The organism is Streptomyces sp. NRRL F-5122 (assembly GCF_001507435.1).
GTDB lineage: Bacteria > Actinomycetota > Actinomycetes > Streptomycetales > Streptomycetaceae > Streptomyces > Streptomyces lannensis.
The window spans coordinates 1-49077 of record NZ_LMWH01000255.1 but is presented as its reverse complement, the minus strand read 5'-3'; the positions used below and the strand labels follow the sequence as shown (position 1 = coordinate 49077).

The 49077-nt window shown below is 69.1% G+C and carries 43 protein-coding genes and 3 pseudogenes; 20 read left to right on the top strand and 26 right to left on the bottom strand.

Annotation, left to right across the window (positions count from 1 at the left end; all coding sequences use genetic code 11):
* The first annotated feature begins 89 nt into the window (after positions 1-89).
* The 3 genes from ADL25_RS33675 (at position 90) to ADL25_RS33665 (ending at position 2720) form a co-directional block, all read left to right on the top strand.
* Entirely contained in the window at positions 90-788 is a 699-nt protein-coding gene (locus tag ADL25_RS33675) for an aquaporin (protein WP_199839251.1), read from the top strand.
* Positions 789-887: 99 nt separating this feature from the next.
* Positions 888-2345 (top strand): catalase, encoded by a 1458-nt coding sequence (locus ADL25_RS33670; RefSeq protein WP_059131693.1) that lies wholly within the window; start codon positions 888-890, stop codon positions 2343-2345.
* Positions 2346-2462: 117 nt separating this feature from the next.
* Positions 2463-2720, top strand: coding sequence for a hypothetical protein (locus tag ADL25_RS33665; RefSeq protein WP_059131692.1), 258 nt, complete (start codon positions 2463-2465; stop codon positions 2718-2720).
* Between the two features lie 8 nt (positions 2721-2728).
* Here the strand turns inward: ADL25_RS33665 and ADL25_RS33660 are convergent, their stop codons facing one another.
* Together ADL25_RS33660 and ADL25_RS33655 are read right to left on the bottom strand one after the other, a co-directional pair.
* On the bottom strand, positions 2729-5407 hold the full coding sequence (locus ADL25_RS33660) for a LuxR C-terminal-related transcriptional regulator (protein ID WP_159045055.1): 2679 nt from the start codon (positions 5405-5407) through the stop codon (positions 2729-2731).
* 480 nt (positions 5408-5887) lie between these two features.
* Positions 5888-6451 carry an alpha/beta hydrolase gene (locus ADL25_RS33655; protein WP_059131690.1) on the bottom strand — a complete coding sequence of 188 codons (564 nt, stop codon included), beginning with the start codon at positions 6449-6451 and terminating at the stop codon, positions 5888-5890.
* Here ADL25_RS33655 and ADL25_RS33650 point away from each other — a divergent pair.
* Positions 6442-7020, top strand: a complete 579-nt coding sequence (locus ADL25_RS33650) for a TMEM175 family protein (RefSeq protein WP_079050734.1) — start codon at positions 6442-6444, stop codon at positions 7018-7020. The two genes, ADL25_RS33655 and ADL25_RS33650, sit on opposite strands and share 10 nt — an antisense overlap.
* 793 nt (positions 7021-7813) lie before the next feature.
* Here the strand turns inward: ADL25_RS33650 and ADL25_RS51960 are convergent.
* The 6 genes from ADL25_RS51960 to ADL25_RS33620 all read right to left on the bottom strand — a co-directional run bounded on the left by ADL25_RS51960 (position 7814) and on the right by ADL25_RS33620 (position 15879).
* Positions 7814-7939 carry a hypothetical protein gene (locus ADL25_RS51960; protein WP_324614081.1) on the bottom strand — a complete coding sequence of 42 codons (126 nt, stop codon included), beginning with the start codon at positions 7937-7939 and terminating at the stop codon, positions 7814-7816.
* Between the two features lie 589 nt (positions 7940-8528).
* Entirely contained in the window at positions 8529-10388 is a 1860-nt protein-coding gene (locus ADL25_RS33640; RefSeq protein WP_079050737.1) for an alpha-L-fucosidase, read from the bottom strand.
* A 230-nt stretch (positions 10389-10618) separates the two neighbouring features.
* Positions 10619-12748, bottom strand: coding sequence for an alpha-galactosidase (locus ADL25_RS33635; protein ID WP_059131687.1), 2130 nt, complete (start codon positions 12746-12748; stop codon positions 10619-10621).
* A gap of 39 nt (positions 12749-12787) precedes the next feature.
* Positions 12788-13594, bottom strand: coding sequence for a carbohydrate ABC transporter permease (locus tag ADL25_RS33630; protein WP_059131700.1), 807 nt, complete (start codon positions 13592-13594; stop codon positions 12788-12790).
* 35 nt (positions 13595-13629) lie between these two features.
* Positions 13630-14580, bottom strand: coding sequence for a carbohydrate ABC transporter permease (locus tag ADL25_RS33625; RefSeq protein WP_079050732.1), 951 nt, complete (start codon positions 14578-14580; stop codon positions 13630-13632).
* Positions 14581-14583: 3 nt separating this feature from the next.
* Positions 14584-15879, bottom strand: coding sequence for an extracellular solute-binding protein (locus ADL25_RS33620; RefSeq protein WP_059131686.1), 1296 nt, complete (start codon positions 15877-15879; stop codon positions 14584-14586).
* A 267-nt stretch (positions 15880-16146) separates the two neighbouring features.
* Between ADL25_RS33620 and ADL25_RS33615 the strand changes: the two genes are divergently transcribed.
* The 9 genes and pseudogenes from ADL25_RS33615 to ADL25_RS51955 all read left to right on the top strand — a co-directional run bounded on the left by ADL25_RS33615 (position 16147) and on the right by ADL25_RS51955 (position 24844).
* A complete protein-coding gene (locus ADL25_RS33615; protein ID WP_234381139.1) occupies positions 16147-17112 on the top strand; it encodes a LacI family DNA-binding transcriptional regulator in 966 nt (321 codons plus the stop codon).
* 182 nt (positions 17113-17294) lie between these two features.
* Positions 17295-17537, top strand: coding sequence for an integrase (locus tag ADL25_RS46820; protein ID WP_234381138.1), 243 nt, complete (start codon positions 17295-17297; stop codon positions 17535-17537).
* A gap of 387 nt (positions 17538-17924) precedes the next feature.
* A complete protein-coding gene (locus tag ADL25_RS33605) occupies positions 17925-19802 on the top strand; it encodes a CocE/NonD family hydrolase (RefSeq protein WP_059131683.1) in 1878 nt (625 codons plus the stop codon).
* 550 nt (positions 19803-20352) lie between these two features.
* A pseudogene (locus ADL25_RS50925) lies at positions 20353-20795 on the top strand (integrase); the annotation flags it as partial.
* Between the two features lie 226 nt (positions 20796-21021).
* Positions 21022-22272, top strand: a complete 1251-nt coding sequence (locus ADL25_RS33595) for an MFS transporter (protein ID WP_059131682.1) — start codon at positions 21022-21024, stop codon at positions 22270-22272.
* Positions 22273-22461: 189 nt separating this feature from the next.
* A pseudogene (locus tag ADL25_RS50920) lies at positions 22462-22632 on the top strand (integrase); the annotation flags it as partial.
* A gap of 424 nt (positions 22633-23056) precedes the next feature.
* Positions 23057-23389, top strand: a complete 333-nt coding sequence (locus tag ADL25_RS49975) for a hypothetical protein (RefSeq protein WP_199839250.1) — start codon at positions 23057-23059, stop codon at positions 23387-23389.
* Positions 23390-23424: 35 nt separating this feature from the next.
* Positions 23425-24026 (top strand): annotated as a pseudogene (locus ADL25_RS33585) (2'-5' RNA ligase family protein).
* Positions 23993-24844: a thiopeptide-type bacteriocin biosynthesis protein gene (locus tag ADL25_RS51955; RefSeq protein ID WP_324614080.1), complete on the top strand. Its 852-nt coding sequence runs from the start codon at positions 23993-23995 to the stop codon at positions 24842-24844. The pseudogene ADL25_RS33585 and the gene ADL25_RS51955 overlap by 34 nt, the downstream one beginning before the upstream one ends.
* A 1006-nt stretch (positions 24845-25850) precedes the next feature.
* On the opposite strand, the gene ADL25_RS33575 is transcribed toward ADL25_RS51955, so the two are convergent.
* The 8 genes from ADL25_RS33575 to ADL25_RS33540 form a co-directional block, all read right to left on the bottom strand.
* Positions 25851-26723, bottom strand: coding sequence for an amidohydrolase family protein (locus ADL25_RS33575; protein WP_059131698.1), 873 nt, complete (start codon positions 26721-26723; stop codon positions 25851-25853).
* A gap of 56 nt (positions 26724-26779) precedes the next feature.
* Complete coding sequence (locus ADL25_RS33570; protein ID WP_059131680.1) at positions 26780-27562, bottom strand: SDR family NAD(P)-dependent oxidoreductase; 783 nt, start codon at positions 27560-27562, stop codon at positions 26780-26782.
* A gap of 77 nt (positions 27563-27639) precedes the next feature.
* Positions 27640-28605: an aldo/keto reductase gene (locus tag ADL25_RS33565; protein WP_059131679.1), complete on the bottom strand. Its 966-nt coding sequence runs from the start codon at positions 28603-28605 to the stop codon at positions 27640-27642.
* The gene (locus ADL25_RS33560) at positions 28581-29402 is read right to left on the bottom strand and encodes a dimethylmenaquinone methyltransferase (RefSeq protein WP_059131678.1); all 822 of its coding nucleotides are present in this window, start codon (positions 29400-29402) and stop codon (positions 28581-28583) included. The genes ADL25_RS33565 and ADL25_RS33560 overlap by 25 nt, the downstream gene beginning before the upstream one ends.
* The gene (locus ADL25_RS33555) at positions 29402-31372 is read right to left on the bottom strand and encodes a hypothetical protein (RefSeq protein ID WP_059131677.1); all 1971 of its coding nucleotides are present in this window, start codon (positions 31370-31372) and stop codon (positions 29402-29404) included. The genes ADL25_RS33560 and ADL25_RS33555 overlap by 1 nt, the downstream gene beginning before the upstream one ends.
* 1 nt (position 31373) lies before the next feature.
* Complete coding sequence (locus tag ADL25_RS33550) at positions 31374-32207, bottom strand: carbohydrate ABC transporter permease (protein WP_059131697.1); 834 nt, start codon at positions 32205-32207, stop codon at positions 31374-31376.
* Positions 32208-32332: 125 nt separating this feature from the next.
* Positions 32333-33265, bottom strand: a complete 933-nt coding sequence (locus tag ADL25_RS33545) for a carbohydrate ABC transporter permease (protein WP_059131676.1) — start codon at positions 33263-33265, stop codon at positions 32333-32335.
* On the bottom strand, positions 33262-34536 hold the full coding sequence (locus tag ADL25_RS33540; protein WP_059131675.1) for an ABC transporter substrate-binding protein: 1275 nt from the start codon (positions 34534-34536) through the stop codon (positions 33262-33264). Before ADL25_RS33540 ends, ADL25_RS33545 begins: the two co-directional genes overlap by 4 nt.
* Before the next feature lie 134 nt (positions 34537-34670).
* On the opposite strand from ADL25_RS33540, the gene ADL25_RS33535 reads away from it, so the two are divergent.
* Both ADL25_RS33535 and ADL25_RS33530 read left to right on the top strand, forming a co-directional pair.
* Entirely contained in the window at positions 34671-35327 is a 657-nt protein-coding gene (locus ADL25_RS33535) for a GntR family transcriptional regulator (protein WP_059131674.1), read from the top strand.
* A 375-nt stretch (positions 35328-35702) separates the two neighbouring features.
* Positions 35703-38066 carry a carbohydrate-binding protein gene (locus ADL25_RS33530; protein ID WP_059131673.1) on the top strand — a complete coding sequence of 788 codons (2364 nt, stop codon included), beginning with the start codon at positions 35703-35705 and terminating at the stop codon, positions 38064-38066.
* A gap of 674 nt (positions 38067-38740) precedes the next feature.
* Here ADL25_RS33530 and ADL25_RS33525 read toward each other — a convergent pair.
* The 7 genes from ADL25_RS33525 to ADL25_RS33500 form a co-directional block, all read right to left on the bottom strand.
* Positions 38741-38989 carry a hypothetical protein gene (locus tag ADL25_RS33525; protein WP_059131672.1) on the bottom strand — a complete coding sequence of 83 codons (249 nt, stop codon included), beginning with the start codon at positions 38987-38989 and terminating at the stop codon, positions 38741-38743.
* 43 nt (positions 38990-39032) lie between these two features.
* The gene (locus ADL25_RS50905; RefSeq protein ID WP_234381134.1) at positions 39033-39506 is read right to left on the bottom strand and encodes a hypothetical protein; all 474 of its coding nucleotides are present in this window, start codon (positions 39504-39506) and stop codon (positions 39033-39035) included.
* The gene (locus tag ADL25_RS50900) at positions 39490-39780 is read right to left on the bottom strand and encodes a hypothetical protein (protein ID WP_234381133.1); all 291 of its coding nucleotides are present in this window, start codon (positions 39778-39780) and stop codon (positions 39490-39492) included. Before ADL25_RS50900 ends, ADL25_RS50905 begins: the two co-directional genes overlap by 17 nt.
* Before the next feature lie 116 nt (positions 39781-39896).
* Positions 39897-40664 carry an SDR family NAD(P)-dependent oxidoreductase gene (locus tag ADL25_RS33515; protein ID WP_059131671.1) on the bottom strand — a complete coding sequence of 256 codons (768 nt, stop codon included), beginning with the start codon at positions 40662-40664 and terminating at the stop codon, positions 39897-39899.
* 94 nt (positions 40665-40758) lie between these two features.
* Positions 40759-41022 (bottom strand): sigma factor-like helix-turn-helix DNA-binding protein, encoded by a 264-nt coding sequence (locus tag ADL25_RS50895; protein WP_234381132.1) that lies wholly within the window; start codon positions 41020-41022, stop codon positions 40759-40761.
* A gap of 44 nt (positions 41023-41066) precedes the next feature.
* A complete protein-coding gene (locus tag ADL25_RS50890) occupies positions 41067-41420 on the bottom strand; it encodes a sigma factor (protein WP_059131669.1) in 354 nt (117 codons plus the stop codon).
* 267 nt (positions 41421-41687) lie between these two features.
* Positions 41688-42092: a winged helix-turn-helix transcriptional regulator gene (locus ADL25_RS33500; RefSeq protein WP_059131668.1), complete on the bottom strand. Its 405-nt coding sequence runs from the start codon at positions 42090-42092 to the stop codon at positions 41688-41690.
* A gap of 105 nt (positions 42093-42197) precedes the next feature.
* Between ADL25_RS33500 and ADL25_RS33495 the strand changes: the two genes are divergently transcribed.
* On the top strand, positions 42198-42806 hold the full coding sequence (locus ADL25_RS33495) for a malonic semialdehyde reductase (RefSeq protein WP_059131667.1): 609 nt from the start codon (positions 42198-42200) through the stop codon (positions 42804-42806).
* A 48-nt stretch (positions 42807-42854) separates the two neighbouring features.
* Here the strand turns inward: ADL25_RS33495 and ADL25_RS33490 are convergent, their stop codons facing one another.
* Together ADL25_RS33490 and ADL25_RS33485 are read right to left on the bottom strand one after the other, a co-directional pair.
* Complete coding sequence (locus ADL25_RS33490) at positions 42855-43058, bottom strand: hypothetical protein (RefSeq protein ID WP_059131666.1); 204 nt, start codon at positions 43056-43058, stop codon at positions 42855-42857.
* 709 nt (positions 43059-43767) lie between these two features.
* Positions 43768-44706 carry a 2-hydroxyacid dehydrogenase gene (locus ADL25_RS33485; protein ID WP_059131696.1) on the bottom strand — a complete coding sequence of 313 codons (939 nt, stop codon included), beginning with the start codon at positions 44704-44706 and terminating at the stop codon, positions 43768-43770.
* A 181-nt stretch (positions 44707-44887) separates the two neighbouring features.
* On the opposite strand from ADL25_RS33485, the gene ADL25_RS33480 reads away from it, so the two are divergent.
* The 4 genes from ADL25_RS33480 (at position 44888) to ADL25_RS33465 (ending at position 47595) form a co-directional block, all read left to right on the top strand.
* Positions 44888-45652 (top strand): class I SAM-dependent methyltransferase, encoded by a 765-nt coding sequence (locus ADL25_RS33480; RefSeq protein ID WP_059131665.1) that lies wholly within the window; start codon positions 44888-44890, stop codon positions 45650-45652.
* A 350-nt stretch (positions 45653-46002) separates the two neighbouring features.
* A complete protein-coding gene (locus ADL25_RS33475) occupies positions 46003-46437 on the top strand; it encodes a cupin domain-containing protein (RefSeq protein WP_059131664.1) in 435 nt (144 codons plus the stop codon).
* A gap of 203 nt (positions 46438-46640) precedes the next feature.
* A complete protein-coding gene (locus tag ADL25_RS48470) occupies positions 46641-46958 on the top strand; it encodes a hypothetical protein (protein ID WP_063805788.1) in 318 nt (105 codons plus the stop codon).
* A gap of 94 nt (positions 46959-47052) precedes the next feature.
* Positions 47053-47595, top strand: coding sequence for a hypothetical protein (locus tag ADL25_RS33465; protein ID WP_059131663.1), 543 nt, complete (start codon positions 47053-47055; stop codon positions 47593-47595).
* Here the strand turns inward: ADL25_RS33465 and ADL25_RS33460 are convergent.
* A complete protein-coding gene (locus ADL25_RS33460; RefSeq protein WP_059131662.1) occupies positions 47585-48940 on the bottom strand; it encodes an NAD(P)/FAD-dependent oxidoreductase in 1356 nt (451 codons plus the stop codon). The genes ADL25_RS33465 and ADL25_RS33460 overlap by 11 nt on opposite strands.
* Positions 48941-49077: the final 137 nt, after the last annotated feature.

The window sequence follows — 49077 nt, the reverse complement described above, 5'->3', positions numbered from 1 at the left end:
GTGAGGCTGAATGCGGTCGGTCAAGCCGCACCGGAATGGGCGCAGGCAACGATGCCCAGCTGAACAGCAGGCAAAGGAGCACACGAAAAATGGCAGGAGTAACCACACGGGAGGGAGCGCCGATTTTCGCGCGTCCTGTCCCGCAGCGCGGAATGGCGGCACGAAAATACGTCACCGAGTTCATCGGCACGTTCTTCCTGACGTTCGCGGTCGGTGTGGCCGTGTTGAGCGGCAGCACGTTCGTGCCGCTGGCGGCGGGCGCGACCCTGATGGTCATGATCTATGCCGGTGGGCACATCTCCGGCGGCCACTACAACCCGGCGGTGACGCTGGCGGCGATGGTCCGCCGCCGGATCGGAATCCGGGACGCCGTCGCGTACTGGGTCGCGCAGGTGGTAGCCGGCTTCGTCGCCGGGGCCATCGCCCGCGCCGTGGTCAACCCCGCGTCGGTCAGGACCCTGACCCTGTCCGGGCACACCGAGGCGGCCGCCGCGGTGGCCGAGCTGCTGGTCACCTTCGCCCTGTGTTACGTGGTGCTGAACGTGGCCACCAGCAAGGACCAGCCCGGCAACGGGTTCTTCGGGCTCGCGATCGGGTTCACCGTTGCGGCCGGCGCGTTCGCCGTCGGCGGCATCTCCGGCGGCGTCTTCAACCCGGCGGTCGCGTTCGGCGGCGCCGTCGCCGGCCTGTTCGGCTGGTCGACGGTCTGGGTCTACCTCGTCGTCCAGCTGGCCGCCGGCATCGCGGCGGGAGTGGCTTTCCTGGCCCTCAACCCCGGCGACAAGTGATCAAGCGTGGGCGGGCCATCGCCCGCCCACGGACGCACCGAGAAGGGCCCCGGGTCGATCACCACCCCGGGTTCCACCCGCAAAGAGGAGAAAATGTCCATGACCAGCACGCAACCGAAGCCCACCACGACCGATGCCGGCATCCCGGTGGCCAGCGACGACCATTCGCTGACCGTCGGCCCCGACGGCCCCATCGTGCTGCACGATCACTACCTGATCGAGCAGATGGCCAACTTCAACCGGGAGCGGATCCCGGAGCGCCAGCCGCACGCCAAGGGAGCCGGCGCGTTCGGGTACTTCGAGGTCACGAACGACGTCAGCGCCTACACCAGGGCAGCGGTGTTCCAGCCCGGCACCCGCACCGACACGCTCATCCGGTTCTCCACCGTGGCCGGGGAGCAGGGCAGCCCGGACACCTGGCGGGACCCGCGCGGGTTCGCTCTGAAGCTGTACACCTCCGAGGGCAATCTCGACATCGTGGGGAACAACACCCCGGTGTTCTTCATCCGCGACCCGCTGAAGTTCCAGCATTTTATCCGGTCCCAGAAGCGCCGCGCCGACAGCGGGCTGCGGGACAACGACATGCAGTGGGATTTCTGGACCCTGTCCCCGGAGTCGGCGCACATGGTGACCTGGCTGATGGGCGACCGGGGCATCCCGCGCACCTGGCGGCACATGAACGGGTACTCCAGCCACACCTACTCCTGGCTCAACGCCGACGGTCAGCTGTTCTGGGTCAAGTACCACTTCATCGCCGACCAGGGCATCGAGTTCCTCACCCAGGCCGAGGCCGACGAGCTGGCCGGCAAGGACGCCGACTACCACCGGCGTGACCTGTACGGGGCGATCAAGCGCGGGGAGTACCCGAGCTGGACGCTGAAGGTGCAGATCATGCCGTTCGAGGAGGCCAAAAACTACCGGTTCAACCCGTTCGACCTAACCAAGGTGTGGCCGCACGGCGACTACCCGCTGCACGAGGTGGGCAGGCTGACGCTGAACCGCAACGTGACCGATTTCCACACCGAGATGGAGCAGGCCGCGTTCGAGCCGAACAACCAGGTGCCCGGCACCGGCCTGTCGCCGGACAAGATGCTGCTGGCCCGAGGGTTCTCCTACGCCGACGCGCACCGCGCCCGGCTCGGCGTCAACTACAAGCAGATCCCGGTGAACTCCCCCAAGGCGGGGGTGCACTCCTACTCCAAGGACGGCGCGATGCGGATCCGCAACGTCTCCGACCCGGTGTACGCCCCGAACTCCTACGGCGGCCCGCAGGCCGACCCGGCCGCCGCCGCAGAGGTTCACTGGTCCGCCGACGGCGACATGGTCCGCGCCGCCTACACGCTGCGCCGTGGCGACGACGACTGGGGGCAGGCCCGCACCATGGTCCACGAGGTCCTCGACGACGCCGCTCGCGACCGGCTGGTGTCCAACATCACCGGCCACCTGCTGGGCGGCGTGTCCGAGCCGGTGCTCGAGCGCGCCTTCCGGTATTGGAAGAACGTCGACCAGACGCTTGGCGAAAGGATCGAGAAGGGCGTCCGCGAGGGTCAGTCCTGACCGGCGGTGCGAACCACCCATGAGCCTGGCGCCGGCAGGCGCCGGGCCCATCCCTTTGACGCCCGGAGTGACCGCCCGGCATGGAGCAGCCCAGATTCTGGTCGGAACGGTGACGCGATGAACCATCCGACGAAGTCCGCATGGTACGAGATCCGCGTGCGCGGGCAGCTGAGCCAGAGGCTCCTTGGCGCGTTTCCCGGCCTGCACGCCGAGATCCAGGGAGCCGACACCCTGCTCATCGGGACGCTGCCCGATCAGGCCGCGCTGCATGGCGTGCTGGCCCGGATCGAAGCGCTCTGCCTGGAGCTGATCGAGCTGCGTCGCTGCGGCGGCGAGCCCGCGAGCAACCGCATCCGTAGCGAGCGCGACGTCTGAGACCTGGCTCAGGGCCTGCGTGAAGAGGGTGCGAGCAAGCCGAGGGCCCGGGCCCGCTCCACAGCTTGGCTACGGCTGTGCGTGCCGAGCTTCCCGTACACATGCCGCATGTGCGTCCGGACCGTGTTCACCGACAGGGACAGTTCGTCGGCGATTTCCGGCGCCGACAGATTCGTCGGCAGGTAGCGCAGGACTCGGATCTCACTGTGGGTCAGCGGCTCGCGCAGACGCGCCGGCTCGCCGGCTTCAGGCTCTCCTTGTTTTCCGGCCAGGAGGTCGAGGATCTCGGAGATCATGGCTGCATGAGCAGTTGCGCGCCTGGCTTGGCGCTCGAGCACTTCCGGCGCGGGGTGGAGGAGGAAGGGCAGCACCGTGGCACCGGGCTCGGCGAGATCGAGCGCGCGCTCAAGGGCGCGCCCGGCGGCGGCCGGGTCGCCGAGCGCGTCGCGCGCGATCGCCTCGAGCAAGAGGGGTTGAACCAGCCAGCCGCGGGGTTCCATGGGCGAGGCAGAGCCGTCGAGGACTGGCGCGAGCGCGGCGGTCGCCGCTTGCGGGTCCTCCCGGGCGAGGTGCAGCGCCGCCAGGGCGGCCCGAGTCTCCCCGGTCTCGCGCTCCGGCGGTTCCATTTCGGCCAGCGCCCGTTCGACGCGCTGCGCTTCGCCGAGCCGCACCAACGTGTGCAGCTGGAACGCTCGCGCCTTCGTGGCGAGCGGATGATGGGCGACGACCAGATCTCTCATGCGCCCGGCGGAGCGGAAACCGGCCAGCGCGTCCTCGTCATGGCCACGCGCGAGCTCAAGCAGCCCGCGGCCATAGTGCAGCATCAGTCCGGTCACCGGATCGGCCTCCTGGCGCACCGCGCGCTCGGCTCGCTCCAGCCACGACTCCGCCTCGTCGAGCCGTCCCCGCCAGATCAGATGCGCGCCCAGCGCCAGGTACGCGGCCGCAACGATGGGCTCTTCGGTCCAGCCGTGCTGCCGGGCCAGCTCGATCGCCTGCCCGCCGCGCTCCGCGGCCGGAGCAGGTGCCCAGCTAAGCAACGCGACCGCCCAATGCGCCAGCCCGAGGATCTCCAGATACGGCCGCCCGATCCGGTGCGCCAGCGCGACGCCCCGCTCGAGGTGCCGGTCCGCGTCTTCATACCAAACGGACCAGGTCTCGGCGATGCCCAGGCTGATCAGTGCCAGCGCGCGCAGCTCATCACCACGTTCGGGCTCCGCCGCGTCCCGGGCGTGACCTGAGGCGAGCAGCCGCTGCGCCTCCTCGACCACGGCCGGCAGGTCGCCGCGCTGGCGGGCCAGCAAAAGCCGCAGCACGGTAACCGTCAGATCGAAATGCTCACGCCGGTCACGGGGCACCGACTCCGAGCGGTGGGTAGCCAGGGCCAGCTGCCGCTCCGCCTCCCCCAGCGAGCCATGCTCCGCTTCATCGAACGCGGCCAGCGCGGTGAGCTCTCCGTCGGCCGCGATCACCCCGACAGGGAATCCGGCCAGCAGCGCGTGGGCCGTGGCGGCCTGCCCATCCAATCCGAGGCCGATCCAGTGGTCCGACAGCAGGCGGGCCGCCGGACCCCAGTGCCCCGCCGCCTGGGCGTGCCGGATCGCCTCCACCGGATGCCCGTGTTCCGCGTACCAGCCGGCCGCGGCGCGATGCACCGCAGTGATCTCTTCCGGAGCGGTGCGTCGCAGCTCCAGCTGCAGCAGGTCGGCGAACATCGTGTGGTAGCGGAACCAGGACCGCCGCGCGTCCAACGAGACCACGAACGCCCCGGCCTGCTCCAGGTCCTGCAAGACCCGTTCCGCGCCGGAACCCCCGGTCAGCAGGTCGGCGAGCTCACCGTTGACCCGCTCCAGCACGCTGGTCCGCAGCAGCAGCCGCCGGACTTCCTCGCTCTGCCGCTCCATCACCTCGGCCAGCAGGTAATCGGCCACCGTCCGCTCGCTGCCGGCGAATCCGGCCGCGAACCCCTCTGGGTCCGGATGCCCGGCCAGCGACAAAGCAGCCAGCCGTAGCCCGGCAACCCATCCCTCAGTCCGTTCATGCAGCCGTGCGAGGGTTGACCTGGACAGCTCCACCCCGGCGCCGTGAAACAACGCCCGCGCCTCTTCCAGGCTGAACCGCAGACCGTCCGCGCGAATCTCGGTGAGTCCCGCCTCCAGCCGCAGCCGGTGCAGTCCCAGGCGCAAGTCCCGGCGTGTGGAAAGCACGAACCGCACCTCCGCCGGCGCGCGCATCACCAGCAGCTCCAGCTGGCGCTGCGCCTCGGCCGAGCGCAGTTCGTGCAGGTCGTCGATGATCAGCCAGACGTGGTCCCCCAGCGGCGCCAGGTCCTGCAGCAGCCGCTCCACGATCGTCCACCCGTCCAGGTCCGGCGCCTTGGTCAACGGCCGCACCAGGTCCGACCCGGCGGCCGTGGCCCGCAGCGCGTCGCACACAGCGATCCAGAACCGTTGCGGATCGCTCTCCTCGCGCTGGACCGAGACAAACGCGGCACGCTCCGCCAGGCCTGCCTCGCGGATCCAGGACCGCAGCACGACTGTCTTCCCGCTGCCGGCCGGCGCCGCTATCGTGGTGACGCGCGCCGCTTTCCCAAGCTGCGCGAAGAGCGCGGGGCGGGAGACGATCCCTCCCTGGACGGCAGGAACCATCTGAGCGTCGGCGCTCTGGGATCGGCCGGCAGTTCTCATAGCACTCATTGTCAGGTCGGCAGGGTCACCTTGCGCACTTCCGACCATCGCACAGGTCGGCAGTCAATGCTCTCCTGCACGTATCGAACTTGACTACCGGCTTGATGCAGCGCGGGCCGCCACAGACCGTGGGCACCACATCGCTGAAGGTGACATCGTCGCCCTCGCCCTCGACACCTGGCCCCGCGCAAGGGGCTGCCCACCCGAAACGACCCCCTCCCACGGCAGAGGCCGTGGGAGGCGCGGCCCCACGTCTGCCGCTGAGACGTAGTGCCCGCGGCAGGGGCGCGCGGGCAGCCGATCCCTGCCGCAGGGTGTTCGTGCGGAGCCGCGTGCAGGACCGGAGCACGAACAACAGTGATGGGTAGCCGACGTCGCGGTGGTGCTCTGGCCATCACCGCCGCCCGTTTCCTCCGGCTGGGATGCCGAGCGGATGTCGCGTTCGGCGGTGCCCGGACGTGCTCCGCGCGGCTCGCACGGTCAGCGGACGGACTGGGTGGCAGCGGCGATGACTCGGGTGACCACGTCGGGGCGGGTGATCAACGACAGGTGGCCCGCCTTCACCTCGGTGATGTGGGCGTCGGCACGCCGGGCCATGAAGCGCTGCTCGGCCGGGACGATGACATGGTCGGTGGTAGCGACGACGGCCCATGACGGAAGGGACTTCCACACGGGTGCGCCGGAGGGTTCCGAACCCGCACTGACCGCGAAGGGGCGCTGGCCCGCCGCGACGAGACGCGCCTGGACGGCGGGCACACCATTGGCAAAGCAGTCCTGGAGGCCCTTGTACGCGCCGTTCGGAGCCCACTTGAGGTAGGCGTCGACGTCGCCGGACGGTCCCCCCGGGTAGGGCACCAGGTTCAGGAAGGTCGACGGTTCGGCCGTGACGCAGGAGCCGGGCTCGGCTCCGTTGATCTGGAACACGGTCTCGCCCTCGGCGGGGATGTACGCGTCGTCGTAGACGAGCGCCTTCACATTGGGGCTCTGCGTCGCCGCGTTGGTGATGACCATGCCGCCGTAGGAGTGGCCGACCCCTGCTCGCACTTGAGATCACCGTCCCGGAAGGTCTGCCCGAGTCGGAAGTCGCGCACGCCGTCCGGGAATCGGTGCCCGCCATTGGCGCCTATCTGCTCAGCTTCGCCGTCATCGGAGCACTCTGGCTGGCCCAGCACGCCCTGTTCCGTCTGATCTCGACCGTCGACCGCTGGTTGCTGTACCTGTACTTCGCCCTCCTTGCGGTCGTGGCCGCGTTGCCCTACCCGACCCGGCTGATCAGCGAGTACGGCGGGACCACCACGGCAACCGTTGTGTACGCGGCGGCGATCACCCTGACCATCACTCTCTTGTGCGCGATGTACCTACGGCTCCTGGCCGCCCCCGCCCTGGCCGCTTCGCACGCAACGCCCGCGCAACTGAGGGAGGCGGTCCGCCGTGCCGCCCTGCTGATTCTGGTTTTCGAGGCTTCGGTCCCGGTGGCGTTCTTCTCGCCGGACCTCGCCAAGTTCTGGTGGCTGCTGGCGATCCCGGCCCGACTGCTGTTCCGTGCGCCGCCCGCAAGCGCACAGACACCGGCCGCGGAGAGCCTGCCCCGGGAGGAGGAGTCGCCGTCCTGACAGTGGGCACCACGCGCGCGCCGTTGGGCGCCGACCGCCTCGAAGTCCCGTGGAAACCGGCACCAGTTGGGCCGTTCACGAAGCCTGTCCTGCGCGACAATGCGTTTCGCGGCAATGAACCATTGCCGACTTGCGCCGCGAGCCGGTCAGCGATTGCGCATGCGGCGAGCGAATCTCGGCCTGGGCTGCGCAGCCCAGAGATCGTGCGCAATCACCTCCATGACTGTCGCGGGGCAGTGCGCAGGCAAATGCGTTGTTTCGGAGATCCGGCCGCGCAGTCCGGGATGCCAAGGGGCGCGTGGCCGGCTTCTGCCGCCGGCCCGGGCCATCTGCGCAACGGTGGGCGAGCCGCGCCGCCAGGTGTGCAACCGCCCCTTGGGGGAATCTCCGGGGTCCGCTGCCGACCATGCGAGCGCGACCGTGGTGACGGTGGGGGCCCAGAGGCCGCGGTCGGCCCGACCACGGATCTGGCCTCGCATGGACGCCGACCCACTCAACACAGGCGGCCATGGAGCATGCCGTGCCACGTATTCGGATCCTGGGCTGAGGTGTACTGAGGCGCTTTCGTCGCGCTTGCCCACTGTATGGATGCTCCCGGGTGGCCAGCGTCTTGCTGCCGAGTCAGGCTGGGAGTGACCCCGCCACGGCCTGGTGGTCCCCATAACCCAGGCTGCCGGAAGTCAACGCAGGGGACGCCTCCCTATCCGCATTCTGCGGCCACGCGGACGGAGCGGGAGGCGTGCTCGCGTGATCGAGATGCGGCGGAACACCCTTCGGGCCGTGTAAGGGGTTGTCACGCCCGCTCGGCGACGAACGAGCCCATACCGGGCGTTGTCACAATAAAGCCCTCGTCCCGCAGCGCAGCAGTCGCCTTGCGCACGGTGCCACGGGCCACGCCGAACTCGCTTTCGAACTGCACCTCGCTGATCAGCGTGCGAGGCGGGTACTCGCGCTGGCGACGCGGGCGCGCAGCACGTCTACGATCTGCTCCCACTTGGGCCGCGTCGGGTCGTAGTCGATCACCCGACCGACTGCGTCCTTACCAACCACTGCTGCGGTTGCCGCACCTGCCGCAGGACAACGGCTGTCGCCTGCCCCGAAGCGAGCCGACTGCGCAGCGCATGGTCCGCAGCCCGCCGCGCCGGCCATGGGGTTGCCCGGTGATCTACGCTCGCTGCGACAAGCCGATCCGCGAGTGCGAAGAGTACGAGACCCGAGACGTGATGCGACCGTCCGGCCCGTGCGTGACGCTCCTTGTGCACAAGGGCTGGTGCAAGCGAGCGCCGCAGCCGACCGCCCCGTCCGGACTCGGCCGATGAAGACCCCCCAGCGTGGTGGAACCGCCTGCGTCGGGACGGCCGGCCCGGGAAGTCGACGTGTCCACCACGTTCGTCGAGCGCTGACTGTCGCGGCTGGATGCGCCGCTCGGCCGGTTCGAGGAGGAGTGGAAGCCGGCCCCGTGTACCCGGCCGACGTCCATACGCCGGCCGGGTCGAAATCGGATCTGCTCAGTCGACGTGATCATGGCCGACGGGCGAGCGCCAGCCGATGCGGATCTCGTCGATGCCCAGCTTCTGGTAGAACGCCGGGACGGTGGCCGCTGCCCAGGTCGTATTGACGGTGAGCCGGACGTAACGGGTGCGGGGGACGTCGAGATCGATGAAGCGAACACCACGGGCACTTTCCAGGACACCCGTCAGGATGGGTGCGCCCCACTCGTTCCCGTCGTCACTGACATATACCTCGTAGTCCTTGATGCGCGCCGAATCCTCCTTGCGTCCGAAGGTCTCGCGATTGTAGGTCGGCGACCATTCACGCTGGTTGATTGCGAGGAAGCTGACCGGCAGTCGCCGGCCGAGGTCGAGGGTGACCGTGACGGGCAGCGCCTCGCCGCTGTCCCACCAGGTCACGAAGGAGCCGTCGGTGAGGCCTGTGGCCGGGAAACCGTCGGCGGCGGCGCTCGCCGTGGAGGTGATCTGCCGCTGCGGGTAGAGCCCCTCACGAGCGGCGGTGTGCACCCGCAGGACCGTGTCGTACGGGTCCCAGGCCGCGATGCCGCTGATGGTGACACGGCCGTCCTTCTGCTCGAACGGCAGCCGCTCTCCGGAGCGGAGCTCGGTGACGCGCACGATCTTGTAACCGTTGTCGCGGATCGTGAGGATGCCGGTGGTGGGTGGTGTGGTGACGTGGACGTACTGCAGGAACGGATCCTTCTTGCTGATCGTGACGACTCCGTAGGCGCCGTCGTTCCACGCCCCGGGCTGCAGTCCGCCGTACATGTAGCCGCCGCCCAAGGTGTCGTCGATCGACTCGCGTATCGCGGGCAGGTAACTGGCCAGGAAGTTGTTGAACGCCTCCTGGTTCGCCGGGAATCGGCCGTTCACCTGGGCGGTCTCGGCCATCAGCGATTTGATGGAGGATCCGGCGTTGGTGATGAAGCGGCCGACGTTGAGTCCGTGGTCGACGGTCGAGTCGGAGCCGTCGAACCACCACTGTCCCTTGCTTGGAAGCTTGTAGCACGCCTCGGTGAGACGGGGCATGGGGGTCCACACCGCGGCCGGATAGTCGTAGGCCGGGACCATGCCGACCTTCTGCTCGTTGCTGACTGTGTCCATGATGGGCGTGTCTTCGTTGTTGTTCGACAGCAGCCACGAGGGTCGCCGCTGGCGGATCAGCGCGTACAGCCCGTTCTGCTCCCAGTACTCGTTGTCATTGTCGATCCAGAAGCCTGCCAGGTCCGGGTAGTTGTTCATGATCTCGACGAAGTTGTCGAAGCTGTACTCGCCGAAGCCCGGCCGGGTGGTGAGATCGACCTGCTTGCCCTTGTAGGCGGAGTAGGCGGCGGAGTCCAGTTGTTCGTGACCGCCCTCGGCATGCCACTGCGGGTCGTCGGTCATGTACAGGATGACATGCAGCCCCTTGGCCTTGGCCGCGGCAATGAGCTCGCCGAGGAAGTCGCGCTTGGTGCTGGCGCTGCCGGGGATCTTCGAGGGCCATGCCCGCGAGTAGCCGAGCCTGCTGTGGAAGGAGGCGAGCACCAGGTAGCTCGCGTGCAGCTTGCGGGCTTCGTCCACCCAATAGTTGGGGTCCCAGCCGCCGCCGGTGATCGCATCCTCCCAGGAGGCGGCGTCCGTGTAGCCGGGGAAGGTGCGCATGCCCCAGTGCAGGAACAGGCCGGCCGACGCAGAACGCAGCCAGCGCTGCCGACGGTTGTAGAGGCCTTCGGGGAGGTAGCTGGGGAGCGCCCCGGGGCGGTCGGCGCCTCGCGGCGCCGCCGAGGCCGTCCAGGCCCCGGACAGCGCCCCGGTGAGGACGGTGGCGCCCATCAGGGCTCCGGTCGCTTTGAGGACTTCACGTCTGGAGGTCATTGCTTCGTCACCCATCTTGTCGTCCAACGATTTGGGCTGGCGGATATCTGGCGCAACGCTCCTGCACGCGGCCGGGCGATGCGCGTCTGTGGGGTCTGTCCAAGGCCGTCGGCACACCCGCCTACGGATGCGGCCAGGGCGTCTGGGGCCTTCGAATCCGAGGCGGAAGTCCTGGACGGCGGCCCTACCCCGGAACTGGATGAACTGGCAGGCGCTCAGACGCCGGTCGCCTACCGGGCGGGGCGCAGACGGACCAGCGCACTGGCCCAGTCGCCCGGGGCGAGACGGTCGCGGATCGGGAGGCCGACGCTCATCAGGACACGACCGGTGGCCTTGGGCCCGGCGGCGTCCGCTCCTGTGTACTCCTGGTAGACGGCATCCGCGTCGAGCCCGGCGAGGCGTAGGAGGCCGGGTGCGGGCCGCACCTCGGGGTGCGGGTGGAAGAGGAGGACGGCCACCTCGTCTCCATATACGTACTGGATCGCCGACAGGCCCCGTCCGGGCTCGGCGCCGAGGCGGTACTGCTCACCATGCTGAACGGTGGCCCGTATGTCCTTGTACCGCGCCACCAGCTCCCGCGCTTCGGCGATGTCCTCCGGCGACCACTGGTGGAGGTTCCCGCCGATGCCCAGCACCCCGGCCATCGCGACGTGGAACCGGTAGGCCAGCGGTGCCCGCCCGGCATCGGTCACCCAGGCCGCCATCACGCCCGCAGGGTAGACCTGGCTGAATCCGTGCTGGATGGACTGCCGGTGGAAGGCATCGGTGTTGTCGGAGGTCCACACCTCGTCGGTGCGGGCGAGGATGCCGAAGTCGACCCGGCCGCCGCCGCCCGCACACGACTCGATGCGCAGATCCGGGTGGTTGGCCCGCAGCCGGTCCATCACCGCGTACACGTTGCGGGTGTGATCGAACCACAGCCGGTCCTGGTCGCCGTCCCCGTCCTTCTCCCGTGCGGGCCAGCCGGCCTGTGAGAAGGCCCGGTTCATGTCCCACTTGAGGAACGTGATGCCGTGGTCGCCGACCAGCTTGTCCAGCCAGCCGAACGCCCACTCGCGGACGTCCTCGCGGGCGAAGTTGAGGACGAGCTGGGTACGCACCTCGTCACGGCGGCGGTGCGGGTGATGGAGCACCCAGTCGGGGTGCGTTCGATAGAGGTCGCTGTCCGGATTGACCATCTCCGGCTCAACCCACACCCCGAATCCCATGCCGAGCCTGCGCACTTCGTCGGCGAGCCGGTCGAGCCCTTCGGGGAAACGCTCCGGGTTGGGCCACCAGTCCCCCAGGCCCGCGCTGCTGTCCACCCGTCGCCCGAACCAGCCGTCGTCCATCACGAACAGTTCGACGCCCAGGTCCGCCGCCTTGCGGGCGATCTCCAGCTGGCCTTCCTCCTCCACGTCGAAGGCCACCGCCTCCCAGGAGTTGTAGAGGACCGGCCGCACCTCCTGCGCGAGCGGCAGCACGTACTGGCGGGCATAACCGTGCCAGGCGCGGCTCGCAGCGCCGAACCCGCCCTCGCTGTAGGCCCCGAGCACGGACGGCGTGGTCAGCTCCTCCCCCGGCTGGAGCCGCCAGGTCACGCCCTCGTGGCCGAATCCCGCGGACACCGCGACCCGGCCCTCGAACCGGCGCTGCGCGGTGAGCCGCCATGTGCCGCTCCAGGCCAGCGCCACCGTCCATACCTCGCCGCGGTCTTCGGTCGCCGTACCGTCGTCGAGCATGATCCACGGATTGGCGTGGTGGCCGGTGAGCCCGTGCCGGCTGCCGAAGGTCAGTTCGCCGCGCGGTAGCGGCTCCCTGCGCAACTGGTTCTCCGCGGACCAGGCTCCCCAGACCGCGCTGTACCGGTAGTCCGGCAGTTCGGGCAGCAGCCAGTTGCCGGAGTCGGCCCGGTGCACGGTGACGGGCGAATCCCCGCCACCGGTGTGCCGCAGCGTCGTCCACCGTTCGACGACGTCGCAGTCCTCCCGCACCCGGTAGTGCAGCACGACCGTGAATGGGAAGTGGGTGTCCGCGAGGACCAGGTCGAGCCGGGTGCCGTGCGGCTCCTGCTCTATGTGATCCGAGACGAGGGCGAGTTCGAGGGAACGCACCCCGCCGGTGAACGTCACCTGCAACGAGGGCACGCCCCAGCGCAGGCCGCCGTCCACCGGCAGTTGCTCCTCGATGTCGAGTGGGAGGTCGTAGGGGGCGGTGGTGTACGGCCGGCCGGCGAGACCCGCCGCCTCGGCGGGGGCCAGCCGCACCCCCCAGTGGAGCTGGACGAGCTTGCCGTCCTCGGTCGCGTGCAGCGCGTAGGTGGTGTGCTGGGTGGACAGGGACCAGACACGCCGCTCGCGGTCGACGACAACGGACGCCATGGACTTCCTTTCCTTGAGGCTCTGGCTGCCGAGGACGGTTCAGCCCTTGGTGGCGCCGCTCGTCAGGCCCTGGACGAACTGCTTCTGCAGCACGAGATAGAGGATCAAGACCGGCAGCGTGGCCAGGAACATCAGGCCGAAGACCGTGCCGTAGTCGGCCTGGTACTGGCCGATGGCCCGGTAGATTCCAGTGGTGACGGTGGTGCCGCTGCCCGGGCCGAGGATGATCAGTGGGTCGATGAAGTCGTTCCAGATCCACACGCCGAAGAAGATGACCGCGCTGGCGGTGGCCGGGCGCAGCAGCGGGAAGACGATCCGCCAGAAGACGGTGAGCCGGCCCGCGCCGTCGATCGCGGCGGCCTCCTCCAGCTCGACCGGGATGGTACGGACGAACCCCGCGAAAACGAAGACTCCGAAGGGCACGTAGTAGCCGACGTTGAACAGCACCAGACCCTGCACGGTGGCCATCAGGTGGAAGATCCGCAGCACATGCGTGATGGGCAGCAGGATCACCTGCGGCGGGATCATCAGCCCGGACAGCAGCAGCAGGGTCGCGGCGCGGCCCCAGCGGGAGTTGGTACGGGCCAGATAGTGGCCGAGCATCGCGGACAGCACGGTCAGCACGACCACCGAGAGCGTGGTGACCAGCAGGCTGTTGGTGAGGCTGGCCCAGAACAGGTGGTCGGGGCGGTCCATGACCGCCTGCAGGTTGTCCAGAGTGGGAGGCGCCGGCAATGCCGCAGGGCTCGACGCGATGTCGGCGCCGGGCTTGAAGGTGTTGGCCAGCACCACGTAGAGGGGTACGGCGAACACCGCGCCAAGCGCGGTCACCGCGAGCGGACGCATCCAGGTGCCGCCGTATGCTGAGGAGTTCGTGGTCCTCACAGGTCCACCTCCCTGCGCTGGAGCAGGCGTAGAACCACGGCTGAGGCCGTGGCGACGATCAGCAGCATGACGACGGCCATCGCGGACGCGTATCCTTGGTGGTTGGCGATGAAGCCGGTCTGCAGGGTCAGGAAGGCGACGGTGGCGGTGGTGCCCGAGCCGGGGCCGCCATTGGTGATGACCTGGATGTGGTCGTATGCCTTGAAAGCACTGATCAGCAGCACCACCGTGTTGATGGTGAGCGCGGGTGCCAGCAGCGGCCAGGTCACATGGCGGAAGCGGGCGAAGGGCGCGGCACCGTCGATCGAAGCGGCCTCGTACAGTTCCGCCGGCACGGACTGGAGTCCGGCCAGGTAGACCACAACGCAGAAGCCGAGCATCTGCCAGGCCATGATCCCGGCCACCGAGTAAAGGGCGAGCGAGGGGTCCGACAGCCAGCCCACCGGGCTGACGCCGATCCAGCCGAGGGCCTGGTTGACCACTCCGTCGTCGGCCAGCAGTCGGGTCCAGACGATGCTGACGACGACCGAGCTGAGCACCATGGGCACGAAGAAGACCCCGCGCCAGGTGTTGTAGAACCAGCCTTTGCGGTTGAGCAGCATCGCGACGCCGAGCCCGGCGAGGTTCGGAACGATCACCAGGATCACGGTGAGCACCGAGGTGACCCGCAGCGAGGTGAGGAACTCGTCGTCACCGAAGAGCATCCGGTAGTTGTCCAGGCCCACGAACCGGGTCTGGGGGTTGAAGGGGTTGTAGTTCGTCAGGCTGTACCAGAAGCTCAAGCCGACCGGGGCGAGCACGAAGCAGCCGTAGACCAGCAGCCCGGGCGCTCCGAAGACGCCAAAACGGGCCAGGGCCGCGCGGATCCTGCGGGATCGGCTCCGGCCGGCCGCGGGGCGGACCCGCGACACCGGCTGGGAGCGGACGGTCCGGACGTCGATGGCCATGGGTCAGGACGCCTTCTTCCACTCGTCGTCCAGATAGACTGCCGCCGCCTCGGGCGACTTGCGGCCGAGGATGACGTCCTGCGTGGCGGCGAACACCTTGGCGTCCACGCCGGGCAGCAGCGCGTCGTCGCCGGTCTCCCAGGCGAACGCCTTGACGATGGCCTGGTCCTTGACGGCCTGCTTCCACAGGTCGTAGGTCTCCGTGAAGACCGGGCCCATGTCGCTCGGCTGCTTGTATCCCTTGATCGCGGGGAAGAGCGCGTCGGACTTCACCGAGGCGTCGAGGTTGGTCTGGTCCAGCTGGAAGGCCAGGGCGAACTTCCGGGCCGCGTCGAGGTTCTTGGCGTGAGCGTTCACGTCGATGCCGCCGCCGGTGTAGACCGGCATCAGTTCGGAGCCATCGTCGGTGGGCCAGGGGAACACGCCGATGTCGTTCTTGATCGGGCTCTTGTCACCGGAAGCGGCGAACCAGGAGCCCATCGGGTACATCGCGCCCTTGCCCTTGAGGAAGGCCTGCTCGGTCGCGGCGTAATCCAGCGAGACCATCTTGGAGTCGATGTAGCCCTTGCTCGCCAGGTCCCCCACCTTCTTGAGCGCGCCAACGAAGTCGGGTTCGGCGAACTTCACCTTGCCGTCTCGGCGCCGGTCCATCCAGTCCGGTGTCTTGCGGTAGACGTCGGTGCCCACGGTGCCGGTCAACGGCAGTACCGTCGGAAAGGCGTCCTTGCCGCCGCCGACCACGAAGGGAGTCGTTCCCTTGGCCTTGAGCTTGGCGCAGTCGGCGAGGAGTTCGGCGTACGTTTTCGGCGGGGCCGTGATGCCGGCGGCGGTGAATATCGACTTGCGGTAGTAGACGTTGGGGATGCTCTGGCTGTTGGTGGGAAGCTGGTAGATCTTGCCGTTGATGGCGCCCGCGCCAGGGAACAGGAAGTCCTTGAGTTCGCTGGGCTGCCAGGCGTAGAGGTCGCCCGCCTCGGCGAAGCCGGTGGGAGCCACGGCGATCATGACGTCCGGCAACTGGCCGGAGGCGCGAAGCTGCTTGGCGTACGCCGTGCGGTCAGCGGTCGGCGACACCAGCCTCTTCACCTTGATGTAGGGGTACTTCGCCGTGACCCGCTTGATGGCGGCGTCCCAGTACTGCGGGGTGAGATTGGGCGTCTCGAACGTCAGGAAGGTGATCTCCTGCGTTCCCTTGGAACTCCCCGACGACGAAGAGGAATCGCTGCCCACCGAACAAGCACTGAGCGGGGCGGCCATGGCGAGGGCGAGAAGCGCGGCTGTGGTGCGGGTTCTTGGCATTTCGAGGGTCCTCCGACTGCGGAATGGCAGAGCGGGTCAGGTCGGCCCGAAGCACGTGAACGCTCACGTAGACGTTTCTGTTTGAGACTGATCCCGGCTCTAACTACCTGTCAAGAGCGTTGACCGCGTTCGCCATTAAGGAGCACGATGGTACGTGAGCGCTCACGGAGACCCTCAGGGCATGAGCAGGCCGGGATGGACCGGCAGAAGGTTGGAGTGCCAATCGTGTCTACGACGAACGGGCCGCGACGCGTCACGATCGATGATGTGGCGCGCTTGACGGGGGTCTCGCGGCAGACCGTGTCCCGGGCGATCAACGACAAACCGCAGATCGATTCCGCCACCAAGCAGCGCATCCTGACAGCGGCGAAGGAGCTGGGCTACCGGCCCAGCCGCTTCGCCCGCGGCATGGTTCGACAGTCCACCACCACACTGGGCCTGGTGATCGCCGATGTGCTGAACCCGTTCTTCCCCGAAGTGGTCGCCGGTGTGCTGGAGGCGGCGGACGCCCGGGGGTGGCACGTCGTGATCTACACCACCGCCTCCGAGCTGAGCAAGGAGCGGGAGGTCGCCGAAACGGTCGTGGACCATGTAGACGCCTGTGTGGCGTTCATGCTGGACTCACCTGCCATAACCCGGGTCGCCGGCTCCGGCATGCCTTTCGTGCTGCTCGGAAACGAGGACCGGCCGACGCAACTATCCACGGTACGGATCGACTTCGACTCCGGCATCCGGCAGGCCTTCGACCACCTGGTGGCCAAGGGGCACCGTAACATCGCCATGATCGACGACCGCGACCGCGCCAAGTCCGGGGCCCCGGACATACGCAGTGGACTGTTCACCGCGGTCGCCGCCGAATACGGCCTGCGGATAGAACCGCACTGGCGTCAGCCGTCCTCCAACTCCATACAGGGCGGTGCTGCGGCGATGGAACGGCTGCTGGAGACCGCGCCGGAGGTGACGGCGGTGGTCTCGTACAACGACATGATCGCCATCGGCGCGATGCGGCACGCCCGGGCCCGGGGCCTCGTGGTGCCCGGCGACCGCGCCTTCGTCGGGTTTGACGGGCTGGCCCTGGGTGAGTTGGTGGACCCGCCGCTGACCACGCTCCATATCGACAAGCGGCGGCTCGGGCAGGCGGCCGTCGAGCAGGCCGCGGCCCAGATGCCGGGCGGGGGCGGAATGGCGGACACGCTGATCCGCCCCCAGCTCGTGGTGCGGGACTCGACGTGAGCCGTCATCCTTCACCCGCCCCCGCGCCATTCGCCGCTGCGGCCGGCTGACGGCCCCCGTGTGGGGTGCCATAACTAACGCACTCGCGCTATTCCTGAACGTCTTCAAGTGGCCCCGGGGATTGGTCCGTGCCGGGACCACTTGAGGGGGGCTTGCCCTTTTCTGCTCGAAATCGAACTTGGGTGAGAACGCTCCACACCGAACTGCTGGAGCGCACCCTCATCTGGAACGAGACCCATCTACGCCAAGCGCTGCGCGCCTACGAATGGCACTACAACCAGCGCCGCACTCACCGATCGCGGAACCCCGCAATACCCCTCCGCGCCCTGCCCCAAGCGCTCGAACCCGAACGAATCGACCACCTCTGCATACGCCGACACGACCATTTCGGCGCAGTCATCCACGAGTACCGACACGCCGCTTGACCTGCGAGGACGTAATATTCGGCACCCGTAGCTCTCCCGGCTGCGCCCTTCAGGGGCGTGGCGGAGGTCGGTGAAGAGCCCCCCGACCTGGCGAACCAGCCCCATCCGCTGGGATGCAGCAGACGTTTCCACCTTCGCCTCCTACAACTTCCCCTGTCAGAAATGGGCTTGTTCCCATCACATCAGTAACGCGACGGATACACAGCACCGTTGACGCGTTTCAGTGCTGACCTTAGGCTCGCTCGCCATCGGTTCCGGCCAGAGTTCGCACCCATGGTCCCGTTCCTGACATGCGTGCGACCGTCGTCGTCGCTGCGATGGCGGGCAGGGCACTGCCGCTTGACCGGAAACGCCGTTCCGCTCCGTACCGACGACTCGGGAGAGCATGTGAACAGACGTCGCGCGCCCGGCTGGGCCGCCTTGGCACTCGTCACCACTCTGGCGCTGACCGGAGCACTCGCCGGCCCCGCCGACGCGTCACCGGCCGCCGCTTCCGCTCAGACCCCGACCACGGTGGTCGCCACCGCGACCGAGGGCATCACGCACGAGCAGAACGACCGTGTCCCAAAGGGCTCGGTCTGGACCCAGCACTACTTCCCGTCCTCGGACGGCTCCGGTACCGAACTGCACGGCGACCTGCTGATGCCCGAAGGCGTGCCCGCCGGGCAGAAGGTGCCGGTCATCCTCTCCATCGGCCCGTACTTCGGGCACATGGGCCAGACGAACCCCGAGGGCTGGACCCACACCGGTCCCTCGAATCGCTTCCAGGACTTCGTCGAGGGCAGCGACCTCTTCTCCCACGGCTACGCGTTCCTCATGGTCGACCTGCGCGGCTTCGGCGGCTCGACCGGCTGCCTCGACTGGGGCGGTCCCGGTGAGCAGGCCGATGTGAAGGCCGCGATCAACTGGGCCGCGAGCCAGCCGTGGTCGACCGGCGCGGTGGGCATGTACGGCAAGTCCTACGACGCCGTCACCGGCCTCATCGGCAACGACCTGAAGCAATCCGCGCTGAAGGCCGTTGTCGCCGGGGAGCCCCTCTGGGACATGTACCAGTACATCTACTCAAACGGCGTCCCCCGCCCGAATGTGACCGGAACCGCGAATGCCTACAACGGCATTGCCACGATGGCCCCTCTGTCGGATGACGACGGGCACTACCAGGCCAACGCACGATACGAGGACGACCACCCTGGGTGCCTGACCGAGAACTCGGCCGGCTACCGGATATCCGACCAGAACGACCCGTTCTGGACCTCCCGTAACCTGGCCAAGATGGCTCAGGGCACCGACACGCCGCTCTTCGTCACCCAGGGCTTCATCGAGAACAACACCAAGCCCGAGGAGATGCAGGAGTACCTCACCAACCACACCGGCCCGGAGCGCGGTTGGGTCGGCCAGTGGGACCACGTGCGTGGCGGCGACCGGGTGGGCGACGGTCGCCTGGCCATGGGTCGCGAGGGCTGGTACGACGAGACGCTGTCCTTCTACGACCAGTACCTCAAGGGAGTTCAGCCCTCGGTCGACTACCCGACGTTCTCCGTCGAGGACTCCACCGGTCACTGGCGAGCCCAGGACACCTGGCCGGTGGTGGAGCGCGACGTCACCCTCCCGCTGGGGAAGGGCAGTTACCTTGACGACGGCGGTGCCTCCGCCCGCGCCAACCTGGCCGCAGCCAGCACCCCGGCGCCCAAGGCGGCGCAGCCGTCGGGCAACTGGGACATGGAGAACGCCCCGGCGACCGAACAACCGGCGCCCAAGGGTCTGGCCAAGGGGATCGCGAAGAGGCAGCAGGCCGGTGAGGTCGGCTCCAGCTTCTTCGTCTGGTCGCGGCCGCTCGCCCAGGACGTACGACTGACCGCCACGCCGAACATCTCGCTGACCGCGAAGGGCGAGGGCAACATCATGCTCAAGCTCTACGACGTCGGCCCGGACGGCAAGGCCGTCATGTTCGACGAACAGGTCTCCCTGCTGAAGGCGGGCCGGATGAGCGTCGACCTCAAGGCGACCGACTGGACGCTGAGGGCCGGGCATGTCCTGGCCGTGGAGATCGGCTCGATCCAGACCGGGTCGTGGCGTGACACCCCATCGGGTCAGATCGTCAAGGTCTCGGGCGCCGTCCTGAGGCTGTCCCTGGACGACCCGTCCGACGACGTAGCCACCCAGGGGGACCGCTCACCCTACCTGGACACCTACCTGCGCCAGTACACGGTGGACCTGCCGGCCGGTCCGGCTTCCTTCACCGTGACACCCGGCGGCCACATCTGATCCCGTGCCCACAGGTCGGCGCCGGCCGGCACGGCTCCCGGCTTCGCTCCGGAGCACCGTCCGGCACCGGCCCAGGCACCGTCAGGGGTGCCATAACTCTCGTACCTGCTTCGACCTGTGACTTCGAAGCCCGCCTCCGATCATGGCATGCTCGCGCGCCGTGATGCTCCGCATGGTCTGTCTCGCCTTTGCCCGCCTCCTCGGGCTGCTCCTCCTGTTCTCCCGTTCCCAACGAGCCGAGGGCGTCGAGCTGCCGGCACTGCACCACGAAGTCGCCGTGCTGAGCCGCCGGCTCGGCAGCCGGCCACGGCTGTCCTGGCCGGACCAGCCATACTCGCCGCCCTCGCCCGGCACCTCCCCACCTCGCTGCGCCGCACCAGGCCGGTCACCCCCGGCACCCCTGCTCTCCTGTCACCGCCGCCTCGTCTGCTGGAAACGGAGAGAGAAACCGGCGACCACCGGCCGCCCACCCCGAGCAGCTCTGCGCCTGCCGAGAATGTCATCCATGCAGCTCAAGGGCTTGTTCGGTGCTGCGGCAGGATGAGCCCTCGTGTTGCTTCGCCTCGCCTACCCGACCATCACCAACGCATTCGCCGCGCTGCGGCTGCTACCGATGAGCGACCGCGACAAGGACACCGAGATCCTGGCCCTACGCCACCAGCTCACTGGGCTCGAGCGGCAACTCGGTGCGGAAAGGATCAAGCTCACTCCCGCGGACCGGGCCCTCCTCGCTGCCCTCCTGGTCCGCCCCGGCGTGGCCAGTTACGGCGCCTGCGGCTGCTGGTGCATCCCGAGACCATTCTGCGATGGCACCGCGATCTGATCAGGCGGCGTCACGGCAGGCTGAGTCGGCCCAAACGGCCCGGCCGCGCCCCGACCGAGCGTTCTATACGGCGACTCACCCTGCGGATGGCGCGCGAGAACAGCACCCGGGGTTACCGGCGCATCCACGGCGAACTCGCCACGCCCGGAATCCGGATCGCTCCCTCCACCAGTATCAACACGGCGCTTGACCAGCGCGGACGTAATTCTCGGCACGCACAGTCCCCCGTTGCGACATACGTCACTCTGTGCGCCGCCCCGCCCAGGAATGCGGAGCCCTCCGGCTGTGCTGTGTTCAAGGGGGTCGGCAGGCCGACCCTCCTTTTCCTGTGCCCGGGCGACGAGGCTCGGCGCGCAAACCCGATACACCCCCCTCCCGGGAAGGTTCCCCTGCGCTATGCCCCTGGCTCTGCTGGCCCTGGCTCTCGTCGCGTTCGGCATCGGGACGACCGAGTTCGTCACCATGGGCTTGCTGCCCCAGATCGCTGACGGTGTCGGCGTGTCCGTACCGCACGCGGGCAACCTCGTCTCCGCCTACGCGCTCGGCGTCGTCGTCGGCGCGCCCCTGCTGACCGGCATCGGCGCCCGCATACCGCACAAGAGACTGCTGCTGCTCCTGTCCGGACTGTTCGTCATCGGCAACACCGCCTCCGCACTCGCCCCCAGTTTTGGTCTGCTCTTCGCGGCGCGCGTCCTCTCGGGCCTGCCACATGGCGCCCTGTTCGGCGTGGGCGCCGTCGTCGCCTCCCGGCTGGTCGCGCCCGACCGGGCGGCCCGTGCCGTCTCGACCATGTTCCTCGGGCTGACAGTGGCCAATATCATCGGTGTTCCCGCCGGTACCGCCCTCGGACAGCAACTCGGCTGGCGGTACGCGTACATAGCGGTCGCCGTCATCGGCGTCCTGGCGTTCGTCGCCCTGTCCTGCCTGGTCCCGCACCAACCGCGCGGCCCGCAGTCCGGCATCAAGCACGAACTGTGCGCCATGGGCAACAGGCAGGTGGCGCTCGGCTTGGCCACAGCGGTCATCGGGTTCGGCGGATTCTTCGCCGTCTACAGCTACCTCGTGCCGATGCTGACCCACCTCACGGGGATCTCCGACTCCTCCACCACCCTGGTTCTCGCCCTGTTCGGCGTCGGCATGACGCTCGGCACCCTCATAGCGGGCCCGCTCACCGACCGGGCGCTACGCCCGACGCTCTATGTCGGGCTGACCCTGCTCGCCGTAGCGCTGGGGGCCTTCTACTTCGCCGTTCACAGCACGGTGCCCGCGCTCCTGACCCTCACGCTCATCGCCGCGCTGAGCGCGCTGATCACCACACCCGTCCAGATGCTGCTGATGGCCAAGGCGGACAAAGCGCCGACGATGGCGGCGGCCTCGAACCACTCCGCGTTCAACCTGGCCAACGCGGGTGGCGCCTGGCTGGGCGGCCTGGTCATCTCGGCCGGCTGGGGCTGGGCCTCGCCGACGCTGGTCGGCGCGGCACTGGCCCTGGCCGGCCTCGGCCTCGCCATCACTGGCGGCATCATGGACCGGGGACCTCGCCGCTCCGAGGTCGTCATCTCGTCCCCGCGCGACACCGAACACCAAGAGGCCCGAACCAGAAGGGCTGCACCGGCCTCGACGCAAGGGGACTCGGCCACCTCCTGACCAGCTGGTCAGCCACTCCCGCGCACCGGTCTGCGCCCTACGCCCACAGCAGGCCCAACACCCCGTGGGGCCACTGCCACTGGACCTCTGGGGTTCGCAAAGTCATCACTGCAGGAGAGCCTGCGTGCCGAGCCCTCGGCCGTGGCTGAGACGGTGCACGGGTGATCACCTCGCTGCCGTACCGGGGTACTGCGACGGCAACTCACCAGTCCGATCCGCTACGAGCCCGCCGACCGGTGCTGGCCGGCCGCGCTGTCGTCGCTGATACCGCGCCGCCGCTGGAGCAGCCTCTTCCCGGTCACGCCGGGGACGCTACTGGCCTGGCACCGAAGACTGATCGGCAGAAAGTGGGACTACTCCGGCTGACGCCGACACCGCGGGGTGCCGAGGCCAAGCCCGACAGGCAATCAAGGAATGCGAGCGGCGCCTCGCCCCGCTACCAGGCCACAACGAGACAAGGAAGCGGCGCAGAGGAAGCTCGGCTGCCCGCCATCACCCGGAAGACGGAACCCCCACTCGCCAAAACGAGATCCGGGCCCACGACCGAGAGACTTGGAGACATCGCACAACGCATCCACGCTGCCGACTCGCTTGCCAGGAAGCCGACGCCTGGTCCGAGCTGGGGGCACAGGACGAGGCCCTGGCAGCTCTTTCCCGCGCCGAAGACGCACGCGCGGCAATGAGGGGCCGGGACGAGATCGGTGGCATCTTTGCCTGCCAGCCAGCACGGCAAGAGAACTACGCAGCCGCGGTCCAACTGCGTGTCGGGCGCCCCGTCGATGCCTTGCGATCTGCGAACAGCGCCCTCACGCTCCTGCATGTGCAGCCGGTGAGGGCGTACGGAACCGAAGCGCAGATCCACATCAGCCAGGCTTCCGCCCATCTCGCCACCGGCGAAGCAGACGGAGCCTTCGAAGCCCTCGCCCCCGTTCTCGCCCTTCCGCCGGACCACCGTCTGACGCCGGTCACCCGTCGCCTCGGTGAGCTGTGTTCCGGTATCGGCAGGCCGCCCGCCGGCAGCACCGCGGTCGTCGGGCTGCGGCAGGCCATCGAAGAGTTCTGCCTGGACTCCGCTCCGCGGCATGTTGCCCTCTCGCCAGGGCAGGGTTCGGCCTGATTTGATCCCGGATTATGACGACGCAACCCGAGACCATGCGGAATCACTGGTGGTGGCGGCCCGGCTGGAGTGTGGGCCGCCGCTTCTACACCTGGCATCTGACGTTTGAGGGACAGGACGATGTGCACCGGCTTGCCGCCGAGTACAGGTCCGCGCTCGCGCCTCTCGGAAACTCCTCACGCCGATCCCCGACCAGTGGCTGCACCTGACCATGCAGGGCATCGGCTTCGTAGGTGAGACCAAAGAACAGGACGTTGACGCCATCGTCGAGGCAGCGCACGCGCGACTGGCTGCCGTCCCGGCCTTCGACCTACGGATCGGGCCGGAGGTGCTGGACCCCGAAGCGGTGTTGCTGCATGTCCACCCTGACAGCCCGGTCCGTGCCGTCCGGAGCGCCATCCGGAATGCCATCGGCGACGTCCTCGGAGAGATCCCGGAGAAGGCCGAGGGCTTCACACCTCATGTCTCAGTGGCCTACAGCGCCCAGGACGGACCCGCGTCGCCGATCGCACAGATCCTCGACGGCCTCAACCTCACGCCGGCCCAAGCACGCATCAGCAGCGCGGAACTCATCGTGATCCACCGAGACAACCAGATGTACGAGTGGGAGCCCTTCGCCAAGTTGCCTCTGGGCTGAGAAGGCATGGTGACACACGGGGTCTTGCCGCCTTCGGGCCGTACGACCCCGTGCCTAGACGGTATGTAGGTGCCGGTCGTGCGCCCGGGCCTCGCTCGCAAGTTGTCGTGGGTTGCCGGCCGGGCGCAGCCTGGCCGGTAGTGCCTACATTTGCGGGAGGCCCGGGCCCACGACCGGCACCTACATACCGTCTAGTCGCCGATGGACACCTTCAAAGGTGGCGGCCGGGTATCTACGAGCCGGAAACCGCAGCGTTCGGGGGTGCGGCCAGCATGACGGCCGCGCACGCCCTGTTCATCGCCGACAGCCGCGAGGCACAGCGATTGCGGCAACGCACCGATCTGCCCGTGGGGCCTCGGGAGCTGTCCGTCCTCCTTTGCACGAGCATGATGTGCGCCGCCGCACTGGAGTGGTACGAGCAGGGGGATGTCTGGCACCGCGTCATCACGGACGAGCACCGATCGGCCATCAACGATGTCTCGGCAGACCACCTTAACGCCCGCGCTCAGGAGATCCGGCCCCTGCTCTTCCGACAGCGATGCCCTGCTGCGCCCCGGCGGGCTGCTGGAGCCCGTCGCCGATTGGGCCGCGGCCTTCCGCGCGGCGGGTCAGGAACTCGACCGTGCGGTCCGGTCGAGGACGCTCGACCGAGGGCTGAGGCAGGTACTCAGCTACCACGTGATCTTCCACTGGAACCGGATCGGGCTGTCCATACGGGGACAGAGCATCTTGGCCTGGGTAGCCAGGGCTGCGATCCTGCACAACGAGAGAGGGGCATAGATCGCTGCGGAGCGCAATGCCTGGCACCGGCACGGTGATTCCGTTTATGGAGCGACGCCAGCCGTCGACGTTCCGGCAGTGGAATGGGCGGTTCACCGTGCCCTTCGAGGACATCTCGAGGGGCATGTTAGTGCCGTGTAACGGCTCCAAAGGGAAACGCCTGAGAGTGTCCGCGCGGGCGCCTTCACTCGAACGCATGAGCAGCCCATCTCGCTGGCAGTCCTCGAACCGGTGTTGAAGCGGATCCTCGTGGATAGCTTCCAGATGTTCCGGCCCAGCCCGAGGCCCTGAACGAGACCACCGGCGAGTACGAACCTGGTCCGGACGTCATCCTGTGGGAGGGCCTGGGCGCGGTGTTCTCCGCCGGCGGCCCCGGCTCGTCTGCCCTTACGGCGGACGGCTGGGGCAGGTCGAGGCCAACCGGCCGCTGCCTAGGACGTTCCCGCCGACAAGGGTCAGGAGCGCGAGGTGGTGTGGTGAGGTACGGGGCGAGTTGGGCTTCGAGGCTGCACGTCCTCCCCTCCGTGATCTCCTCCCCCATCCTGGACCCCAGCGGTGGGAGGCCGAGCGCGTTGCCCGCGGTCACTCGGTGCGGTAGCGGGCCTGGGGCAGCCGCCGGTGCACCACGAGTTCCTGGGCAACGTCGGCGTCACCTCCGGAGCGGCGTAGGTCGTTTCGACCGAGGTAAGGACGCTGGAGAGCAGCACGTCGTCGGAGTGGAGTCCGAGCAGCGCGTACGACCAGCCCCTATGATCCTCCCAGTCAGCCGAATCCCACCGTGGCAAGCTGTGCGGCTGGCATCCCACTGCAGGAGCACCGGCATCGCACGCCGTCGCAACCTCGTCCTTGCCGGACAGATCGACGGGACACGGCCACGGAGCCGGCTGACTCAGCTACTCGCTCGATTACGGAAGTTCCCGGGCGGACGGTGGACGCGAGGCCCTGCCGCCCCGACCAGCGCGGCGCGGGGTCGGACCGGGGCGGTGCTGCTCGGGTGCGGTGGGTGTTCATGCGCCGACGGTGCTGCTCGGGTGCGGTGGGTGTTCATGCGCCGCCGATCCCGTACCAGTGGCCGGCTGTGTCGCCGAAGACCGCATCGTGGTCGTGAGCGCTCAAATCCTGGGTGAGTGCCTCGGCGAGGGTGATCACCTCGTCGTAGGGAGCCGCGAGGAGACACACCGGCCAGTCCGAGCCGTACATGAGGCGATGTGGTCCCAGAACCGACAGCAGGACCTCCGTGTAGGGGCGCAAAGCACGCAAAGGGGGTGCGATGGTCCGGGTGACCAGGCCGGACAGCTTGACAGCGACATTGGGAGAAGCGGCCAGCTCGGTCATGAGCGCCGTCCAGGCGGACAGGCCGTCCGCGTCGATCACGGGATTGCCCGCGTGGTCCAATACGAAGCGGACTTCGGGCAGTCCGCGAACGGCGTGTACGGCGTCGGTTAGTTGATCCGGACGGACGAGCAGCTCGTAGACGAGCCCCGCAGCGGCCACGGCCCGCAGGCCGCGGCGAACGTCCGGCTGTGACAGCCAACCGGGATCGGTCTCGCTCTGTGTCGCGTGCCGGATACCGACGAGGGCCGACCCTCCCGGCCCGTCCCGTAGTGCGGCGAGGCGTTCCGCGACGGCGGCGTCGGCGAGATCGGTCCAGCCGACGACCGCCTTGACGTGCAGGTCCTCGGCAGCCAGGGCGAGCAGTTCGGCCGTCTCCTGCTCGGTGGGCAACGTCTGCACGACGACGGTGGCGTCGATCGCGTGCCGGTTCAGCGCCGGGCGCAGGTCGTCGGCTGAAAAAGTGCGGTTCAGGGCGGCGAGACCATGGGTCCAGGGCTGGTCACGGACGTTGAGGTCCCACACATGGTGGTGCGCGTCGATGCGCGGGGCGGGCGGGGCTCCCGGTGCGCGCCCCGCTTCTATGGGGTCGGGCTCAGTGGCCGGGGGCACCAGCGGAGCGGGGTGCCGTCCCGTGGCGCTCACTCCTCCCTCCGCAGCCGCAGGCCGTCCATTCCGCCGTCCACGGACAGGCACGATCCGGTGGTGGACGCGGCAGCGGGAGAAGCCAGGTACGCGATCGCGGCAGCGACTTCGTCGGCGCTGACCAAACGGCCGTGCGGCTGTCGAGCCGCCAGCATCGCGTACTCGGCCGCCGGGTCCAGAGCCCGCTCAAGAAGTCGGCCGATCCACGGGGTGTCCGCGGTGCCGGGGTTGACAGCATTGACCCGGATGCCGGCCGGCAACAGATCGGCGGCCATGGCCCGGGTCATCGCCACCACCGCTCCCTTCCCGGCCGAGTAAAGTACCCGCTGCGGCAGCCCGGCCGTGGCGGCGATGGAGCCGACGTTGACGACCGCCGCGTGTGCCGAGGCACGCAGGGCCGGCAGCACAGCCCGGGTCACCCGCACCATGCCGACGACGTTGGTATCCAGTACCCGGTGCCACTCCTCGTCGGAATTGTCCTCGACCTTCCCCTGCGCCCCGATCCCCGCGTTGTTGACCAGGACGTCGAGCCCGCCCAGCACGGAGACCGCCTCGTGGACGGCGGCCACGACCGCGGCGTCGTCGCGAATGTCGGCGCGCAGGTGGGCGGCGAACCGCCCGGGAACCTGCTCGGCCAGGTCGAGTACGACCACACGTGCCCCTTCGGCGATCATGAGCCGGGCGGTGGCCAGGCCAATGCCCGAGGCGCCGCCGGTGACCAGAGCGGTGAGTCCGCCGAACGTACCCCCGTCATGACCTGCGGAACGAGTCGATGTCATGTGCGGCACCTTCCTTGGGTGGGTTTCCGGTTGCTGCCGTACGGCGGCGCACGGCTCTTGTCCGGTGCACGGACCGCTCAGGGGACCGGCGTGGCCGAGTCCAGCAGCCCCGCCTCGCGCAGCTGCGCCCACATCTCGGCCGGAATCGGGTGGCGGGCCAGTTCCAGGTTGCCCGCCACCTCCGCAGGCGATACGGCACCAACGACGACCGAGACGACGGCCGGGTGCCCGAGAGGGAACTGCTGGGCCGCGGCCCTGAGCGGCACGTCGTACCGGGCGCACACCTCCCGGAGGGCCAGCGCCCGGCGCAGCACCGCGTCCGGGGCGGGTTGGTAGTTGTACGGCGCGCCCGGACGGGGGTCGGCGAGCAGGCCCGAGTTGTATACACCGCCTGCAACGACCCTGACACCTCGCGAGGCGCACAGGGGCAGCAGGTCGCCGAGCGCCGGCTGCTCGAGCAAGGTGTACCGGCCGGCTATCAGCACCACGTCCAGGTCGGCCCGCCGTACGAGTTCCGCGAGCGGCGCGCTGTGGTTCATCCCGGCTCCGACGGCGCCCACGACACCCTCGTCCCGCAGCCGCAGCAGGGCCGGCACCGCGTGCCTCACCGCCTCGTCCAGGTGCTCCTCCGCATCGTGCACGTGCACTACGTCGAACCGGTGGACGCCAAGACGCTTCATACTGCCCTCGAGACTGCGCAGTACGTCGTCACGTCCGAAGGCGGGCCGGGGCGCCGTGCCCGCACCGATCAGCCAGCCGACCTTCGTCGCGAGCTGCACCCGCGCCCGGTCCACGGTGGCCAGTGCCTGACCGACCCGTTCTTCGGACAGGCCGTCGCCGTACAGAGGTGCCGTGTCCAGCAGCGTCGCACCGAGCTCGACACTTGTATGCACGGTGGCCATCGCGGTGTCCGGATCCACGTAGCCGTAGAGGTTGCCGATAGGGGCGCAGCCGAGTCCGAACGGGGGCAGGGCGGGCCGGCCGCCCTGCCCCCGTTCGGACCGGTCCTGGCTGGCCCTCAGTTCTCCCGTGCCGCGCGCCATTGCTCGAACTCCTCCCTGCTGTCCGGGGTCAGGGGGTAGTAGTCCGACAGCCGTGCCCCCGCGTCTATCCGTGTGCGGCTGAACTCCTCCCACTGTTCGTGGTCGAAGGCACTGTCGATGACCTGCTGGGCCGTCGACACCGGGACCACCACGGCGCCGTCGTCGTCCGCCACGACCAGGTCGCCCGGGAGGGTGAGCACGCCTCCCGCTGCCACGGGCACGTCGTACGCCCAGGGAAACAGTTCGGACTGCGACGCGTAGTGCGGAGTGCTGCCCGTGCACCAGATGGGAACGCCCAGCTGCCGCACTCGGGGCGCGTCCCGGATCCGCCCGTCTACGACGATGCCGGCACCGCCCCGGCGCTTGAAGTAGCGCACCAGCATGTCGCCCAGGCATCCGGTGAAAGCACTGCCGTAAGCCTGCACCACGAGGACGTCGCCCGGCTGAACAGCCTCCAGCACCGCCCACAGGGCGGTGCTGCGCTCGACGTACTCCTGCGCCAGGCCGCTGGCCACGTCCTCGCGCTGCGGCATGAACTGCAGGGTGCGGGCCGGGCCCGTGATCTTGTTGCCCGGCTGCAGGGCGGTCGGCCCGGCCATGTAGGTGCGCCGGATGCCCAGTTCGTGCATCTTGGCGCAGGCGGTGGCCGAGCTCACCCGGTTCAGCCGCTGCACCAGTTCGTCGTCGGGTCGCTCCCACGGCTCGCCGCGCACCGGAAGGTCCCACACGGGGGGAGCCTCGGGGCCGGCGTAGGAACCGGCGTCGGGGCCGGCAGAGTGCGGAACGGTCGCTGCCATCAAGGTCTCCGGAAGGTCGTGGGGGATGGGTGATGGGTGAAGGGGCGGGCGTGGAGCTGCATGTTTAGGCGCAGTCGGATGCGGCGCCCCGGGGGCAGGGTGACGTGGAGACTGTTGTCGTGTACCGGGGCCGAGTCGCCGATCTCCTCACCGGCCGGCAGGTGGTAGTCGTGGGAGTCGCCCGGGTACCGGCCGTCCCCGCGGTTCCAGCGCGCCGAGGTAATCAGGTGCTCGCCGAAACCGCCCGCCAGCAGCCGCAGTCGGCGCGTGTGCACCGCACTGACGTTGACCAGGTGCACGGTGGTGCTCCCCGCGTCGAGGTGTTCGACGAGGGCCGCGACGTCGGGAGGCAGGCCCGGGCGCGCGGTGACCAGATCGTCGTAACGGATCCGGGTGAGGGGCAGACCGCCGTTGTAGAGGGTCTGCGGTGCTCCGGTGGTGAGCTGGGTGAGCACCTCGGTCACCACCGGGTTGACTCGCTGCCACCGGTGCAGGTCCTGGTCGTCCGACCCGGGGGTGTCGGCCGCGATGAGGGCTGCCCGGTGGGACACCTGTGCCAGGGCCATCCGCAGTGCCCGCTCGGGGTAGTCGGGGTTGTCGCCGTCGAGGTAGGCCAGCCACGGAGGTTCGTGTCCGGCCTCCTCCTTGTCACGGAAGGCATGTACGGTGTTCCACTCGTAACCGGAGTGGGCGCGAAGCGCCTCCAGGCGTGCGCGGTCCTGATCCTGCATGCCGAACCACCACAGCCAGGTCCAGTAGGCGACTTGCGCGGGCTGATGGTCGAACCACCCGTCCGGGCCCAGGCGGGTAGGTAGCGCGTTGACGGTCCGCCCGTCACCCAGGCCCACGGCGTGGGCCCAGCCGGGACGGCGGGTGGCGTGGCTGTCGAACGGCATGCCGGTGCGGCGCTGGTCCCACACCTGGTCCAGAGGCCGCCGTGCGAGGTCCAGCCGGTGGGCACCGCCGTCCACCATTCCGGCACTGATGGCCCCCACCAGCGCGGCCGCGCCGACCGAATGCACACCGTGTGGCCAGGTCCAGCCGTAGTGGCCGCCGAACCAGCGGCCGTCGTGGTACTCACCGACCCGGCCGGACAGGCCGACGTTGTCGGGCATGGTGCCCAGTGCGTCCGCTCTCTCGCGCCAGGCGTCGACGTACTCCAGCACCCAGGCCGCCAGGTGCGGGTCGTGGTCGTAGAGCCAGGCGTTGACGACGAGAGCGGCGGCCGCGAGGTTGACCGCAGTGTCCCCGCGGCCCAGGCGCTCCCGCATGTGCCGGCCCATCCGAGCGGCGTTGTCCCCGTGGGCCAGGTCGTCCCACGTACGGACGCCGGGCACGTCACGCAGGGGCAGACCGTAGGGCCGCATCGTCTTCTGCTCATGACCGAACCGGTCGTCCCACTGGGGTCCGAGACCGGGCCGCGGGCCGTCCGAGCCGTTGTGCGGAGCGCGCAGGGCACGGATGCCGGCGTCGTAATTGCCGGTGTCGCTTCCGGGGAGGTACTGCTCGGCGAAGCGGACGGCCCGTTCCCTGAAGCGCCGGTCGGTGGGGTCCGCGGCGCAGATGCCGTAGAACATCAGCAGCGCCTCACCCTGGTGGAACCAGTCGTATCCCCGCTCGAACTCGTTCCGGTACAGGCCCAGTTCCGTGAGCTGCCGGGTCACTCCTTCCCAGTGGTGTTTCGCAGCAGGCAGCAGGTCGTCAGCGCCGCCCAGGCGGTACAGAGCGGGCCAGTTGAAGAACGCTTCGTAGAAGTCGTCCCCGCCGTCCCGGTCGACGAGGGCGCCAGAGAAGCGCAGCCGTCCGTCGGGCTCGGTGTAGCGGTCTCTGAACAGCCGCCACGCGGCGTCGAGTTCGTCGAAGAGTCGGCGCTGGAGCACGGCCCAGGTGGGAGGTGGTCCGGTGGGGACGGAGGCGGTGATCTCGATGGGCGCCGAGTAGGCCGGGGTGGCGCCGTCGTGTGCGGTCATGTCAGCCCTTCATTGCGCCGGAGGTGAGGCCGCCGATGATGTGCCGTTGCATGATCGCGAAGAAGGCGAGTGCGGGAGCGACGGCCAGGAGCAGGTTGGGGAAGACCACCTCGTAGTGCGTCGAGTACTTGCCGACCGCCGCGTAGACCCCGGTGGTGACGGTGTACAGCCCGCTTCCGGGCCCCAGGATGATCTGCGGGTTGGCGAAGTCGTTCCACACGCTGAGGCTGTGCAGGATCACCGCCGTCGCCACGATCGGCCGCATCAGCGGCAGTACGACCAAGTGGAAAGTGCGCAGCCTTCCCAGGCCGTCCACGGCGGCGGCCTGGTCCAGCTCCCTGGGGATGGTCCGGATGTAGGCGCTGTACAAGAACACCGACACCGGGAGCGTCAGCGCGGTCTCGAAGAGCACGAAGCCGGTGACGGTGCCCATCAGCCCCAGGTACTTCAGGACGTAGACCACCGGGATCAGCAGCACCTGGCTCGGTACGAACGTCCCCGCCACGAACAGCAGCAGCAGCGCGGTGTGCCACCGGGTCGTGCCGCGGGCGATCACGAACGACACGGGGGCGGAGACCACCAGCGACAGGACGTTGACGAGCAGGACGAAGAGCAGCGTGATGGCGTAAGCCCGCACGACGTCGAAGTCTGGATCGGTGAGGGCGGCACGCAGAGGCGCCAGGGTCAGGCGGCCCAACGGCAGGCCGAACGGGGCTTCGCGGACGTCCTGTTCGGATTTGAAGGCGTTGACCACCAGCAGCCACAGCGGGATCACCATGAAGGAGGCGGCCAGCAGGAGCATCGGCAACCGCCAGAACGACGCCTTGGACAGCATGTGGTGCCGACGGCGTCCGGGCCCGGTGGGGGACGCCGGCTGCGGCAGGTCCGCGGCCGGAACGATGACGGGCGCCACGCCGCGGGAGGCCAGGGGCGGTCCGGTGGTGGGTTCGGCAACCATGGTCACGCCCCCGCTCTCTCGTCGGCGCGGCGCCGCAGGAACGTGATCGCCAGCGCGGCGATGCCGGTCACCACCGTCAGCACCATCGACTGGGCGGAGCCGTACCCCAGGGCGTTGTCCTGGAAGGACTGGGCGAGGATCAAGTAGGCGGCCGTCTCGGTGCTGCCCGCCGGGCCGCCTCCCGTCAACGAGAGCACCAGATCGTAGGAGCGCAGCAGGGTAACCAGGGTCAGCACGACATTGACGGTGACCACCGGCGCGATCATCGGGAGGGTCACGCTGCGCAGGATTCGGCTCCGGCCGGCGCCGTCGATCCGGGCGGCTTCCAGCAGGGATGCGGGAACGGTGTGCAGACCGGCGATGTACAGCACCAGGGTGAAACCGAACCCCGACCAGACCACGACACCGATCAGGCTCGCCAGTGCCCATCCGGGCTGGGAGAGGAAGGGCAGGCCGGCATGTCCGGCCGCGCGCAGCGCACTGTTGACGGCCCCGTTCGTCGACAGCAGGGCCGACCAGAGGAAGCCGATGATCAGCGCGCTGATGACGTACGGGTAGAAGAACACGGTGCGCAGCAGGGTGTTCGTGCGGCTCGGGGCGGAGATGGCGAGCGCGAGTGCGAGGCCCACGGCGTTGACGGCGATGGTGCCGACGACCGCCAGCACGCCGGTGATCCAGGCCGCCTGGCGCACCTCCGGGTCGTGCAGCAGACTGCGGTAGTGATCCAGGCCGACCATCGCAGGGTGCGCCGTGTAGCCGTCCCAGTCGGTCAGGCTGAGATAACCCGACAGCACCAACGGCACGATCATCATGATAGCGAAGAGAACAACCGCCGGAACGGTCATGACCAGCCCCGTCAGGCGGTCCCGTCCGCGTGCGGTCGCGAACAGATCCCGCAGGGCCCGCACCGGCCGGGCGGTGGTCGACAGGCTCATCTCGTGTGCGCCTTCAGCCAGGTGTCCACCTTGTTCAGCCCGGTGGCCGCGTCGCCGCCCGTGTACAGGCTCTGCACCTGCTTGTTCTGCTCGGCCTCGAACCCGGCCGGCATCTGGTAGGCGCCGCTGCCGACGATGGCCTGGTGGCCCGCGGAGTCGTCGAGGAGCTTTTGCACGTCGTCGGCCAGCGGGGAGAGCTTGTAGGGGTAGCCGGTGCGGAACGAGGAGTCCTGCTTGAGCTGGCTGGCCACGGCGGCGTGGTCGGTGGTCAGGAACTGAACGAGTTTCTCCGAGGCTTTCTGGCGGTTGCTCGCCTTGAAGATGCGGTAATTCGCTCCCGGTGTCACCGACAGTCTCGGCGTGGCGGAGTCGTTCAGCTGGGGCGCGGGAAATACGCCCACTTTGAAGTCCTTCTTCGCCTGTGCCTCCGCGGCCACGAACCAGCAGCCCATGGGGTACATCGCTGCCTTGCCCGAGAGGAAGTCGGTTTCCGCTTCGGCATACTTGGTACCCAGAGCCTGCTTGTCGAGGTAGCCCTTGTCCAGCCAGGATTTGTACAGGTTCATGGACGGGCCCAGGTCGGTGCTCAGGGAGCGTTCGCCTCGTGCGGCCTGCTTGAACCACTCCGGATCGTCCGTGGTCACCGTCGGCGCGAAAAGCATTATTACCTGGGCCTGGGTGACCCACTCGCCGGCCGTCTGCAGGGGCAGGTAGCCGGAGGCCTTGAGCTTCCCCATCGCTGCCGTCAGCTCCCGCATGGTGGTGGGCGGTGCGGTGACACCCGCCTTGGTGAACGCCTCCTTGTTGTAGAAGACGAGCGACTGCACCTGCTGTCCGATGGCGACGTCGTACAGGTGGCCGTCCAGACGCTGTGCGTCCGCCATGGGTGCGTTCGCGGCCCAGTTCAGCTTCGACAGGTCCCGCAGGTACGGAACCACCTTGTCGCTGTGGGATCCCTCCACGACGTCGGGAGCGTTCCCGGCCGCCAGCAGCTGCTGGAGCGTGCTGTCCACGGAGCCGTCGGCAGCCGTGGGCGAGTCGATCTGGACCTTGATACCCGGATTGGCCTTCTCGAAGGGAGCAACCAGCTCTCGCCAGTAGGCCCTGGTCAGGTTCGGCGTGATGTTGACCAGCATCCGTACGGTGCCGGTGGCCCCCGACTCCGGATCGCCGGCCGAGTCCCCATCGAACCCCCCGCCCCCGCAGGCCGTCGTCAGGCTCAGGCCCAGAAGGATGCCGGCCGCAGCGTTGATGGATTTTCTTTGGCCCATGTCCCCGCTCCTATCGATTATCGTCTATCGATAGGCGATATGATGATCCTCGTTCGACGGTTGTCAAGAGCTGCATCGCAGACGCACGATCATCGATACGATGTGAAAACGTTCCGAGACCCGAGGGGGCTGTCATGGCGGGCGTCGGTGAACCGTTGACGCGGGTACTGCTGTCCGATCAGGTGTACACCCGGGTCAGGGGCCTGATCATCGGCGGAGACCTCAAGGCCGGGGACCGGCTCGTCGAAGCAGAGATCGCCCGCGACCTGGGGGTGAGCCAGGCTCCGGTTCGGGAAGCGGTGAAGCGGCTCGTCCACGAGGGCCTGGCCGATCACGTCCCCCGGCGCGGCAGCTTCGTCGCCGACGTGTCCTCGCAGGACGCGGACGCCGCGCGGGCCGTACGGGTCATCATCGAGGAGTTCGCTGCCCGCGCGGTCGCTGAGCGCTGCACCGCCACAGCCATGGAGGGCCTGAGCTCCCAGGTGCGGGCCATGCGGGAAGCCGCCGCCGCGGGCGACATCGGACGGTTCAGGGACGCTGACATCGGCTTTCACAGAGCCCTGTGCGAAGCCAGTGGCAACCCGTTTCTCACGCGGATCTGGAGCCTGATGGAGCCCAGCCTGCGTGCCCTGCGTGTTGTCTCCGACCCCCTGTTCACCGGGGACTGGACACAGATGGCGGATCACCACGGCGTGCTGCTGGACATGCTCGAGTCGGCCGACGCCGATCGTGCCGCCGCCGCGTTCGCGGCACACGCACGCGGGGACGACGGCATCCTCGGCCACGGCTGAACGCCGGCGGCGCCGCCCCGGGACACCCCCTGCTGCACGGACAGCCGTCCTTGTCGCCCTCTCCTGACCTCCGCCCCGGCCCTTTCACGAGGTGCGCTGTGAAGCGGAGGCGATCAGCCGTGTGAACAACGCTGCGGGGCACTTCACCTGGTCGTTTCGTATGACGTCGGGTGCGCGCCTCCTCGGCCGGCCGTGCGCACCCGGAGCACGCAGCCTGCGCAACTCCCGACCGCAACGCCCTGCCCTCCGCCGCAGGCGAGGCCGTGGCCACCACGCCCGCGCCGCACACCTCTCGGCTCGTGTCTTACGCGGTCCCGCACCGGGGCCCTATATTGACCATCGACTCGCGATTATCGATAGGCGATGGGATAGACCATGCAATGGAGACATCGCGCACTGGCCATCGGCACCACGGCGGCGACCGTGGTGACCGCGCTGGCGACCGCCCTTCCGGCAACGGCGCAGGCAGCCGCCCACACCACCCGCTATGTGAGCAGTGCCGGATCCGACAGGAACCCCGGAACCGCGCACCGTCCCTTCCGCACCGTGCAGGAATGCGCCTCCGCCGCCCTGCCCGGCGACACTTGTGTGATTGCTTCCGGTACCTACCGGGAGACCATCAGACCAGCCCGGAGCGGTACCGCCTCCGCCCGGATCACCTACCGCGCCGCGCCCGGTGCAGACGTCGTCGTCGAAGGCAGTGACCCGGTCACCGGCTGGTCCCCCGTCACGCCTTCCGACGTGACCAAGCTCCAGCAAGCGGACCCGACGCTGACCGGCTCGGACTTCGCCGTGGCAGCGGCCGCCGGCAAGATCTACCGGACCGACATCGACCTCGACCCCTCACTGCCCGGCAATCAGCTCTTCCTCGACGGCACCATGCTCGGCGAGGCGCAGTGGCCCTACCCCGGCACCGACCCGACCAGGCCCGAGTACAACTCGGCCGACGCAGGCACCGACGACACGCTGTACGACGACGCCCTGACCCAGCCCGACGGGTACTGGAAGGGAGCCCGGCTGACTTCGCACAACTGGTTCGTCAGCCAGACCGGCACGGTCACCGGTTCGCGTGTCGGCTCCGTAACCGCGACGGGTCTGTCCACCGCCTGCGTCAGCCTCAGCCCCAACCAGCGGAACCTGTACTCCCTCACCGGCAAGCTCCAGGCGTTCAGCCACGCCGGTCAGTGGTTCTACGACCAGGACGCGCACCGCCTCTACATATGGATGCCGGACGGCGGCAGCCCGGCCGCACACACCGTCGAGGCCAAACAGCGCGACGTCGCCGTCGACCTGTCGGGACGTTCCTACGTCTCCGTGGTCGGCATCGGTATCAGGGCAGCGACCGTCCGGACCTCCTCGACGTCGACCCACAATGTCCTGGACGGCATCGAGGCCACATACGTTTCCCACTACATGGACCTGAAGACCGACCCTGGCAAGGTCACACCGCCCGACCCGTGCGACGTGCTGACGGCGGGGGAGACGACCAGCGGCATCCTCCTGGGCGGTACGTCGAACACCCTGAGCAACAGCCGGATCGACTACAGCGCCGGCAACGGGGTCGTGCTCTCCGGCTCCGGCAACGTGGTGACGAACAACCTCATCACCCGGGTCGACTACCGGGGCAGCTACGCGGCCGGGATCAACGTGCTCGGACGGGACCAGACCATCACGCACAACACCGTGATCAACAGCGGCCGAAGCGACATCAACATCGACAACAAGGTCGCCGGCACCACGGCCTCCGGCCACGAAATCGCCTACAACGACCTCTCCGACTACGGGAACCTGGTCGTCGACGTCGGCGCGATCTACATCTGCTGCCAGGTGAATCTCGCGGGGACGGCCATCCACCACAACCACCTGCACGACGCCGCGCTTTTCGCGGCCAGTGCCCCGGCGCCCGGCGTCTACCTGGACCTGTCGACGTACAACAGCACCGTCTACGACAACGTCGCATGGAACCGCACGACCTACGGGGTCGTGCTGATCAACCCCAACGGGGGCAGCACGACCGGCAACCGTATTCTGAACAACACCAGCGGCACGGACCGCAAGTCCGTCAGCCTCTTCGGCGGCACCTACTCGGACACCGAGGTGGCCAACAACATCGGAGACGCCGACACCATGGAGGGCGTGTCGTCCACCAACAACCTGCCTCAGTCGGCCGGCCCGCAGTTCACCGATCCCGCCGATCACGACTTCACCCTCAAGTCGTCCTCGCCTGCCCGCGATTACGCGCTGGTACGGCCCCCGGCCACCGACGGGTACAACGATCCGCAGCCGAGCGCCGGTGCCTACCAGTACGGCGCGCCGATGTGGCAGGCGGGTGTCGTCACCAGGACGACGAAGGTGCAGGCCGAGTCGTACAGCGACGGCAGCGGAGTGAGCACACACGCCGCCGGCACCGGCACCGTGCTCGGCAGCTTCGATGGCGGCGACTGGGTCCGGTACGACGATGTCGACTTCGGCAGCGGTCGTGACCTCCTCATCGCGAGCATCGGCAGTGAAAAGCCCTACTCGGGCGGCACGTTCGAGATCCGGGTCGACTCCACCACCGGCCCGCTCATCGGCACCGTCACCGTGGAGAGCACCGGCGCCTGGGACACCTACCTGGACCAGACCTTCACGATCGCCGCGACGAGCGGCACGCACGACCTGTACGTCAAAGCCCTCGGCAGCACCCCCGGAGTGGCCAACATCGACCACTTCTCCCTGGCGAAGATCCTCCCTCAATAGAGAGGAGGAACACGAAGAACACACGATGGCTGCCGCCCACGCGGCAGCCATCGCGGTCCGTCTGCTCCCCGCCAGGGTTCACACGACGGCGGTCCGTACGCGGCCACCGGTCGAGCCCGCAGAAGGGTCCACAGGAGCCCCTCGTGACCGGCCGGCGGAACCGCTGTGCCTGGTCCACGCGGTGGGCGCGGCCCACGTACTCGTCCCAACGTGTGAACCAGGCATTCCCGGTCGGCCCACAGCACCACCACGATGAGAGCAGTTCCGCTGTCGGTGGCCGGTGCCACGGTTCTTGCCGGGGTCCATGCACGGCACTCTGGTAGATCTCGTACCGCCGTTTCGTAGGCAACGATCACGCCGACTGGGGCATCAGCTCCTTCACGTCACGGAATGAAAGGGGGAAGCGGAAATACAGCCACACAGCGCGAGATCACCTCGCCCGGGTACCAGTGCCCGTTGAACAACGGCGACACCCTCCCCACCAGCGACCCCTCCAGCATGCTCACCCCAGTGTCCATTCCGCCGGTAATCCAACGTGACAGTGGCACCGCGGCCGCATGACCCACGACCTGCCGAGATCACGAACCACAGTTGCCGTGGCTGTCACGCGTCGAGCCGGCTGAATGCTCTAACACCCAAAACGAGTGCTACGGCAGCCATGACGACGTCGACTGTCACCCCGAGCCAGACCGCCTGGAGGGCGTAGTCGCCACGGAAGACCGCGCGAGGCGCAGGTGTGGTCCGTCGGTCGTGGCGGCCATTTGGAGTTCGGCCTCCAGTTCCCGGGTCCGCTCGTCCGCGACGTGCAGCTCCAGGGCGAAGCGGCGCGGGGGCCGTCCGCCGCCGGGGGAGGTATCTGACGCCAGTGGTACGGCGGCGAGTTCGCGCATCGCACCGAGCAGTTCGATGTCCAGTGTCGTCATCCGTGGCCCTCTTCCTGCGAGGGTGGGTTCGGGGTGGGCGGGGTCAGGAGCTGACCTCGGGGACGGGGCGGCCGACGAACCACTCCAGGTAACTGGTCTGCGCGACAAAGGCGCCGGGGCCCGGCAGGAGGTCCCATGTGCGCGGGCGAGCGCCGAGGAAGGGGCTATGGGCGTGCGTGAGGACAGGCCGGCGGTCCGCGTCCGTCGCGAGGGCGATACGGACGAACCGGTCCAGCCCGAACTGTTCGGGGCCGGCGATCTCGCGCGCTCCGCCCAGGGGCCGGGACACCGCGATGTGCGCGAGGTACATCGCCACGTCCGTCAGGGACACCGGCTGCACGCGCAGCGGTGGCACCCGGACGGCGCCGTCCTCGGTGGCCGTGTCTGCGATGACCTCGGCGGCCTCGAACAACTGAGTGCTGCGCAGGATGGAGCATGGGATGCCCGAGCGTTCGATCATGACTTCCCAGGCGCGCAGCGCGGTGAAGGCACCACCGTCATCACGGACCCGGTCCACGCCGACCGCGGAGCACCCCGGCGGCGATCGCGGCGCGCAAGAGGCCACCGGTCGGGCCGTTCTCCGTGGGGAACGCGCCGGTAGCGGGGGGCGGTTGACGGACGAGGTCGATCACCACCGCACAGCTGTGCAGGGCGTCGGCGACCTCCTCCGGGGTGAGTGCGTCGATCCCGGCGGGTGCCGAGACGATGTCCACCTCGTATCCGTGGTCACTGACCCAAAGGGCGGTTTCGACGCCCATGAGTCCTCCGTCGTCGAACACCACAACCTTCATCGTGCATCCGCCTCCTCAACGCCTGGTCGGTCGAGGGGTTGACCGGTCCGGTGCCCGATGTGTGACACGAGGGGGGTGGGAAGTACCACTGATCGACTTCGCTGTCCGACGCGCTGTCAGATGAGTTCCAGGCCGCCGTCCACGGTGACGACCTGGCCGGTGGCGTGCCGTCCCGCGGGGTCGGCCATCCGCAGGACCCAATGGGCGATCTCGGCGGGACTCGCGATGCGGTGGGTGGGGATACGGTCGCGTTCGTAGGCGTACATGTCGTCGGCGGTCTCGGGGGTGAGTCCGGCGTGCAGCATGACGTCGGTGCGGGTGGGGCCGGGGGCGACGGCGTTGACGCGGACTCCCTCCTCCGCCAATTCCAGCGCCCAGCTGCGGGTCAGCTGTTCGACGGCGGCCTTGGTGGCCGCGTAGTGCGCGCCGCCCGGCATAGGCCGGTGCCCGTAAGTGCTGGAGAGGTTGATGATGGTGCCGGAGGTCTCGCGCAGGTGTGGCAGGGCGGCGTGGGCGAGGAGACTCGGCGCGACGACGTTCAGGGCGAGCAAGTTCGTGACAGTCTGCTCGTCGGTGTCGGCGAGTCTCATCACCGCTGTGGCACCTGCGTTGTTGACCAGGTGGTCAATGCGTCCCCACCGCCGTACGGCGGTCCTGATCACCTCGGCGGGGGCTCCCTCGCCGCAGACGTCGATCGCCAGGACACCGATGCGGGGGTGAAGCGCGGCGGTCTCCTTCAGCGGTGCCTCGCGCCGTCCTACTCCGAGCACCTGCGCGCCCGCTTCGGCGAAGGCGACCGCCGTGGCCCGGCCGATGCCGGAACCGGCTCCGGTCACGACGGCCACGTGGCCCGCGAAGGTCAAGGCGGAATGGTCTGCGGACATCACATGTTCCTTCGGTCTTCACTGGTATGCACACTCAATATGGTGCGTCCCACTCAACGGTAACACTGACCAGTGTGACACGGTTGGTTGCACGTCATGCGGCGGGGGCGAGCACCTTCACCAGGCCGTCCAGGTCGCCGGTGTGGGCGGCCGTCCGGAACGCCGCGGCGAGGCGGCGGTGCGACTCGACGGGCACCGGGCGCTCCCGGCCGGACTCCAGCCGGGCCTGTGCCCGGTGCACCACCACGCGCGCGTTCGGAGCGCTGATCCGCAGCAGGGACGCCAGTTCGGCGTAGGCGTAGCCGAATCCCTTGCGCAGGACGTAGGCGGCCAGCCGGTCCGGCGTCAGTCGCGCCATGAGCAGGGCCAAGGCCCCCTCGACCGCAACGCTGCGCTCGACGCTCAGTGCGGGGTCCAGGGTGGCCGGTCGCCGAAATCGGCCAGCTGCGGCTCGACCGGGACCTCGTGGCGGTGGCGGGCGGAGCGGACGACATCGACGGCCAGCCGGGTGGTCGCCGTCGCCAGGAACGCGGTCGGGTCGTCGACCTCCGCGTGCTGGGTGAGCTGCCAGCGCAGCCACACCTCCTGGAGCACGTCCTCGGCTCCGGTGACGTCGCCGAGAATGCGGTACGCAATGCGGAAGAGCCGTGTCCGCTCTGCTAGGAAGGTGCCGAGGGCGGCGTCCATGTCGTCTTCCCCGGCCGACCGGGCGAGCGCGGGTTCGGTCGTCGTGGTCTGTGGGCCGGTCGCGGGCATGGGGAGCTCCTCGTGGTGGAAGGGTCGCCCGTCCAGGGCGCGCCTCCACCCTCGCCGTGGGCCCCCCGCCCCCGCGCCCCTGGCTCCCCGTGGTGGAGTCCGTGGGCCCCGTGGGACTCCCCCACTCTGGTGTGGTCCCCGGTCACCGGGGTGCGGCGGGGTGCCGTTCCGCCGACTCCTACCCATGTCGCCGACCTGATCCGGGACGTGTCGGCTAACGCCGGGTCGCCGCGGCGGCTCATGCGAGCCGGGGAGGGCGCGTCCGGTTCAGTTCTTGGCCCGGCGCTGGGAGGCGGCCGGTGTCTCGGGCAGGTGGCGGGACGCCCAGCCGGCCAGCTCGCCGAGGATGGGCATGAGGGCCGTCCCGTCCGGGGTGAGCCGGTAGCGGACCATGACCGGCGGTCCGGGCTCGACCTCGCGCACGGTGAGCCCCGCGCCGGACAGCTCGGAGAGGCGCTCCGAGAGGACGGAGTCGCTGATTCCCTCCACCGCGCGCCGCAACTCGGCGTAGCCCAGTGGCCCGTGCTGCAGCGTGGCCAGGATGACGCCGTTCCACCGCTTACCGAGGAAGCTGAACGCCCTCGTCAGGGCCCCGTCGCAGGCCGCCGGGTGGTGCTGCCCGGTGAGGGCGTCGCCCGTGGAGGGCGATCGGGGGTCCGCTGCTTCCGTCATGTCTCCAGGATAGCGAGGGTGCTACGCTGCCCCTTGTCACTCTGTTTTACGAAGTGACATTCCTAGAAAGAGCTGCTTCGTATTTACGAGCTAGGAGAATTCGACGTGACCACCTCGGTCCCTCTTTCCCGGGTCGGCGCCGACGCCCGGGCCGCGCTCTTCACCGACGCGCGCACCGCCTACTCCTTCACGGACACACCGGTCGACGACGCGACGCTGACCGGCATCTGGGAACTGGCCCGCTGGGCCCCGACCGCCGCGAACCTGCAGCCCCTGCGCGTCCTGTACATCCGCACGCCCGAGGGCAAGGAACGCCTGCTACCGCATCTCGACGAGGGGAACCGGCCCAAATCGGCCTCCGCCCCCGCCGTCGCGGTCCTGGCCGTGGACGACCGATTCCACGAGCACATCCCACACATCCTGCCGATCAAGCCCGAACTGCGGGAGCACTTCGCCGCCGATCCTGCCCAGCGGGACGGCATCACGTCCTTCAACGGCCCCCTCCAGGCGGGCTACTTCATCCTCGCCGTCCGCGCCTGCGGCCTCGCCGCCGGACCCATGGCCGGCTTCGACGCGACGGGGATCGACAAGGAGTTCTTCCCCGACAGTTCCTGGCACTCCGTGCTCGTCGTGAACATCGGCCACCCTGCGAGCCCTCCGGAGTTCGACCGCATGCCGCGCCTCGCGCACGAGGATGCCGTCGCCTGGGTCTGAGCCGACGGGCTCCTTCCTCGCTGACGACCGGCACGGCCGCCTACTGTGTCAGGTTGCCGGGGAGGGGCTCAGCAGACGCACGTGGTGTCGCTCTCGGTGCCCGGCGTGGCGGTGTATCTGCCGGTGGCTCAGCCCGGCCGACTGCGCGAGGAAGGCGGCCACGCGCAGCCGCGCGGCGCTGAGATGGGCCTCCTGGTACAGGTAGGCCTCTACGTCGGCCAGCCCGCGAGCGGCCTGCTCATCCGTGCTCATGAATGCGCTCCCGAAGTAGACGGCCCGGCGTCCGTGGCGGAGCGGGGCCCGCGAGGACGGCTCGGTGCCATGGACACCGCGCCTCAATACCCAGGCGGTTCAGCCGGTGGCCCGTACCGCCTCGTCGATCAGTCCAGCGACGTCGCCTGGGCGGGAGACAGATCGCGTCGATCCGTCCGTCGCCCGCTGGGAAGAGACGTAGAGGGTGTCCCAGCCGCCGCTGAGCGCGTGCGTCGCCAGACCCCGCTGCAGGCGGATGCCCAGTCCACGGTCCTGCCAGCAACGCGGCCTCCACGGCGGAGTGATCCGGCATCAGGCGGCCAACGGTGATGTGGCGTCCGGTATTGTCCCGCACGGCCAGGTGGACCGGGGCGGGTCAGCAGTACGGGCATATAGGTGCCGGGGTCGGGCATCGCCCGGTGGTAGCGCTCCAGCGCCTGCGGTGGGCAGCGGCGGTGCAGTGCCACGGTGCGGGCGAGCTCGGCGGGACGACAGGGGGTGATCCGCGGTTCGCAGCGCGTGAGTTCGTCCTTGCCCCCACGCGGCGAGCCGCTCTCCACCGCGCCCCCGCTCCGGTCCGACCGGCCAGCTGCCCTTGCCCATCTCGTCACCATTCGTCGCGCTGCACAGTATTCGGGTGCATTCATCAACTCCTGTGACAGTCAAAACCGGTGAGCATGCAAAGGGGTGACGCTCGGGAGGCCTGGTGTCAGCGTGTGACGACGTTCTCCAGTTCCCCGCCCGCGGCGAACCGGGCCAGCTGCCGTCGCACGAGCGCTTCGAGACGGGGCCACAGGCCGGGGGTGAAAGCGCCGACGTGCGGAGTGACCAGGACGCCGGGCGCGGTCCAGAGCGGGTGGCCCGGTGGGAGCGGTTCGGGGTCGGTCACGTCGAGGGCGGCCCGCAGCCGGCCGCCGTGCACCTCCTTCAGCAGGGCGTCGGTGTCAACGACGGCGCCCCGGGACACGTTGACGAGCAGGGCGCCGTCCTTGACGCGGGACAGCAGTGCGGCATCGAAGAGCCCGCGGGTCGCCGCGGTCAGCGGAGTGCACAGCACGATCACGTCGGCGTCCGCGACGAGCCGGGGCAGCAGCGACACGGAGCGCACCGGCCCTTGGGGCGTGTCCCTGTCCGCGCGCCCGACGCGAGTGAGGGCGCAGCCGAAGGGCGTCAGGAGCTCCTCCAGGGCGGAGCCGACGGCGCCGTGACCGACGATGAGCACGGACCGTTCGTGCAGGGTGGAGAAGGTTCGCGGGTCCCAGTGCTCCCGGTCCTGGGCACGGAGCGACTCCGGTATGCCGCGCAGGCTGGCGAGGATCAGCGTCAGGGCCAGCTCTGCCGTGGCGGCAGCCGGCACCCCCCTCGCGTTGCACAAGGTCACCTCACGGGGCAACCGATCCAGTACCGCCCGCAGCTCGTCGGTTCCGGCGCTGAGCGCCTGCACCGCCTGCAGCCGGGTCATCCGGGCCAGCGGCCGGGCAATGACGCCGATGTCTTTGGTCAGCGGGGGCACGTAGAACTCGACCTCCGCCGGGTCCGTGGGAAAGGCCGAACGGCCGTCCCAGCGTGCGTAGTCAAGGCCCATGGGCAGATCGGCGAGGCGGCCGAACTGTGCGGGCAGCCATACCTGGGGGGATCGCGCGGTCATGACGACGTACTCCGCTCTCACGACATTTTCCGGGGCTCCGGTCCGGTCCCGGAACGTCCCGAAAGGTCGCGGACGGAGCCGGTCCATTGACTGCGCACCGTGTGCTTCTGTGACAACGGCTTGCGCGGCGGGCGCCTGTTCTCGCTGTCACACACTCTGTCCATACGTTGTCATGTCGGGCATGCGCACTATCCTCAGCGGACCGTCGGGCCTCCGACGGGAATCCGACTCCTACGCGGTCACCGCGGAGTTCTACGACATCTTGCAGGCCGACGCGGACGAAGCCCGGGTCCGCCGGCTCTACGCACGCCAGATCGCCGACGCCCGCACCGGCGTCCTGGACGTCGGGGCCGGTACCGGGCGGGTGACGATGCTGGCCCTCGCCGACTCCTGGGCCGACGTGCATGCCGTCGAACCCGCCCGGGCTATGCGTACGTCGCTGCTGACCAGGCTCGCCGCCCTGCCCTCCGAGCAGCGGGACCGGGTCACCGTGCACCCGCACACCCTGGACGAGACCGCGCTGGACGCGGTCGCGGACGTGGCCGTCTGCCACAACATGGTGGGCTGCCTTCCACCCGGCGTACGCGAGAAGTTGTGGCCCGCGCTCGGCAGGGCCCTCACCCCCGGCGGCTCGCTGTTCGTGCAGCTGCCGCCGGCCCGGCTCCCGGCCCGCACCGTCGTACGCCTGCTCGCGGACAAGCGGGTCGGCACGCACGTCTACGGCGGGCGCATGACAATGTCGGCCGCCGGCTACCGCATCCGGACCCGCGCCGACTACTGGGTCAGGGACGCCGAGGACGTGCTGCGGGAATACACCGAGACGTTCTGGATGTGGCCCGCGACGCGCGCCCAGCTGACCCGCGAGCTGGCAGCGCACGGGTTCGCCCCTCTCCCAGGGTACGAGGAGTCGGAGCTGCTGGCCGTGACGCTGCGCGGCCGCCGTTGAGGTGCCGCACCGCAAGAGCCCCCCGGGTGCCGCACTGCCACAACCGAGCCCGCCGTCCGGAAATCCGCACGTCCCCACCGCACGGTTCGCCGTATGTGCCACACCAACTGGGACGGGATGAAACGTGTCGCATGTGAAGACGTTCGTGATCGTCGGGGGCGGTCTGGTGCTGGCAAGGCCGCGGGCCGCTCCGGGAAATGGGAGAGACGCCGACATCTCCGGAACGAAACACACTGTTGGATCGAACCTTGGCGCCTCGACCCACTCAGTGGCAATACAGTGTTATGACCGCCCCTAAGGGCCGCTTGCCCCGGGCCGCTATTCGCCCTCCCGTACCGAAAGGAATCACCATGCGTAATTCAGCACGCGCTGCGGTCGTCGGAACCTGCCTTATAGGGCTCTCGCTCGCCTCGACGACCGCCCAGGCCGCCCCCGGCGGCCCCGGCGTCAGCGGCCGGGTCCTGGCCCAGCGGACCGTCGGCGACACCGACTACGTGCTCCGCGAGATCACCATCCCTCCCGGCCAGGCGACCGGGTGGCACTACCACGACGGCACCCTGTATGCCTTCGTCAAGCAGGGCACGCTGAGCCATTTCGACGCCTCCTGCGCCTCCGACGGCGTGTACAAAAGGGGTAGCTTCCTGGAGGAGCCGTCGGGCGCGGACCACGTGCACATCGGCGAGAACCGGGGAGCCACGGACGTCGTCCTGGACGTCCTCTACGTCCTGCCGCGCGGCGCCCCCTTCTCCCAGGACGCGCCGTCCCCGGGCTGCGAACTGCCGTGACGCGGCGGCCGCACGCTGGCTGTCACAGCTTCCTCCACTACCCGGTCAATGCGGTACCGACGGCTCGTGGCGGTCCGTGCCCGGGCCCCGCCGCGACGAAGGAGGAGCATGACAGAGACATTCATCAGTCGCGCCCGGGCAACCGCCGGTCCCCCGGAGCCCGTCCATCGGACTTCTGACGCGGGCCGGGGCGGGACACGAGGATGACGCGAGACGCCGACCGCCGGACCGACCCAGCCGACGTCACCCTCTTGCTCGCCGCGGAGGCCGCCGTCCTGGAGGGACGGCTCGTGGTGCTCCGGGAGGCGATCGACGAGGTGGACGCCCGGATCCACGCGGTGTCCGAGAAGATCAGACGGCTGCCCGCAGCCGGCGACCACGAGGCACCGCCGGCGGACGAAGGGAGCACCACGGGGGCTCGCTCCGTCCGCCGGCCCGCCGTCCCTGACGGCCCGATCAACGGTGTGCTCTGCGTGGGACCGCTCACTCCTGGTCTCGGCCGACGGGGCCGCTGCATATGATGTTCGCCAGCATCCCCCCGGTGCGCGCCGGGGGAGGCGGGCCGGGACGTCGAGCGGTCCCGCCAGGACACAGGGTTGAGGACGAGAGGAACCCATGGGCTCCGTGACCCAGACGGCTCGCGCCATCGAGAGCACCGCCGAGAGTCTCCAGGAGGACCTGGCCCGGTTGGAGATCCAGAAGCAGGCGCTGGAGAGGGAACTGGCCGCGGTCACAGCCCATCTCGGTTCCGTGCAGCGGGCGCTCGACGCCCTTCAGGCCCTCATGCCCGGCACCGGCCCGGCGGCCGCCCCAACCCCGCGGGACCCCGCCCCCGTGAGCGTCCCGTCGCCGACGAAGCCGGAGGCCGCGCGCGCCGCGGCAACCGCCGAAGCCGCCGTAGAGTCCCCGGCCACGGCAGGCCGGAGCGACGAGGCGAGCGACGGCAGCACGACGTACGGCAAGCTCACGGAGCAGATCCTGGCGTACTTCGCGCAGGCCAGGGACACCGAGGTCCGCGCCCGCGACGTCGCGTCGGCGCTGGGACGCGACACCGACAGCGGCAGCATCAACGCCGTCCGCAGCACGCTCGACCGTCTCGTCGGCGCCTCGCGCGTCCAGCGGGCCGGCCGCGGACTGTACCGCGCCATCATGCCGTGAGCCGGCCTCCGGGCTGTGCGGGCTCCTCTCTTCGGTGCAGTTCGCCGCGGGAGACGAATGCCTCCCTCGGGTGCTGCACCGACGCCAGCGACACGATGTCGCGGCCGTAGAGAAGGGCCGTGACCCACACGGCGAACACACGCGTCTTGCGTTCCCAGCTCGGTATGGCCAGAACGTGGTAGCCACGGTGCATCAGCCAGGCCGGGAACCCCTTGATGACCAGACCCCGGTACTGGAAGATGCCGCGGCCGAGCCCGAGTGTGGCCACCACACCGAGACTGCGGTGCACGTAGTCCTTGGTCGGACGGCCGCGCAGCGACGCCAGGATGTTCTTCGCCAACAGCTTGCCCTGGCGGACGGCGTGCTGGGCGTTGGGCACGGTGTGCGCGCCCGGCCTCCCGGCCGCGAGATCGGGCACCGAGGCGTCGTCCCCCGCCGCCCAGACGTCGGGCACCACCTCGGTGTCCGTAGTGACCCGCAGATCCGCCCGTACGGTGAGCAGGCCCCGCTCGTCGACGGGCAGGTCGCTGTGGTTGTGCACGATCGGGTTGGCGGCGTTGCCGGCCGTCCACACCAGCAGCCCCGAGTCGTACTCGGTGCCGTCCGACAGCCGCACCCGGCCGTCCTCGGCGGAGACCAGCTGGGTGTTCAGGTGCACCCGCGCCCCCCGTTTCTCCAGTGAACGCACCACCCAGGCGCCTGGCCGGTCCGCTACCTCGGGCAGGATACGGTCCCGTGCCTCGACCAGGTGGAAGGCCGGTTCGTCCGCGCCGATCTCCGGGTACTGCTTGAGCAACGCGGTCGCCAGGGCCAGCAGCTCACCAAATCCCTCCACTCCGGAGAATCCGCCACCGACGACGGTGACAGTGAGCAGTTTGATGCGTTCGGGCCCGCGCGGCAGACCGGCCGCACGGTCGAACGAGGTGAGGAGGCGATCGCGGATCGCCACCGCCTCCTCGACGTGCTTGAGTCCGTACGCCTGATCGCTCAGCGCCGGGATCGGGAAGGTCCGGGTGACCGCCCCCACCGTCACCACCAGCACGTCGTAGTGCAGGTCGAGGGATGGCCCGGACTCCGGGCGGACCGTGACCGTGCGCGCGCTGTGGCGGATCTCCGTCACCGACCCCGCCACCAGACGCGTGTGGTGGAGGTGACGGCGGAGCGAGACCGCCGCGTGCCGAGCCTCCACCGAACCGGCCACGACCTCGGGCAGGAAGGGCTGGTACGTCATGTACGGGCGGGGGTCGACGATGGTGACGCGCGCCTCGCCCGGCCGCAACCTCTTCTCCAGGCCCCACGCGGTGTAGACCGCGTACCCGCCGCCCACGATCAAGATCTCACGCACGGTGTCCTCTGTTCCTCTCAGTTCTCACCCTCTAGACCCAATACCGGTGATTTAGGGATCTTTCCTGCGAGTCGGGTGCGCTCTGGTCGGCTTGGAGATGGTGATGGTTGGTGTCTCGGGGCTGGGTGGCCGCTGGT

Excerpts from the sequence above, each read along its gene's own strand:
- ADL25_RS33675 (WP_199839251.1), top strand. The coding sequence starts at position 90 with ATGGCAGGAGTAACCACACGGGAGGGAGCGCCGATTTTCGCGCGTCCT.
- ADL25_RS33670 (WP_059131693.1), top strand. The coding sequence starts at position 888 with ATGACCAGCACGCAACCGAAGCCCACCACGACCGATGCCGGCATCCCG.
- ADL25_RS33665 (WP_059131692.1), top strand. The coding sequence starts at position 2,463 with ATGAACCATCCGACGAAGTCCGCATGGTACGAGATCCGCGTGCGCGGG.
- ADL25_RS33660 (WP_159045055.1), bottom strand. The coding sequence starts at position 5,407 with ATGAGAACTGCCGGCCGATCCCAGAGCGCCGACGCTCAGATGGTTCCT.
- ADL25_RS33640 (WP_079050737.1), bottom strand. The coding sequence starts at position 10,388 with ATGACCTCCAGACGTGAAGTCCTCAAAGCGACCGGAGCCCTGATGGGC.
- ADL25_RS33635 (WP_059131687.1), bottom strand. The coding sequence starts at position 12,748 with ATGGCGTCCGTTGTCGTCGACCGCGAGCGGCGTGTCTGGTCCCTGTCC.
- ADL25_RS33630 (WP_059131700.1), bottom strand. The coding sequence starts at position 13,594 with ATGCGTCCGCTCGCGGTGACCGCGCTTGGCGCGGTGTTCGCCGTACCC.
- ADL25_RS33625 (WP_079050732.1), bottom strand. The coding sequence starts at position 14,580 with ATGGCCATCGACGTCCGGACCGTCCGCTCCCAGCCGGTGTCGCGGGTC.
- ADL25_RS33620 (WP_059131686.1), bottom strand. The coding sequence starts at position 15,879 with ATGCCAAGAACCCGCACCACAGCCGCGCTTCTCGCCCTCGCCATGGCC.
- ADL25_RS33595 (WP_059131682.1), top strand. The coding sequence starts at position 21,022 with ATGCCCCTGGCTCTGCTGGCCCTGGCTCTCGTCGCGTTCGGCATCGGG.
- ADL25_RS33570 (WP_059131680.1), bottom strand. The coding sequence starts at position 27,562 with ATGACATCGACTCGTTCCGCAGGTCATGACGGGGGTACGTTCGGCGGA.
- ADL25_RS33565 (WP_059131679.1), bottom strand. The coding sequence starts at position 28,605 with ATGGCGCGCGGCACGGGAGAACTGAGGGCCAGCCAGGACCGGTCCGAA.
- ADL25_RS33560 (WP_059131678.1), bottom strand. The coding sequence starts at position 29,402 with ATGGCAGCGACCGTTCCGCACTCTGCCGGCCCCGACGCCGGTTCCTAC.
- ADL25_RS33555 (WP_059131677.1), bottom strand. The coding sequence starts at position 31,372 with ATGACCGCACACGACGGCGCCACCCCGGCCTACTCGGCGCCCATCGAG.
- ADL25_RS33550 (WP_059131697.1), bottom strand. The coding sequence starts at position 32,207 with ATGCTGTCCAAGGCGTCGTTCTGGCGGTTGCCGATGCTCCTGCTGGCC.
- ADL25_RS33545 (WP_059131676.1), bottom strand. The coding sequence starts at position 33,265 with ATGAGCCTGTCGACCACCGCCCGGCCGGTGCGGGCCCTGCGGGATCTG.
- ADL25_RS33540 (WP_059131675.1), bottom strand. The coding sequence starts at position 34,536 with ATGGGCCAAAGAAAATCCATCAACGCTGCGGCCGGCATCCTTCTGGGC.
- ADL25_RS33535 (WP_059131674.1), top strand. The coding sequence starts at position 34,671 with ATGGCGGGCGTCGGTGAACCGTTGACGCGGGTACTGCTGTCCGATCAG.
- ADL25_RS33530 (WP_059131673.1), top strand. The coding sequence starts at position 35,703 with ATGCAATGGAGACATCGCGCACTGGCCATCGGCACCACGGCGGCGACC.
- ADL25_RS33525 (WP_059131672.1), bottom strand. The coding sequence starts at position 38,989 with ATGACGACACTGGACATCGAACTGCTCGGTGCGATGCGCGAACTCGCC.
- ADL25_RS50900 (WP_234381133.1), bottom strand. The coding sequence starts at position 39,780 with ATGAAGGTTGTGGTGTTCGACGACGGAGGACTCATGGGCGTCGAAACC.
- ADL25_RS33515 (WP_059131671.1), bottom strand. The coding sequence starts at position 40,664 with ATGTCCGCAGACCATTCCGCCTTGACCTTCGCGGGCCACGTGGCCGTC.
- ADL25_RS50895 (WP_234381132.1), bottom strand. The coding sequence starts at position 41,022 with ATGGCGCGACTGACGCCGGACCGGCTGGCCGCCTACGTCCTGCGCAAG.
- ADL25_RS50890 (WP_059131669.1), bottom strand. The coding sequence starts at position 41,420 with ATGCCCGCGACCGGCCCACAGACCACGACGACCGAACCCGCGCTCGCC.
- ADL25_RS33500 (WP_059131668.1), bottom strand. The coding sequence starts at position 42,092 with ATGACGGAAGCAGCGGACCCCCGATCGCCCTCCACGGGCGACGCCCTC.
- ADL25_RS33490 (WP_059131666.1), bottom strand. The coding sequence starts at position 43,058 with ATGAGCACGGATGAGCAGGCCGCTCGCGGGCTGGCCGACGTAGAGGCC.
- ADL25_RS33485 (WP_059131696.1), bottom strand. The coding sequence starts at position 44,706 with ATGACCGCGCGATCCCCCCAGGTATGGCTGCCCGCACAGTTCGGCCGC.
- ADL25_RS33480 (WP_059131665.1), top strand. The coding sequence starts at position 44,888 with ATGCGCACTATCCTCAGCGGACCGTCGGGCCTCCGACGGGAATCCGAC.
- ADL25_RS33475 (WP_059131664.1), top strand. The coding sequence starts at position 46,003 with ATGCGTAATTCAGCACGCGCTGCGGTCGTCGGAACCTGCCTTATAGGG.
- ADL25_RS48470 (WP_063805788.1), top strand. The coding sequence starts at position 46,641 with ATGACGCGAGACGCCGACCGCCGGACCGACCCAGCCGACGTCACCCTC.
- ADL25_RS33465 (WP_059131663.1), top strand. The coding sequence starts at position 47,053 with ATGGGCTCCGTGACCCAGACGGCTCGCGCCATCGAGAGCACCGCCGAG.